The sequence below is a fragment of the Kordiimonas sp. UBA4487 genome (genome assembly GCF_002389025.1).
GTDB lineage: Bacteria > Pseudomonadota > Alphaproteobacteria > Sphingomonadales > Kordiimonadaceae > Kordiimonas > Kordiimonas lacus.
Map to the genome: position 1 here is coordinate 399581 of NZ_DGNR01000012.1, position 46235 is coordinate 445815.

Annotated in this window: 37 protein-coding genes and 1 riboswitch (1 of these 38 cut by a window edge); of the genes, 16 read left to right on the forward strand and 21 right to left on the reverse strand. The window is 58.1% G+C overall.

The window, feature by feature from the left end; genetic code table 11:
* The 3 genes from glp to B3Z17_RS11320 form a co-directional block, all read right to left on the reverse strand.
* Positions 1–156: the 5' portion of a gephyrin-like molybdotransferase Glp gene (gene glp, locus B3Z17_RS11310; protein WP_286829883.1), read on the reverse strand. Its footprint begins 1113 nt before the window's first position; only the first 156 of its 1269 coding nucleotides appear in the window; it begins with the start codon at positions 154–156; its stop codon lies off the left edge, out of view.
* 29 nt (positions 157–185) lie between these two features.
* Positions 186–1163 carry a GTP 3',8-cyclase MoaA gene (gene moaA, locus B3Z17_RS11315; RefSeq protein WP_286829884.1) on the reverse strand — a complete coding sequence of 326 codons (978 nt, stop codon included), beginning with the start codon at positions 1161–1163 and terminating at the stop codon, positions 186–188.
* Positions 1155–1291, reverse strand: a riboswitch (molybdenum cofactor riboswitch). Its footprint overlaps the gene before it by 9 nt.
* A 45-nt stretch (positions 1292–1336) precedes the next feature.
* Entirely contained in the window at positions 1337–2938 is a 1602-nt protein-coding gene (locus B3Z17_RS11320; protein ID WP_286829885.1) for a nitrate- and nitrite sensing domain-containing protein, read from the reverse strand.
* Positions 2939–3185: 247 nt separating this feature from the next.
* Between B3Z17_RS11320 and B3Z17_RS11325 the strand changes: the two genes are divergently transcribed.
* The 10 genes from B3Z17_RS11325 (at position 3186) to B3Z17_RS11370 (ending at position 16734) form a co-directional block, all read left to right on the forward strand.
* The gene (locus B3Z17_RS11325; RefSeq protein WP_286829886.1) at positions 3186–4496 is read left to right on the forward strand and encodes an MFS transporter; all 1311 of its coding nucleotides are present in this window, start codon (positions 3186–3188) and stop codon (positions 4494–4496) included.
* 84 nt (positions 4497–4580) lie between these two features.
* Positions 4581–6218: an MFS transporter gene (locus tag B3Z17_RS11330; protein ID WP_068303883.1), complete on the forward strand. Its 1638-nt coding sequence runs from the start codon at positions 4581–4583 to the stop codon at positions 6216–6218.
* A gap of 27 nt (positions 6219–6245) precedes the next feature.
* The gene (locus B3Z17_RS11335; protein ID WP_286829887.1) at positions 6246–9992 is read left to right on the forward strand and encodes a nitrate reductase subunit alpha; all 3747 of its coding nucleotides are present in this window, start codon (positions 6246–6248) and stop codon (positions 9990–9992) included.
* 11 nt (positions 9993–10003) lie between these two features.
* Positions 10004–11557, forward strand: a complete 1554-nt coding sequence (narH, locus tag B3Z17_RS11340) for a nitrate reductase subunit beta (RefSeq protein ID WP_068303878.1) — start codon at positions 10004–10006, stop codon at positions 11555–11557.
* Positions 11557–12240, forward strand: a complete 684-nt coding sequence (gene narJ, locus B3Z17_RS11345) for a nitrate reductase molybdenum cofactor assembly chaperone (RefSeq protein WP_068303876.1) — start codon at positions 11557–11559, stop codon at positions 12238–12240. The genes narH and narJ overlap by 1 nt, the downstream gene beginning before the upstream one ends.
* Before the next feature lie 12 nt (positions 12241–12252).
* The gene (gene narI, locus B3Z17_RS11350; RefSeq protein WP_068303874.1) at positions 12253–12936 is read left to right on the forward strand and encodes a respiratory nitrate reductase subunit gamma; all 684 of its coding nucleotides are present in this window, start codon (positions 12253–12255) and stop codon (positions 12934–12936) included.
* Between the two features lie 3 nt (positions 12937–12939).
* Positions 12940–13392: a hypothetical protein gene (locus B3Z17_RS11355; protein ID WP_286829888.1), complete on the forward strand. Its 453-nt coding sequence runs from the start codon at positions 12940–12942 to the stop codon at positions 13390–13392.
* A 52-nt stretch (positions 13393–13444) separates the two neighbouring features.
* Positions 13445–14101, forward strand: a complete 657-nt coding sequence (locus B3Z17_RS11360) for a carbonic anhydrase (RefSeq protein WP_068303869.1) — start codon at positions 13445–13447, stop codon at positions 14099–14101.
* Positions 14102–14227: 126 nt separating this feature from the next.
* Positions 14228–15448: an alginate export family protein gene (locus B3Z17_RS11365; protein WP_068303867.1), complete on the forward strand. Its 1221-nt coding sequence runs from the start codon at positions 14228–14230 to the stop codon at positions 15446–15448.
* 110 nt (positions 15449–15558) lie between these two features.
* The gene (locus B3Z17_RS11370; RefSeq protein ID WP_286829889.1) at positions 15559–16734 is read left to right on the forward strand and encodes an NnrS family protein; all 1176 of its coding nucleotides are present in this window, start codon (positions 15559–15561) and stop codon (positions 16732–16734) included.
* A gap of 23 nt (positions 16735–16757) precedes the next feature.
* On the opposite strand, the gene ubiV is transcribed toward B3Z17_RS11370, so the two are convergent.
* The 8 genes from ubiV to B3Z17_RS11410 all read right to left on the reverse strand — a co-directional run bounded on the left by ubiV (position 16758) and on the right by B3Z17_RS11410 (position 26919).
* Entirely contained in the window at positions 16758–17666 is a 909-nt protein-coding gene (gene ubiV / locus B3Z17_RS11375; protein ID WP_286829890.1) for a ubiquinone anaerobic biosynthesis protein UbiV, read from the reverse strand.
* Positions 17663–18637 carry a ubiquinone anaerobic biosynthesis protein UbiU gene (gene ubiU, locus B3Z17_RS11380; RefSeq protein ID WP_286829891.1) on the reverse strand — a complete coding sequence of 325 codons (975 nt, stop codon included), beginning with the start codon at positions 18635–18637 and terminating at the stop codon, positions 17663–17665. The genes ubiV and ubiU overlap by 4 nt, the downstream gene beginning before the upstream one ends.
* Positions 18634–19167 carry a ubiquinone anaerobic biosynthesis accessory factor UbiT gene (gene ubiT, locus B3Z17_RS11385; RefSeq protein WP_068303857.1) on the reverse strand — a complete coding sequence of 178 codons (534 nt, stop codon included), beginning with the start codon at positions 19165–19167 and terminating at the stop codon, positions 18634–18636. The genes ubiU and ubiT overlap by 4 nt, the downstream gene beginning before the upstream one ends.
* A gap of 263 nt (positions 19168–19430) precedes the next feature.
* Entirely contained in the window at positions 19431–22685 is a 3255-nt protein-coding gene (locus tag B3Z17_RS11390) for a VPS10 domain-containing protein (RefSeq protein ID WP_286829892.1), read from the reverse strand.
* A 123-nt stretch (positions 22686–22808) separates the two neighbouring features.
* Positions 22809–24866: a TonB-dependent receptor plug domain-containing protein gene (locus B3Z17_RS11395; protein WP_286829893.1), complete on the reverse strand. Its 2058-nt coding sequence runs from the start codon at positions 24864–24866 to the stop codon at positions 22809–22811.
* 309 nt (positions 24867–25175) lie between these two features.
* Entirely contained in the window at positions 25176–25355 is a 180-nt protein-coding gene (locus B3Z17_RS11400; protein WP_068303850.1) for a hypothetical protein, read from the reverse strand.
* A 101-nt stretch (positions 25356–25456) separates the two neighbouring features.
* Complete coding sequence (locus tag B3Z17_RS11405; RefSeq protein ID WP_286829894.1) at positions 25457–26167, reverse strand: NirD/YgiW/YdeI family stress tolerance protein; 711 nt, start codon at positions 26165–26167, stop codon at positions 25457–25459.
* A 98-nt stretch (positions 26168–26265) separates the two neighbouring features.
* Positions 26266–26919 (reverse strand): cysteine hydrolase family protein, encoded by a 654-nt coding sequence (locus B3Z17_RS11410; RefSeq protein ID WP_286829895.1) that lies wholly within the window; start codon positions 26917–26919, stop codon positions 26266–26268.
* 187 nt (positions 26920–27106) lie between these two features.
* On the opposite strand from B3Z17_RS11410, the gene B3Z17_RS11415 reads away from it, so the two are divergent.
* The 5 genes from B3Z17_RS11415 (at position 27107) to B3Z17_RS11435 (ending at position 30524) form a co-directional block, all read left to right on the forward strand.
* Positions 27107–27574: a CBS domain-containing protein gene (locus B3Z17_RS11415; RefSeq protein WP_068303844.1), complete on the forward strand. Its 468-nt coding sequence runs from the start codon at positions 27107–27109 to the stop codon at positions 27572–27574.
* 117 nt (positions 27575–27691) lie between these two features.
* Positions 27692–28309 (forward strand): hypothetical protein, encoded by a 618-nt coding sequence (locus tag B3Z17_RS11420; protein ID WP_286829896.1) that lies wholly within the window; start codon positions 27692–27694, stop codon positions 28307–28309.
* A gap of 80 nt (positions 28310–28389) precedes the next feature.
* Positions 28390–29631: a Glu/Leu/Phe/Val family dehydrogenase gene (locus B3Z17_RS11425; RefSeq protein WP_286829897.1), complete on the forward strand. Its 1242-nt coding sequence runs from the start codon at positions 28390–28392 to the stop codon at positions 29629–29631.
* 89 nt (positions 29632–29720) lie between these two features.
* Positions 29721–30233, forward strand: a complete 513-nt coding sequence (locus B3Z17_RS11430) for a Dps family protein (RefSeq protein ID WP_068303838.1) — start codon at positions 29721–29723, stop codon at positions 30231–30233.
* A gap of 42 nt (positions 30234–30275) precedes the next feature.
* Positions 30276–30524, forward strand: a complete 249-nt coding sequence (locus B3Z17_RS11435; protein WP_068303836.1) for a hypothetical protein — start codon at positions 30276–30278, stop codon at positions 30522–30524.
* Positions 30525–30659: 135 nt separating this feature from the next.
* Here the strand turns inward: B3Z17_RS11435 and B3Z17_RS11440 are convergent, their stop codons facing one another.
* From B3Z17_RS11440 to B3Z17_RS11465, 6 genes are all read right to left on the reverse strand, one after another.
* Entirely contained in the window at positions 30660–30968 is a 309-nt protein-coding gene (locus B3Z17_RS11440; protein WP_286829898.1) for a hypothetical protein, read from the reverse strand.
* 40 nt (positions 30969–31008) lie between these two features.
* The gene (locus tag B3Z17_RS11445) at positions 31009–31491 is read right to left on the reverse strand and encodes an RNA polymerase sigma factor (RefSeq protein WP_286829899.1); all 483 of its coding nucleotides are present in this window, start codon (positions 31489–31491) and stop codon (positions 31009–31011) included.
* Positions 31492–31652: 161 nt separating this feature from the next.
* Positions 31653–33119, reverse strand: coding sequence for a dihydrolipoamide acetyltransferase family protein (locus tag B3Z17_RS11450; RefSeq protein WP_286829900.1), 1467 nt, complete (start codon positions 33117–33119; stop codon positions 31653–31655).
* An 11-nt stretch (positions 33120–33130) separates the two neighbouring features.
* Complete coding sequence (locus tag B3Z17_RS11455; protein ID WP_286829901.1) at positions 33131–34114, reverse strand: alpha-ketoacid dehydrogenase subunit beta; 984 nt, start codon at positions 34112–34114, stop codon at positions 33131–33133.
* Entirely contained in the window at positions 34107–35207 is a 1101-nt protein-coding gene (gene pdhA, locus B3Z17_RS11460; protein WP_286829902.1) for a pyruvate dehydrogenase (acetyl-transferring) E1 component subunit alpha, read from the reverse strand. The genes B3Z17_RS11455 and pdhA overlap by 8 nt, the downstream gene beginning before the upstream one ends.
* A gap of 87 nt (positions 35208–35294) precedes the next feature.
* Entirely contained in the window at positions 35295–35957 is a 663-nt protein-coding gene (locus B3Z17_RS11465; RefSeq protein WP_286829903.1) for a PRC-barrel domain-containing protein, read from the reverse strand.
* Between the two features lie 481 nt (positions 35958–36438).
* Here B3Z17_RS11465 and B3Z17_RS11470 point away from each other — a divergent pair, with 481 nt between their 5' ends.
* Complete coding sequence (locus B3Z17_RS11470) at positions 36439–37893, forward strand: alkaline phosphatase (protein WP_286829904.1); 1455 nt, start codon at positions 36439–36441, stop codon at positions 37891–37893.
* A gap of 117 nt (positions 37894–38010) precedes the next feature.
* Here the strand turns inward: B3Z17_RS11470 and B3Z17_RS11475 are convergent, their stop codons facing one another.
* From B3Z17_RS11475 to B3Z17_RS11490, 4 genes are all read right to left on the reverse strand, one after another.
* Positions 38011–41244 (reverse strand): TonB-dependent receptor, encoded by a 3234-nt coding sequence (locus tag B3Z17_RS11475; RefSeq protein ID WP_286829905.1) that lies wholly within the window; start codon positions 41242–41244, stop codon positions 38011–38013.
* Between the two features lie 99 nt (positions 41245–41343).
* Positions 41344–44472, reverse strand: coding sequence for a TonB-dependent receptor (locus B3Z17_RS11480; protein WP_286829906.1), 3129 nt, complete (start codon positions 44470–44472; stop codon positions 41344–41346).
* 8 nt (positions 44473–44480) lie between these two features.
* The gene (locus B3Z17_RS11485; protein WP_286829907.1) at positions 44481–45554 is read right to left on the reverse strand and encodes a FecR family protein; all 1074 of its coding nucleotides are present in this window, start codon (positions 45552–45554) and stop codon (positions 44481–44483) included.
* Complete coding sequence (locus tag B3Z17_RS11490) at positions 45551–46078, reverse strand: RNA polymerase sigma factor (RefSeq protein ID WP_286829908.1); 528 nt, start codon at positions 46076–46078, stop codon at positions 45551–45553. Before B3Z17_RS11490 ends, B3Z17_RS11485 begins: the two co-directional genes overlap by 4 nt.
* Positions 46079–46235 lie beyond the last annotated feature (157 nt).

Consider the following 46235-nt stretch of genomic DNA (forward strand, 5'->3'; position numbering starts at 1 on the left):
GGCTTTGAGGTCATCGGCCAATGTTTGTCCGATCGCTTCAGAGAGTTCTACCTCAGTTGCCTCCAAATGGGTGGCTTCGCGGTGAAGGTCTTCAAGACAGTCAACATAGTGCCTGAGGCCTGGGCCCGAGCAGCAGTCATGAGCAGGATCAAACATAGCCAAAGTCTCCTGAAACAAGCATCAGGTCATCCCCCGATACTGGAAAGATTTGAGGTCTGTCCGGTCAGGCCAGCCGCAAGCTGATGGCCGTCGACCTTCTGGCCGACGGCCTTGATTAGCCTGGCTTTCAGCTCTTCGACCTGATCATCGGACTGTAGTAGGGCGCGCATGGGAACACCGAATTCACCAAATAGGCATAGATGGAGCTTACCCATGCTGGAGAAGCGAAGTCGGTTGCAGCTTTTGCAGAAATCCTTGGAGTAGGGCGCGATCAGGCCGATGCTGCCCCGATAGTCCGGGTGGACATATTCATTGGCCGGCCCTGCGTCCACCGCCTTGAGTTTCTTGGTCCAGCCTTCGCGCTCCAGCTTCTCGGCAATCACGGTGGCGGGAATATGGTGTCGCTGGAAGTAGGCCGGGTGGTCGCCTGTTTCCATCAGCTCAATGAAGCGCACGGACAGGGGCCGATCTTTCGCAAGCTGCAGGTAGGACTCCAACTCATGGTCGTTGATGCCTTTTAGGAAGACAGCGTTCAGCTTGACGCTGTCGAACCCGGCATCGAATGCTGCATCGATACCGCGCAGCACTTCATGGCAGCGGTCATGCCCGGTGACCTTCAGAAAGGTCGCTGGGTCAAGGCTATCCAGGCTGACGTTGATCGCGCTGATGCCAGCATCAAAGAAGGCCTTCGCGCGGTGCTCAAGCCGGTAGCCGTTTGTTGTGAGGGCAAGTTTCTCTAAGCCGTGAAGGGCCCCGATTGTCTCTGCGATTTCAAGGAAGTCCTTACGCACGGTAGGCTCGCCGCCGGTGAGGCGGATTTTGCGGAGGCCGAGTTCAGTAAAGGCTGTGGCTGCACGCCTGAGCTCATCCACGGTCAGGGGCTGTGGCCCAGCGCATTTCCTGTAGCCGTCAGGCAGGCAATAGCTGCATTTGAAATTGCAGGCCTCGGTTACCGAAAGCCGCAGGTATTTGAAGGTACGGCCGAATCCATCACTTAAGCGCACAAGCTGGCTCCTTTCTAATCGCGAGAGGCCAGGCGGTTTCCCGCACAGACCCGGCAGCAACGGCTGCGGCCAAAGGCTCGTATGACATGCGTCACTTAGAGCCGGAGGCTTCGGAGTTGGGCACTCTTTAGATAAGGAATATCTTGAACGGGTGTGGCCGTGTTTGATTCAGATCAAGAGTCTGTCTGATAGGCCATTTCACCAAGTTCCGGGCGCGGGCAGTCGTCCGTTTGTGAACGGCCGCATTGGCCTGCAAGCTCCACGTCGCAGAAGTCGCACAGGGAGTCTGCATCGGGCATGACAACATGGTCTGTCGCCACCCTGAAGCCTTCTTCCTTGAACTTCTTGAGTGTGCGGGAAAAGGTTTCCGGGCGCATATCAAGATAGGATGCGATGATGGATTTCTCGTACGGCAGCAGGATGGTGCCGTCGGAAGACTTTTGATTGAGTGCAAGCCTGAGCAGGAACCAGCCGACGCGCTCCTGCGCGCTCTTGAGGCGTGACAGTTCCAGCTGTTGCACCAGACGCTGGGACCTGAGCGACACGGTATTCAGCATATTGACCGCAAGCTGCGGGCTTGAATGGATACGCTGACGGATCACCGGTGCCGGAATAGACAGCAGCGTTGCGCGCTCCACCACCTGGGCATTCACAGGCGTGGGCATATTGAGGAACACGGCTGATTCCAGGAGCGTTTCGCCCGCCCCCAGCATTTGCAGGATGGCCTCTTCGCCGGTCTCCAGGCCGTTATAGGCTTTCACCCAGCCCTCCAGGATGACATACATCCGGGCAGCCGGTTCGTCGCGCAGGAACAGAAGCTTGTCTTTTTCATATTCGCGTATTTGCGATAGCGACAGCAGTTCGTCCAGGTCTCCGTCGGCAAGGGCTGCCAGCATTGGCAGGGACTTCAGGAACGGCCGATATTGCGCCATTTTCCCAGACGTCACATCGTTGGCGTTACCGGTTGATTCGGCTTTCAATGCGCCCTCAAGCCCGTTCACCAGCGTGATCTCAGCCTTCCTGAGGCCGTCGATCATGCGGGTCAGCAGCTCAAACCAGGTTTCGCCTGAATATTGCTCAATCTCGCCGGGAGGGGCGCCTTCCTCCAGCAGGTCATTGATCTTGCCGAGCGCCCGCAGGTCCGTGTCCTGCACAGCTTCCTGAAGCACAGTAATCTGGCTGGGGGATGCGAGCGCCTTGAAGGTGTCGAAATAGGTGCGCTGTTCGGCGATCAGGGCCACAAAGCGGTCACAGAATTCCTGATTGCGGAACGAGAAAGTATAGAATCCACGCGCCCCAAGCGCACGCTCCATCCCCACACGCTCCTTCCACTGCAGGAAGTTGGAATAGGCCGACACCAGCGCTGAATTATGGCGCGGTTCACGTTGCGCCAGTTCGATCATGGCATCGATGGCCGGCACGGTGAATTTGAAGGTATAGTTGTTGAGCGCCTGCGTATAACGCACCTTCATCAGGCGAATCTGGTCCCTGACCTCGGTCAATTCCTCGAATTTCCGGAGCAGGAACGCCAGGCGTGCCTCAAAGCTTTGAGGCAAGGCGTCCTTGACGTCCGTTCGCCCGCAAAAGGTGCGCAGGTCGTTGATAGCCTTGTCGACGGCCTTGTTCTGTTCATCGTACCGGCGGGCAAAAATCTTGCCGAGGCTGTCAAGAAGCAGGCCGGCACAGCCACGTTCGCGCTGGATTTGATGCACCACGTCCCCAAGCTTATGCAGCAGGTCCTGAACCAGTTTGGTATTTTGAACGGGTGTATTCATCGAATCTCCTTGGCCCGTTATTGGGCCATGCGACGGAATATCGCATTTTGGATGTTGCATTCAAGTTAATGCGACCAAAAAGCGCATTTTTCCAAGACTTCTCCCAAGTGTCTGTGGTCGAAAACCTGCCGCTTTAAAGCCCAAAACCCGGAAAATTCAGTCGCTTGACATGGATCAAACACGGCTTCCCTCCGAGCCCCCATAGTAGCGACAACCAAAAGGGCAACAATTGTGTCAGGAGGGAATCGTGACAGACACCCTGGTAACTCAAGGTCAAAGAACCCACGCGCTGAGCGCCAGTACACTCGCGTTCACTGTGTGTTTCGCCGTATGGACGATCTTCTCGATCATCGGGATCAAGATCAAGGCGCAGCTGGGGTTGACGGACACCCAATTCGGTATCCTGGTGGCAACGCCGGTACTGACAGGGTCGCTTAGCCGCCTGTTCCTTGGTATCTGGACCGACCAATATGGCGGCCGGATCGTTTACACCATCCAGATGCTGGCGACAGCCGTCGCAGCCTACCTGCTGACAATGGTAACCACCTACGAGATGTTCCTGGTGGCGGCGCTGGGTGTCGGCCTTGCGGGCGGCAGTTTCGCTGTTGGCGTGGCCTATGTGTCCCGCTGGTACCCGAAAGACCAACAGGGCACGGCCCTTGGTATCTTTGGCATGGGTAACGTGGGCGCAGCCATCACCAACTTCGGTGCGCCGATGCTGCTGGTGGCCGTGGGCGGTGCCTGGCAGGGTGTTGCGCAGGTTTATGCTGTTGTCATGGCCATTACGGCCGTGCTGTTTTTCCTGTTCACAAAAGACGACCCGGTTCACGCCGCCAACAAAGTCAGCGGCCACAAGCACCCCAGCTTCCTGCAGCAGCTTGAGCCGCTGAAGAACCTTCAGGTATGGCGCTTCTCGCTCTATTACTTCTTCGTGTTCGGTGCCTATGTGGCGCTGGCGCTGTGGCTGCCACGCTACTATGTCGGCGCCTACGGCCTTGAGCTTGGCACCGCCGGTATCCTGGCTGCAAGCTACGCGCTTCCTGGGTCTATCTTCCGGGCGCTCGGCGGCTGGCTGTCGGACAAGGTTGGTGCGCGGACGGTTATGTACTGGACCTTCATCGCAAGTGTGATCTGCACCTTCATCATGTCCTACCCGGCCACTGATTATACGGTTGCGGGCATCACTGGGCCGATCACTTTCAATGTCACCATTCCGCTGGAACTGTTTGTGGCGCTGACCATCGTCCTGGGCTTCTTCATGTCCCTTGGTAAGGCCGCTGTCTACAAGCACATCCCGGTCTACTACCCGGACCATGTTGGGTCCGTGGGCGGCATGGTGGGTCTGATCGGTGGCCTTGGCGGCTTCGTGCTTCCCATCACCTTCGGCTTCATGAACGACGTAATCGGCGTCTGGACCAGTTGCTTCATGCTTCTGACTGTCCTCATCGCTGTGGCGCTGACCTGGATGCACTTCGCGATCCAGCGGCTCGAGAAGCAACGCATTCCGGAACTGCGTGGTCCACGCAACCTGCCGGAACTCGAAGGCCTCAAAGGCTAACGTCCAAGGATCTGAGAGGCCTCTTGGGGCCTCTCTCCCAACTTACCCGAGGGGTCCGGAGAGGCCTCGTTTAGGAGAGTTCAAATGACTGAACAAGCAACCAAACTGGAAGAGAAGGGCCGCGATCTATACGGCTGGAACCCGGACGATGATGTCCAGTGGGCCGCTGCGGGCAAGAAGATCGCAACGCGCAACCTCTGGATTTCCATTCCATCCCTGCTGTGTGGCTTCGCCGTCTGGCTTTACTGGGGCATCATTACGGTTCAGATGCTGAACCTTGGTTTCCCGTTCGAGCAAAGCCAGCTCTTTACCCTGGCGGCCATCGCGGGCCTTTCCGGCGCGACGCTTCGGATCCCAAGCTCCTTCTTTATCCGCATCGCGGGTGGGCGCTATACGCTCTTTTTGACGACAGCGCTCCTGATGATTCCGGCGGCGGGTACAGGCTTCCTCTTGCAGGACCCGAACACGCCGCTGTGGCAGTTCCAGCTGATGGCGCTCCTCTCGGGCTTTGGTGGCGGTAACTTCGCGTCTTCCATGTCCAACATCAGCTTCTTCTATCCCAAGAAGATCCAGGGCTACGCCTTGGGCATGAATGCGGGCCTTGGCAACTTCGGCGTTACCACCATGCAGATTCTGGTGCCGCTGGTGATGACATTCGCCCTGTTCGGCGGTGACAGCATGACGCTCAAGAACACGTCCGGCACGCTGATCGGTAAAATTCCTGCGGGCACGGAAACCTACATCTTCAACGCTGGTTGGGTGTGGCTGCTGTTCTTGGTGCCGCTGGCGATTGCCGGTTGGTTCGGCCTCAACAACATCCGTGACGAACATGTATCCCCAGACGCGGGCGCGGCGCTGCCAGCCTTCGGTAAAATCCTGGGCATGCTGGGTATTGGCCTGCTGACAGCCACCTTCGGCCTGTGGCTGATGCTGCCAGCTGAAATTGGTGGGTCCGGCCTTAATGTCAATAAATGGATCGTTCTGCCGCTTGTGATCGCGCTCACTGTGTTCGCACTGAAGCTGATCCCCGGCAAAATCCAGACAAACCTCAAGCGCCAGTTCCAGATTTTCGACAACAAACACACCTGGGCCATGACCGTTATCTACACCATGACCTTCGGCAGCTTTATCGGCTATGCCGCGGCCATGGGCCTGGCGATCAAGGTGGTGTTCGGCTTCCAGCACCTGATGGTGGACGGTGTCATGACCCACAATACGGTGAATCCGAACGGCCCATCGGCCCTGATGTTCGCCTGGATGGGGCCCTTCATTGGCGCGCTGATCCGCCCCATCGGTGGCAGCTGGGCTGACAAGATGGGCGGCGCGAAAGTGACGCAGATCGTCAGTGTTGTGATGGTGGCCTGTGCACTGGGCGTGGCTTACTTCATGAAGGCAGCCTACGCGTCTGCAACACCTGAGGAATATTTCTATCCGTTCCTCGTGCTGTTCATCATCCTGTTCGCGGCTACCGGTATCGGTAACGGCTCCACTTTCCGCACCATCGCAGTGGTGTTCAACAAGGAACAGGCTGGCCCTGTGCTTGGCTGGACCTCTGCTGTCGCGGCATACGGCGCCTTCATCATCCCGAAAGTATTCGGCGAAGAAATCAAGGCCACCACACCTGAGTATGCACTCTATGGTTTCGCCATCTTCTACGGCGTCTGCATCCTCATCAACTGGTGGTTCTATCTGCGCCCAGGCGCATACGTGAAAAACCCATAAGTTAACAAGGGCATCCGGAGACAATCCATGAGCAACTTTATCGACAGGCTCTCATACTTCACCAAAACGCCCGAAAAATTCTCGGACGGGCACGGTATCACTACTGACGAAAGCCGGGACTGGGAAAAGGCCTACCGCGGCCGCTGGGCGCACGACAAGGTCGTGCGGTCCACCCACGGGGTGAACTGTACCGGCTCCTGCAGCTGGAAAATCTATGTGAAGAACGGTCTGGTGACCTGGGAAACCCAACAAACGGATTACCCAAAAACCCGGCCTGATCTTCCGAACCACGAACCTCGGGGCTGCGCCCGTGGTGCCAGCTACAGCTGGTATCTCTACAGCGCGGCACGGCTGAAGCACCCTATGGTGCGCGGCCGGCTCCTGGAGCTGTGGCGCAAGGCGAAAGCCAAGCATGGTGATCCTGTGGATGCCTGGCAATCGATTGTCTCCGACCCTAAGAAGACCCAGGAATACAAGCGCGTTCGCGGCCTTGGCGGTTTCGTGCGCGCAACCTGGGAAGAAGCCAATGAGCTGATTGCGGCGGCGAATGTGTTCACTGCCAAAGAACACGGCCCGGACCGTATTATCGGCTTCTCGCCGATCCCGGCTATGTCCATGGTGTCTTACGCAGCTGGCAGCCGTTATCTGTCGCTTATCGGCGGTGTTTGCATGTCCTTCTATGACTGGTACTGCGACCTGCCGCCTTCTTCGCCACAAACCTGGGGCGAACAGACAGACGTGCCGGAAAGCGCGGACTGGTACAATTCGGGCTATATCATTGCCTGGGGTTCCAACGTGCCACAAACCCGTACGCCGGATGCCCACTTCTTCACCGAAGTTCGCTACAAGGGCACCAAAACCGTTTCCGTGACGCCGGACTATTCCGAAGTTGCGAAGCTCACGGATATCTGGCTGAACCCACGCCAAGGGACAGACAGCGCCATGGCGATGGCCATGGGGCATGTGATCCTCAAGGAATTCCATGTGGCCGGTAAGTCGGAATATTTCGACGACTATTGCCGCATGTACACCGACATGCCGTTCCTCGTGCGCATGGAGGAGAAGGATGGCCGTCTTGTGCCAAGCCGTCTCCTCCGTGCATCCGATTTCGAGGGCGCCCTGGGCGAAAGCGAGAATGCTGACTGGAAAGCTGCCATCCTGGACGGCAACACCGGCAATGTGGTTGTGCCAAACGGCACCATCGGTTCGCGCTGGGACAAATCCAAGAAATGGAACCTGGAGCTGAAGAATGTTGCCGACGGCAGCGATGTCTGGCCGAAGGTGACCCTTGTGGGCCGCGAAGACGAAGTCTCCGCCGTTGCTTTCCCATATTTCGGCAACCTGGAGAACGATCAGCCGATCTTCCAGCATACCGACCACGAAAGCATACTTGAGCGCAATGTGCCGCTGAAGACCGTTGAAACCAAGGACGGCCCCATCAAGGTTGCGACTGTCTACGACCTGATGGTTGCCAACTATGGTGTCGATCGTGGCCTGGGCGGTGACAATGTTGCCGCGTCTTATGACGATGACATTCCTTACACCCCGGCCTGGCAGGAAAAAATCACTGGCGTGGACCGCGAGCGTGTGATCCAGGTGGCGCGCGAGTTTGCGACCAACGCCGACCAGACGCGCGGTCGTTCGATGGTGATTCTGGGGGCCGCCGTGAACCACTGGTATCATATGGATATGATCTACCGGGGTATCATGAACCTCCTGATCATGTGTGGCTGTGTGGGCAAATCCGGCGGTGGCTGGGCCCACTATGTAGGGCAGGAAAAGCTGCGTCCGCAAACCGGCTGGCAGCCGCTGGCGTTCGGTCTGGACTGGGCACGCCCACCCCGGCACATGAACTCCACCAGCTTCTTCTATAACCACTCCAACCAGTGGCGATATGAGAAGCTCGGCGTTGATGAGATCCTCTCCCCGCTCGCCGACAAGAAGAAGTGGGAAGACCACAGTCTCATTGACTGTAACGTCCGGTCTGAGCGCATGGGCTGGTTGCCGTCGGCGCCGCAGCTGGGTGCAAACCCGCTGAAGGTTGCCAAGGCTGCTGAAGAAGCTGGCATGAAGTCAGCCGACTATGTTGTCGACCAGCTGAAGTCCGGCAAGCTCGAATTCGCGTGCGAAGACCCGGACAATCCGAAAAACTTCCCGCGCAACATGTTCATCTGGCGTTCGAACATCCTTGGGTCTTCGGGCAAGGGCCACGAATATATGCTGAAGCACCTTCTGGGTACCCAGCATGGCCTCTTGGGCAAGGACCTGGGTGAGCTGGGCGGCAAGAAGCCAAGCGAGGTTGTCTGGCACGAAGAAGCGCCAGAGGGCAAACTGGACTTGGTGGTCACGCTTGATTTCCGCATGTCCACCACATGTGTCTATTCTGATGTCGTGCTGCCTTCTGCCACCTGGTATGAAAAGAACGACCTCAATACATCAGACATGCACCCCTTCATCCACCCGCTGACCCGTGCCGTTGATCCGGCCTGGGAAAGCCGGTCTGACTGGGACATCTACCGCGGTCTGGCCGAGAAATTCTCGGAGATCTGCGTTGGCCACCTGGGTGTGGAGAAGGACATCGTTACCTTGCCGATCCTGCATGACACCCCGGGCGAGCTGGCGCAGCCGCTGGGCGTGACAGACTGGAAGAAGGGCGAATGCGACCCAATTCCGGGCAAGACCATGCCTGCGATCGTCGAAGTGGAGCGGGATTACCCGAACACCTACAAGCGTTTCACGGCCCTTGGTCCGCTGATGGCGAATGTTGGCAATGGCGGTAAGGGTATCAATTGGAAAACCGAAGAGGAGGTCGAGCTTCTTGGCCGTCTGAACGGTGTCCATGACGAACCCGGTGCCAATGAAGGCATGCCGAAGATTGTGTCCGACGTGGACGCAACTGAAGTGGTGCTCTCCCTCGCGCCAGAGACCAACGGCCATGTGGCTGTGAAGTCCTGGGCTGCGCTCGGCGAGATCACAGGGCGCGAACACACGCACCTGGCCAAGCCGAAGGAAGAGGAAAAAATCCGCTTCCACGACATCAAGCAGCAGCCGCGCAAGATCATCTCGTCGCCAACATGGTCGGGCCTTGAGGACGAGCATGTCAGCTATAACGCCGGCTACACCAACGTGCATGAGCTGATCCCATGGCGCACGCTCACCGGTCGCCAGCAGTTCTACCAGGATCACGAATGGATGCGTGATTTTGGCGAGGGCTTCTGTGTCTACAAACCTCCGGTCAACACCAAAACGGTTGAGCCGGTGAAGGACAAGTTCGCCCGCGGCCACAAGCAGGTGGCGCTGAACTGGATCACCCCGCACCAGAAATGGGGCATCCACTCCACCTACAGCGACAACCTGCTGATGTTGACGCTGAACCGGGGCGGGCCAGTGGTCTGGTTGTCGGAAATCGACGCGAAGAAGATCGATGTCGAGGATAACGACTGGATCGAGCTCTATAACACCAACGGCGCCATCATGGCGCGGGCGGTCGTATCCCAGCGTGTGCCGGAAGGCATGACCATGATGTACCACGCCCAGGAGAAGATGATTAACACACCTGTCTCCAACACCACGGGCGGTCGGGGCGGCATCCACAACTCGGTAACCCGGGCGGTGGTCAAGCCAACCCACATGATCGGCGGCTACGCGCAGCTGGCTTACGGGTTCAACTATTACGGCACAGTCGGCTCCAACCGCGACGAATTCGTGGTGGTGCGCCGTGTCGACAACATTGACTGGGGCATGGAAGAAGCTTCCTCCCAGGCCGCCGAGTAGGAGATAAGCTCATGAAAATACGTGCACAAATCGGCATGGTCCTCAATCTGGACAAATGCATTGGCTGCCACACCTGCTCGGTCACCTGTAAGAACGTGTGGACCAGCCGGGAAGGTGTGGAATATGCCTGGTTCAACAATGTTGAGACCAAGCCGGGCGTGGGCTACCCCCGTGAATGGGAAAACCAGGACCGCTGGAACGGCGGCTGGGAAAGGAAGACCAACGGCAAGATCCAGCCGAAGATCGGTGGCAAGTTCCGGGTGCTGGCGAACATTTTCGCCAACCCCGACCTGCCGGAGATCGACGACTATTACGAGCCGTTCACCTTCGACTATGCCCACCTGCAGAATGCGCCGGAATCCAAAACCGTGCCAACGGCGCGGGCGCATTCCGTGATCACCGGCCAGACGATGGAAAAGCCAGAATGGGGCCCCAACTGGGAAGAAATCCTGGGTGGCGAGTTCGAGAAGCGGTCGAAGGACTATAACTTCAAGGACGTCGAGAAGGACATTTACGGCCAGTTCGAAAATACCTTCATGATGTATCTGCCGCGGCTGTGCGAACACTGCCTGAACCCCACGTGCGCTGCATCCTGCCCATCAGGCGCGATCTACAAGCGTGAGGAAGACGGCATCGTTCTGATCGACCAGGACAAATGCCGTGGCTGGCGCATGTGCGTGTCTGGCTGCCCTTACAAGAAGATCTACTTCAACTGGCAGTCCGGCAAATCGGAAAAATGCACCTTCTGCTTCCCGCGCATCGAGAACGGCGAGCCGACTGTGTGTTCCGAAACCTGCGTGGGCCGTATCCGCTATCTGGGTGTGTTGCTCTATGATGCGGACCGGATTGAAGAAGCGGCCTCCACGCCGGATGAGGAGGACCTCTATGAGGCTCAGACCGACATCTTCCTGGACCCGCACGACCCGGCTGTGATCGAACAGGCGCGCAAGGACGGTATCCCGGACAGCTGGCTCGAGGCTGCCAAGAACTCGCCTGTCTATAAAATGGCGATGGACTGGAAAGTGGCCTTCCCGCTGCACCCTGAATACCGCACGCTGCCAATGGTCTGGTACATCCCACCACTGTCACCGATCCAAAGCGCGTATGCGGAAGGCAAGATTGCCGGCGACGACATCATGCCTGACGTGAAAAGCCTGCGGATTCCGGTGAAATACCTGGCCAATATGCTGACAGGCGGCAAGGAAGAACCGGTTGTCCATGCGCTTGAGCGCATGATGGCCATGCGCAGCTACATGCGCAGTAAAACCGTGGGCGGCGAAGGCAATGTGGACGTGCTGGACCGCGTGGGTCTGGACGAACGCACCGTGGCCGACATGTACAAGATCATGGCGCTGGCGGACTATGACGACCGCTTCGTTATCCCGACCAACCACCGTGAATATGCGGGCAAAACGCCGTTCGATAACGAGATCGCGTTTGAAAGCCGGTCGGCTTGTGGCTTCAGCTTCGGCAACGGCTGCAGTGGCGGCAGTGCCCGCTCTGGCGGCATGTTTGGCGGCAAAACCCACAAAAACACCATGTCCGGCAACGTAAGGAGAGGCTGATGCGTACCTTCAAGATCATGGGCATGCTGCTTGCCTATCCAACAGAAGACCTGCAGCAACATATGGATGAGCTGAAGGCCGTTATCACGGAAGAGAAGCTCATCCCGCAGAAAATCATGAAGCCGCTTCTTGGCTTCATGGACGATCTGGCGCGTCGGAACCTGATGCGTGTGCAGGAAGACTATGTGGCCAACTTTGACCGGTCGCGCGCACATTCGCTTTACCTGTTTGAGCATGTGCACGGCGAAAGCCGTGACCGCGGCCAGGCCATGGTGGACCTGCTGGACCTTTATAAAAGCCATGGGTTCGAGCTCGCGGCCCGCGAGCTGCCGGATTACCTGCCGCTGTTCCTTGAGTTCCTGGCGATCCTGCCGTTTGAGCAGGCCAAGGAGCTTCTGGGTGAAACCGTCCATATCCTGGGGGCCGTGGGTGCCAAGCTGAAGGCCAAGAAACTGGGCTACCAGCATGTGTACCGCGCGCTGGAGGCACTCTCGGACGCCAAGGCTGACGAAAAGTTCGTCGAGCAGGCGCTCCTGGACGCCGAACAGGAAGACACGAGCCTGGAGGCGCTTGACAAGGAGTGGGAGGAAACTCCCGCCTTCGACGGCGACGCATCCTGCGCAGTGTGTCCATCCGCAACCCGCCATCAGGGCACGGCAGGCGCCGCGCCCACCGTTCAGTGATAGGAGGCAAGAATGTCAGCTTATCTCAATGACTTCTTCTTCGGGATTTACCCCTACCTTGCCATCGTCATCATGGTGATGGGCTCGATCCTTCGCTACGACCAGGACCCATACAGCTGGAAAGCGGGTTCAAGCCAGCTTCTGCGCTCGAAGGGCATGCGGGCGGGCAGCAACATGTTCCATGTGGGCATCATTCTGCTGTTCTTCGGCCACCTTGTCGGGCTGTTGACGCCGGAAAGCGTGTATCACCTGGTGATGACGGCTGCGGCCAAGCAGAAAATGGCAATGATCGCCGGTGGCATCTTCGGCACCATCTGCTTTATCGGCATGACCATCCTTCTGGTGCGGCGTCTGACAGACCCGCGTATCCGGGCCACCAGCAAACCGGCGGATATCATGATCCTTCTGGTGCTGTATGTGCAGCTGATCCTGGGCCTTGCCACCATTCCGGCCTCTGCCCAGCATCCGGACGGCAGCTCCATGATTGCGCTGGCCAACTGGGCCCAGCATATCGTGACCTTCCGCGGCGGAGCTGCAGACTTCGTGCTGCATGAACCACTGGTGTTCAAGCTGCACATCGTTCTTGGGCTCACGATCTTCGTGCTGTTCCCCTTCACCCGGCTCGTGCATGTGCTGTCCGCGCCGATCAAATATATCTTCCGGTCTGGCTATCAGATCGTACGCAAGAGGGCCTGAACCATGCCTATCTTTGTGAACAAGACCGAAATCTCGGACGACGATGTGTTCAAGGAAATGCAGTTCCACCCTGCGCCAAACAGGGAGGCCGCCCGTGACGAGGCGGCCAAGGCCCTCCTTGTTCGTGAACTGTTGCGCCAGGAAGCCATTGAAAAAGGCTTCCTGGAGGAAGATGCGACCGAAGAGGCCTTCGATGCCGGGATCATGAAGCTGATCCAGGCCGAAGTAACGGCGCCAGAAGCCACGCCTGAGGTGTGCCGCCATTATTACGACCAGAATATTGAGCGGTTCAGCGCGGGCGAGGGCGCCAAGATGCCTCTGCCCTTCGGCGAGGTTGAGGCCCGTATCCGCGACTATCTTCACACCAGGAGCATTCGCCATGGAATTCAGTCTTACATATTGGACCTCGCTGGAAGGGCAAAGATTGCGGGGTTTGATCTCGCGGCTGCGCTCTAGGCTTTCAGCATTCAGGCTTCACACCGCATAGCGGGAATACACAGGTGCATTGATGGACTCCTACGAAGAACTGCTCGAAGGCTATAAAATCTTCCGCGCCGAATATTTGGAAAAGAAATACGAGGCCTACCGCACGTGGGCCTCGAAAGGGCAGGCGCCCAAGGTTCTGATCATCGGCTGCAGCGACAGTCGGGTGAATCCCGCCATTCTGACCCACGCCGGCCTTGGCGAGATTTTCGTGGTCAATAATGTGGCCAATATCGTACCGCCATATGAAAAAGGCGAAAGCCACCACAAGTCCCTGGGTGCTGCTATTCAGTATGCGGTCAACCACATCAAGGTCGAACATATCATCGTGATGGGGCATTCGGGCTGTGGCGGCATCGCCGCCCTGATGGCCGAAAAACCGGAAGACCGGTTCGACACAGGTGAAGATGACTATATCGCAGATTGGGTAGGCATTCTGGCGCCCGCACGAGAGGCGGTCCTGGAAAATTGTGATCCGGAAGGCGACCATGAAGAATGCCTGCGGCTTGCGGAAATGGAGGGGGCGCTTGTCTCCATCCAGAACCTCGCCGGATACCCCTGGGTGCGCCAGGCGGTTCAGGACAAAACCCTCACGCTTCACGCCTGGTATTTCCATGTGGACAGTGGCGAGCTCCTCTCGTACCGACCGGAAGAAGGCCGCTTTCGCCGACTGTGTCGCTAGCGCAACACCAGGGTGCGACATATTGTCAAATTCTCCAATTTTTTCATCTACTTGATCTGGATCAGGTAATGACATCACTGATGCAGCTAAAACACACTCATTGAAGGGTTTTTAAGGAGTCGAACCATGAAAAAGAGCCCCCTATTGATTGCTGTTAGCTCATTTGCAATTGCTGCATCCGGCGCCGCAGCCGCCGAAGACACCGGTAACTTCCTGCAGGATGGCGACGCGGGGCTCGATCTCCGCTACAGGCTTGAACTTGTGGATCAGGACGGTTTTTCCAAGAAGGCCACAGCATCGACGCTGCTGACCAAAATCTGGTACCGCACAGGTGATCTGCATGGTTTCAGTGCTTATATTGAAGGCACCAATACCACGCACGTTGGGCAGGACACTTTCAACGATACTGTAAACGGCAATATCACCCGCCCGGTGGTGGCTGACCCGGACACCACAGAGCTGAACCAAGCCTATATTCAATATAAAAACGAATATGTGACCCTCAAGGGTGGCCGCCAGGGCATCAACCTTGGCAACCAGCGTTTTGTCGGCACCGTGGGCTTCCGCCAGAATGACCAGACATACGATGCGGTGGCCGCAATCGCGACCCCAGCGAAGGACCTGACGGCCGTTTATGGCTATGTCTGGAATGTGAACCGCATTTTTGGTGAGGATCACCCACTTGGTGACCTGGACACCAACACCCATGTGTTCAACCTGGGCTACAAAGGCTTCGAATTCGCCAACATCACGGCATACGCTTACCTGATCGACCTGAATGACGCGCCAGTTTTGGGGCTGTCCTCAAGCACATTCGGTGTGCGCCTTGACGGCAAGCAGACAGTGTCTGACGGCCTTAAGGTCGGGTATGAGCTCGAGTATGCGTCGCAGTCTGACTATAAAGACAATCCGAATGATTTTTCGGCTGATTATTGGCGCGGCAGCCTGTCTGCGACTGCGGGCAGCGTGACAGGCCAGGTGGGCTACGAGCTGCTGGGCAGCGACAATGGCGTGGCGTTCCAGACCCCGCTTGCCACGCTCCATGCCTTTAATGGCTGGGCCGATAAGTTCCTGGGCACACCTGCGAACGGCCTTGAGGACGTGTTTGTGTCTGTGGCCTATAAGGTGCCGGGTGATGGCGCCTTCGGAGGCACGCTTTTCAAGGCGGTGTATCACGACTTTTCAAGCGATACCGGCGGGATTTCCTACGGCAGTGAAATTGACTTCCTTGTATCCAAGAAGATCAACAAATATCTGACGGCCAGCGTGAAAGCGGCTTTCTATAACGCAGATTCCTTCTCGGCTGACACCGACAAGATCTGGTTCACGCTGCAGGCGAAATTCTAAGCCTGCAACTGCCGGCTCGGAAAATCAAAGTGCCGGGTGCGACAATAAGCGCCCGGCATTTTTTATAACTTTACGCTATGATATTGCAAATCAGTTGCAGGAGTTTATCCATGTCCGCAAAACGGTATCAAGGCCCCGCCTTTCTCAGTTTCGGTTTTCGTCCCTTCTTTCTGTTGGGCGGATTGGCCGCAGCCTTCCTGGTGCCCGCCTGGCTTTACCTTTTCACCCACGGGGGTGACCTGCCGGGCGGGATGGACCCAATGCGCTGGCATATCCATGAAATGCTGTTCGGCTATCTGGCGGCGGTGATCACTGGCTTTCTGCTGACGGCCATCCCCAACTGGACAGGGCGGCTGCCCATTTCCGGCATGCCGCTTCTGATGCTCACACTGGCGTGGATGCTGGGGCGGCTGGCCGTGCTGGTGCCGGTACAGCCGGTAACAGCCGCCACGGTGGACAGCGTTTTCCTGCTCGCGGTGGCCGCGATTGTCAGCCGCGAGGTGATCGCGGGCAAGAACTGGCGCAACGCTCCGGTTTGCCTGATCATCAGCCTGCTGGCGGCCAGCAACATTGCCTTCCATATTGAAACGCTTGGGCTGTTTTCCGGCGACTATGCCGTGCGGGCCGCCCTTGCGCTGATTGTGCTTCTGAATGCGCTGATTGGTGGCCGCATTGTGCCCAGCTTCACGACAAACTGGCTGATCAAGTCGGGCAAGGCCACGCGTCCCATTCCATTTGGCCAGTTTGACAAGATTCTCCTGCTGGCCACCGCCGCGGCGCTTGCCTTGTGGGTTGTAGGGCCGCAAAGCATGGTGGCGGGTGGCCTTCTTGTGCTGGTGGGCGCTGGCCATCTGGTGCGGCTTGCGCGCTGGAAGGGCTGGGCCACGATCACTAGCGCCATTGTGCTGGTGCTCCATGCAGCCTACCTGTGGATACCGATCGGGCTGGCGCTTCTCGGGCTGGACGTGCTTCTGCCGAATGCCGGCATCACCCCCAGCGCTGGTATTCACGCCCTGACAGCGGGCCTGATGGGGCTGATGCCGCTTGCTGTCATGTCCCGCGCCACGCTGGGGCACACAGGCCGCGACCTTGCGGCGGGGGGCTTCGGCGCAGCCATGTATCTGGCCATCTTTCTTTCAGCGGCCCTGCGGGTGTCTGCACCCCTGGCGCCCGATGCCTATAGCATGCTGCTGTCGGTCTCCGGCCTTTTGTGGGCCGCGGGTTTCCTGATGTTCGTGCTGCGGTATGGCATGATGTTGGTCAGGCCGCGGAAGCAGGCGGCCTGATTTCCCTTGCAGGGCGGGGCGGGCTAAGCCACGAAACTGAGGCCCGCTTCGCCGTGGAAGAAACCGTTCGAAAGCGGCACGTCCGGCAGTAGGTGTTGAAGCTTTTGGGCGGCCTCTTGCCCGCTTGTTTTGCCCCCTGCGCAGTCACGGAACAGGGCAGCTACCTGCACCATATCGGTGGTATGGGGTGTCAGCCGGAAATTTTTGATGCCCATTGCCTTCAGGGGCTCAAGCTCGTGCGTCAGGCACAGGTAGGCGTGCGACAGGGTCTGCAGGCCGTTTATGGCCAGGAACGGTTGGTCGTCCAGCGTTTCAACCGCCAGGCCGTCGGGGTCTTTGTCGCAGACATATTGGCAGCCGCTTTTGGCCAGGCCATGATGCCGGGCGTGGAAACAGCGGGCCGAAATCGCCAGTGGCGCGCGGCCAAACACCTGCACCTCCAGCTCAGCTTCGGCCGCTTTGGCCAGGGCCTCTAGGCTGGCTTTCGGCAGTTCCGGGTTCAGTGAAATCCGCTTGGCGCCTTCCTTTTCAAAATATTTGAGCGTGCCCTCGTTATAGACATTGACCGAAGGCCCCAGCGCGTGCGGCGTGCCCGCCAGCGCTGCGCAGGCAGACAGGTCGTTGGCCTCGATCATGTTGGTGCCAGCGAAGGCCATGATGTCATCCAGGGCGGCCTGATCTTTCGTGTCCATCACCAGTTGCAGACTTGAAAGGATCACCCGCTTGCCGCCGCGCTCCAGCCGGTCGATGATATCGCCATAGTGCGGCAGGTGAAACGGGCGGCGCTTGGCACACACGGCTTCTCCGAAATAGACGACATCCAGGTCTGCTTCGTCGGCGACGCGGAAATAGAAGTCGCGCATGTCGTCGGCTGTCCAGTTGAACAGCAGGGGGCCCATTGACAAGGTTGGGGCGGTTGTTGTGTGTGTCATAGCCATTTCTTCCCATATGCGCCTGTGGTGTTGCGGTTACCTTCCGTCAGGTGGCTGACGCCAGCCGCTGTGCCGGGCGTGCCGTCAATCGCGGCCCGGAAGGCAGTAACCACATCGCGCACGTATGCCTTGCTGCGTTGTCGGCCTTCAATCTTCAATGCGGTCACGCCCGCGGCCTGGAGGTCCGGCAGGATCGGGGTGATATCAAGGCTCGTCGGTTCCTCGAACAGGTAGCGCGCGTTATCGCCGGTCTTGAAGCGGCCCTTGCACAAGGTGGGGTAACCGGCGTTTTCATCATCCGCGAAGCGGTTGATGGTGAAGCCGCCCAGCTTGCTTGTCAGCCCTTCTTCTGTTCGCTCATAGGCCACATGGCTGGCTGGCGAGCAGACACCGTTCTGGTTCGGTGATTTGCCGGTGATATAGGACGAAAGCGTGCAGCGGCCCTCGGCCATCGGGCACATGCCGCCAAAGGCAAACACTTCCGTCTCCACATTGATGTCCGCGTTCAGTCGTCCGATCTCAGGCACGGTCAGGACACGCGGCAGCACCACGCGTTTGATGTCGAACCGGTCCTGGTAATAATTGATCGCAGAGGGGTTGGATGCCGACGCCTGCACCGACAGATGCAGCCTGAGGTCTGGGAAGTTGGCGCAGGCATAGTCCAGGAGGCCGATGTCCGCCAGGATCAGCGCGTCCACCCCAAGCTCGGACGCGGACCGGATCGCGGCATGCCACGGCGCCGGGTCGCCCGCGCGGGCATAGGTGTTCACCGCCAGGAATACCTGCGACCCACGCGCGTGGGCATAGGCAAGGGCCTCTCCAAGTTCATCGCGCGAGAAATTCAGCCCCGGGAAATTGCGGGCGTTGGTTTCATCCCGGAAGCCCATATAGACCGCGTCGGCCCCCGCATCCACGGCTACCCGAAGCGCGGCGGGTGTGCCGGCGGGGCATATCAGTTCAAGTTTTGTCATGAGGGGTGTCCGGATTGCCAGTTTTGGTCTCTATGGTGGGGCCCTTCGAGTGCCCTTTTTGCGTGCGATAGGGCAGTGCCAAGGGGGCCTGCCGCCGCCAGAATTTCGCGCTGCAGGCTGAAATCCGCGCTGTCCAGCGCGTTCCTCAGGGTCAGCAGGGCTTCTGTGTCGCCGCTGATCGTCAGGTCACGGGTGAAGAAAAGGGCATCACCGTCCATCTCCCCCTCAATCAGCGCAACAAGCAGGGGCAGAGCCCCTTCAATGCCAACATCGCTGGGGGTGGCCTGTCGAACGATTTTCACCGCCACTGCATGGTGGTGCACCGATAGCAGAAGGGTCACCCCAAGGTCGGTGATCTTGATCAAGAATTTCTTGCCTGCTATCGGCCGCAGGCGGTCGAGAATAGCCCCATGCCTGCGTGACATGCGCTTGGCCAGCACAGACAAGGCCAGGTTGGCTGGGGCGAGAGGCAGGAGACGGATCGATCTTGCAGCAATCGGTGCTGCCTTCCGGTAGAGATCTATATGCATGTCTGATTCCACTGTTGTGTTGCATGCACATTAGAGGGCTGAGCCACGAGGGACTTGATGCAAATCAAACTGACCTGAATTGAACCGATTTGGGCAGGCACGAAACGCGGAAGGGCTCGGGCATTTGTCCGTGCCCAAAATCTTGGCCAGCATTTGATGGGGGCAGGAGAGGCACATTACCAGGCCTCTTCAGAGGAGAACCACCGGGCGCACCCGGTGGTTCCTGTTTCCTTGAGCGGTTGCTCCGCTTTGCGGCCTGCGCTTTAGTCGAGCGGCGGAAGCATATCCGCACCGCGAACCCACGGTGCACCAGCGTCCAGCATGGCCTTCTCAAATGCCGGGATTGTGGTCTCGGTCAGCGCGATAAGGCGCTCGCGGACACCCGCGAAAGCATCCAGGGCGTAGCCGAGCTGTTCATGGCTTTGAGGCGTTGGGCCATAATAGCTGCCTGCGCTTCCTTTGGCGAAAGACACCCGGCTGCTGATTGTCGCCGGTTCCGCACCCTTCTGGTCATCGGCCTTCTTGCCGTTGATGGCTTCATCAAGGCTGAAGAGCTCAGCACGGATCGCGGCAAACTGCGCCTCAAGCGCGGCCCTGTCGGCTGTGCGGTCAAGCGCTGTGCGGTAGCCTTCAAGTTGCTTCTGCAGGTCGGCAATTGTCAGGCTCGCAGCGTCAATCGCCGCGTCAATCCGCACTATTTTCTCCTGGAAGGCTTGCACCTCGGCTGGCGTGGACTTTTCAAGGGTTGGCTCGATATAGTCGACCACTTCGAAGGAGACCGGCGACGTCAGCTCGCGGATCACACCGCCCTGGCGGACATTGAGCGTGGCCGTATAAGTGCCCGGCAGCGCCCGTACCCCACGGGCAGGCCCCATCCAGGATGGGCGCGGCTCGTTGGTGATGGCTTCCTTGAGCGCGTGGTGGAAGTCCCAGGTTACGCGTTGGATGCCTTTCTTGTTAGCGGCTGGCACGTGGCGAACCATGGCGCCAGCAGCATCCTTGACGGTCACGAAGACTGCAGGCTCGTCCTCGCGCAGTTCCGCCTCCAGCACGTCCCAAGCCGGGTAGACAACATCCTTGCCATCCTTCGCCAGCTTCTTGTCTGCCTCGACGCGTTTGTCTTTGGCGGTCTTGAAGCTGTCCTTCAGATAGTAGGTGAAGGTTGCACCATAAGGCGGGTTTTCGGCCACCCACTGGTCGTCACCCTGGCTGTCGCTGTGCAGTTCGTCTTCGAGGTACATCAGGTTCTGGGCTTTGGCGAAAAGAAGGGCTTCCTCTTCCAGCGTGTCGGCGTTCAGGCTGCGGAGCGGTGAATAGTCATCCAGGATGAAGATGCCGCGACCGAAGCTGCCAGCCACCAGGTCATTTTCCCGTCGCTGGATGCGGACATCGCGGAAGGAAATGGTAGGAACGCCGCCTGTCAGCTCAACCCAGTTTTCGCCGCCCGTGACGGTGAAATACAGGCCGAACTCGGTACCAAGGAACATCAGGTCCTTGTTCACATGATCCTGGGTGATACGCCACACAAGAGTTTTCTCTGGCAGCCCACCAGTGATCATCTTCCAGGATTTGCCACGGTTGGTGCTCTTGATCAGATACGGCTTATAGTCGCCTTCCTTGTGGTTATCGAGGGCAGCATACACCGTGTCGGCATCGAAGCGATCAGCCCGGATGTCATTGACATAGGCATTGTCTGGCACGCCCTTGATCTTGCCGATCTCATAGCGGGTCCAGGTCTCGCCGCCGTCAGACGTCACCTGAATAAGGCCATCGTCGGTGCCGACATACAGGATATTCTCGTCGATCGGGCTTTCCGCCACGTTCGCGATTGTGTGGAAATCGGACATGGCATATAGGTCCCAGCCTGCTTCAGGCCCCCAGGTGCGGCCCATCATCGGCATACGCAAGCGGTTGCCGTTACGGGTCAGGTCTGGGGAAATGGCTGTCCAGGTGTCGCCCCGGTCGTCAGACCGCCACAGGCGCTGTGAGGCGTGATAAAGCCGCTTTGGATCATGGTGGGAAACATTGATCGGCGCGTCCCAGTTGAAGCGTTCAGCGGGTTCGCCGGGCTTCGGCTGAGGCTGGATAAAGACTGTCTCGCGCAGCTTGCGGTCATATCGGTTCAGGCTGCCCTTCTGCCACTGGGCATAGACAATATCCGGGTTGCCAGGCTCTGTTGCCGGCTGGTGGCCGTCCGCACCCAGAATGATATACCAATCGGAATTTTTGATGCCGTCCGCGCGCTTGGTGCGGCTGGGCCCACCCTGCGTGGAGTTGTCCTGCGTGCCGCCATAAACGTTGTAGAATGGGAAATCGTCGTCAGCCGCGATCTTGTAGAATTGCGTGACCGGAATGCTCTGGTTGAAGCGCCAGGTTTTCATGTCGTCGCGGCTTTCATAAAGGCCGCCGTCAGAGCCAACCAGAATGAAGTCCGGGTCATCAGGGTGGAACGCGAACGCGTGGTCATCCACATGGCGGTTCTTCAGATTCATGGTTTCCCATGTTTTGCCGCCATCCTTGGTAACCTTGCTGGCATTATTTGAAAAATAGACCATGTCGAACGTATGTGGGTCTGTGAAGATCTCCTGGTAATAGTGATTGCCGGTACCCCCCGCCGCTACATCGGACATCTTCACCCAGCTTGCGCCCCGGTCGGAGGAGCGCCAGAAACCACCTTTGCGCTCATCAAGTTCGATCGAGGCATAGACGACATCAGGATTGATGGGGGAAACAGCAATGCTGGATTTACCCATGGATCCCTTCGGCAGGCCTTCGGTCATCTGACGCCAGGTTTCCCCGCCGTCATCAGACGTATAGAGACCGGAACCCGGGCCGGAATCGATGAGATTAGCGATCGTCCGTTGGCGCTGCCATTTGGCGGCATAAAGCTTGTTCGGGTTCCTTGGGTCGATCGCGACGGAGCCTACGCCCGTCCATTCGTCGCCTTCCAGAACGTTGCGCCAGGTCTGGCCGCCGTCGGTGGTCTTGAAGAGGCCGCGTTCACCGCCGCCCGACCAAAGCGGGCCCTGGGCGGATACCCAGACGGTATTGGAATCGGTTGGATGAACAATGATGTCGCCGATGTGCTCAGACTTTTTCAGCCCCATGTTTTTCCAGGTCTTGCCACCGTCCAGGGACTTGTAGACACCGTCACCAAAGGCGATATGACGACCGCCGTTGTTTTCACCCGTGCCCACCCAGATGATATTCGGGTTGCTTGGGTCGATGGTAACGTCACCAATGGAATAGACCGCCTCATCGTCGAAAATCGGCGACCAGGTCGTGCCCGCATTTTCTGTTTTCCAAACACCGCCGGAGCCAATGCCGACATACCAGGTAGCTGGATCGGTCTGATCGACTGCAATGTCAGCAACCCGCCCCGACATATAAGCCGGACCAATGTTTCTGACCTTGAGGCCATCAAACGTTTTCGCCGACATCAATTTTTCATCGTCCGCACTCAGTGCCGGCGTTGTGGCCAGCATAATGGCAAGTGCTATATTCACACCGAGCTTCATAGGTGTCCCTCCTTTTTCCTCAGTTTTCCACGTCAGGCCGGGAAGTCGTTTCCCATCCTGGTTGAATTGCAGTTTCCCCTATCGTGACCCCCTTATGTGTCACGTGCCGGACATTTGTTGGCCTCAGTCACTTTTCAAACGGATACCCAATTTGAACGTGCGCCCGGCATCCGGCAGGCCGAGCTGAGGTAGTATGGTCGTGTCGGTAATATTGTTTACGGCGCCATAGATTTGCCAGACGCCGTAGTCTGTCTGTTTTACAGGCATGTAGAATTTAACATTGAATTCTGTCGACGTACCAAGCCGTGCCAGGATGCCATCCTCATTTTCATCAAAGGCCTGGCCCAGATGGTTCATTTCTGCGCGCAGACTGCTGCCGCCCGGCGTCTCATAGTTTGCTGCCAGCAGCAGCTGGGACTCGGGCCGTTGATAAAGCGTGTGGCGGTTGCCTTCTGCGTCGCGGTCAGCTTTCAGGTCCTGCCAGAAGGCGTTGGCCTCAAGCGTGACGGCGCTGGATGCCTGCCAGACGATTCCGGCCTCAATGCCAATCCCCCTGGACCCATCAAGATTGAACCGTTGCCGGCGCGCTATGCCGTCCACGGTCACATTTCGCTGTGACAGCGTGTCACCAATTCGGGTAAACCATGGCGTGACCGTAAGTTCAAACGGCTGGTCGGTCGGCACCCACGCGAACGTTATATCACCCACCAGGGCTGTTTCCGGCTTCAGGTCAGGGTTCAGGAGGAAGCGGCCCAGCGCGTTGCCGTACAGTTCGCGCATGGTTGGGAAACGCGTGCGTTGGCCAATCGTTGCCGTTACCGTCAGGTCAGGCGTGGCCTGCCATTCAGCCGCTGCTGCTGCGGCCCACTTGGAGATTGCGTCCTGCATCGGGCGCCCACCGGTCAGCGGTGTGGTGGCCCGGTCATGTGCAACCGAAAAGGAGCTTTTCACCCTATCGCTGATGGGAATATCTACTTCACCGCCGATACTGAAAAGCCGTTGGCGAAAGCGTTCCGGATCGCCGCTGCTGTTGGCCAGCAGGTCTGTCTCGGTTTGCGTGTGCGTGCTTTCCTGCAGGGAGGTAACAAGCCGCGTGGTCAGATACCGCCAGTCGTGGGACAGGACCAGTCGTCCGCCATAGGTGCGGTCCCGGTCGTCCTGCCTCTCTTCAGCCACGCTATAAGATACATCACCATAGGATACGATTTGCTGGCTGAACCGTTGGTGCCAGCTGTTGATGCGCAGGTCGGTCGCCTCACTGATGGATATGTCGCCCGCAAGGCTGATCTGGGTCATGTGCCAATCGGGATAGCGCCAGAAGCGGGGATTACCTTCCGCCGGGTCGATGTGGGCCGCGGCGGCAATACCTTTTTTTGCGTCGATATCCATGGCGCTGATGCGCACGGTGCCCCAATCCCGTTCAAGGGCGGCGGCCCCAAAAAAGCTTGTGCTTTCGAGGTCGGTGTTGGTCCGGCCATCACCTGCCAGCGGGTCGAACGGAATGGGGTCACGGCTCGCGACTGTGACGGCATCTCTTTTGAAATGGTTGCCACCCAGTTGCAGGCTTGCCCCTTCAAGGGGCACAAAAACTTCCCCTTCAACAAGACGGGAGCCATGCGAGCCCATCTCAGATCTGGCATTCAGCCTGAAGGCGTCCGCCTTCTCATAGGTGGAGATATCAACCACACCAAGAACCGCGTTGGCGCCATACTCAATGGGTGCGGCGCTTTTCAAGATGTTCACCTTCCTGATGAAGCTTGCCGGAAACAGGGACAGGTCGGCACGGCCGTCCCAGGGCACGCTGATCGGTGCCCCGTCGATGAATATCTGTGACTGGCGTTCTTCGGAACCGCGCAGCCGAAGCACGGCTTCCCCGCGCGAATTGGTGCGGATACCCACGCCCAGAACGGCACGGAACACCTCGGTAAAATCGGTCGGCTGGCGGCGCTCGATCGCTTGCTCATCAAGCGTGTGGGCTGGCTGAAGCGCCCGTTCCTCGCTCCTGGCTACCGTGACACTGATTTCCTCGACACGGTCCCACGCGCCGTCCGTTGTCTCGGCAATGCCTGCGTTGGCGCCGGCAAGCATGCCGCCCACCATGCCGCCCACGCGCACGGCAAGGCCTATGGCGCAGTGCCCACGGTTGACTGTACCGACCGTCTTGTCCTTTTGTGGTGCCATAAAAGGCCTGTCGCTCTTTAAATAAATTTCCTGCTGCTGGGCGATGAGACTCAGCATTTAAAGACTGGCCATGTCAGCAAAAATATAACTTATGTCTATGACAGTGCGACCAAAGGAGGAAATATGGCGATGACCTGAATGGTCCACCGAGATCCTTCAGGTGGGTTTTCCAGACAAGACAGCGAATTCATGAGGTCTTTCCGGGCTCTCCTGGATGACGTGCCTTAAGCCTGCGTCGCCTTGGATTCGTCCAGTGCCTGCGGCTCGCCAGAAACGGATAGAAAAGAACCTTTCCTATTCATACTTCAGTTAGGCTGTCGCCAGGAAGTAGAGGACATAGAGTGCGAATAGGGCAAGAATCAGCCGGATTGCCCATTTTCGTTTGCGGCGACTATCCAGGACGATTTCTGCCTGTCTGGCTTCGTCTGCGTCAAGTTTTGGCGGATCGGTCTTCTTGTTGCTGTCATGCTGCTGTGAGCGATCGTTCATTTTAGTACTCCTTAAAGGAAAAAAAGAGCCGGCACAGCGAAGGGGAGGATATCTCCGCTGTACCGGGCATGCGGGGCCAGATGGCCCCTTGGTTCTGGTTATTATTTACCGGTTGTTTTGGTCTTGTCCTGGGACAAGGTGATAACCGATGTGGCCTCTACTTCCGCTTCATCGAAGAAGGCCTTGTCGAGCGGGCCGCTGACATAAACGCGGTCACCGACATCGACCTGCTGGAAGCCGGTGTCATCCAGCGGGTTGTAGGCCAGATGTGCCGTTTCAACCATGATCTGGTGGAGGCCCGTATCCAGCTTGAATTCGGTGCCTTTCACCTTTTCCACAGTCCCTGTCAGGCCAAACCAAGTGCCCTCGGGGGCGTCTTTCGGGTCATAGAAGCCATAGTTCCAGTAGGCACTGTCTTCCTCGTCTGTGTCGCTGGCGTAATAGTATGTGGCACGGTCAACGACATAGACGCTGCTGGCTTCAATGGTTTTGGTCTCGTAGAGGTCCTTGTCGATTTCGCCTCGGACTGTCACCGTTTCACCTGGGTTGATCCTGGCCGCTTCGTTGTGCCAGTCCCAGTCGTCCATTTCTACAGTGATCAGGCCGTCGCCGAAGTCCAGCATGAACGAGTCACCCACCTGGGAAACTACATTACCGGACAGCACGATGCTTGCCTGGTCAGGTTTTTCGTAAGGATCAATGGCGCCAGGCATTGCGCCGTGGTCATCAGCGAAGACAAGTGCACCCGACGCTGTTGCGCCCAGGCAGGCAGCCATAGCGGTTGTTGCAAGAAACCTTCTGTAGAAAATCATAGGTATTCTCCTCTTGGTTAAAAGGTGAATCCGCTACTCTCAACAGTCGCAGGGAGGAACGTGAAATAGGGGGGAGGGTTCCGATATTTTTCCGGGGATCAGGATATCTCCTCACACACTTCGTCGGTTTCTTCTATTCGGGCATAACGGTCTTTGAGGGTCAGGAGGGAAGCCTCCTGCATTGCCGACGAGATCGCGGCTGTCGCGTCCGATACCAGAGTGGGCCTGTAGCCCAGGTCGCTGGCACTGCGGACGGCACTGCTGACACATTCATTGGTGTATACGCCTGCCACATAGAGGTTGGTAATGCCCAGGTTGCCGAGCAGATAATGAAGGTTGGTTGAGGTGAAGATGCCGCTTGCGGTTTTGCTCAGAACCAACTCGTCGTCGATGGGCGCGACCTGAGGCAGGAATTGGGCGAGTTTGGAATGGGGTGGGGCGTGCAGGCCCAACCGGACGTGCTCCGGGCTGCGGTCGCGGCCATCCTGTGTCAGGGAACAGATACGGCAGTGAATGACTTCAAGCTGCTTGTTGCGAAATGCACTCTGCAGCTTGACCACATTCGGCAGCACCAACTTCTGAATCCGGTCCAGATAATATTGGATGTCTTCTTCCTTCCAGCCAGTCTTCCGGTGGTTTTCAAATATGCCGTAGCCTTCCGTCGTTCCAAGATACTGGAGGTCAATGCACAGCAGTGCCGGGACGGTCGGTCGCTCATCAGTGCCCTTTTCGGTTATGTCCGGCTTCGTCATTGAGTTGATCCTCCGCGTTGGTTCCGGGAGTGCCCGGAAGGCCACCAACTGTTTCTTCAATAACGTCGCGTGCGTGCGTGGGTTCCCTCCCCGCGCGGGCGGCGGTAAATGAAATTGCGATGGGAACCCATCAGGAACAGGGGCGTTGGTGCATATATGAAGACACCCTAGCCGGAAGACCAAAGTCATGATTGCTGAAGATGTAATGCGCCCTGCGCCGGAAGTTGTCCATGTAGGACATACCCTCAAAGAAGCCCTCAGGCGGCTCAAGAACAGCAAGGAAGACTGCTTGATTGTGGTGGACGGTGATGAGGTGGTTGGCCACCTGACACGGCGCGCGGCAGCCCTGATGGACAGTCAGTCACCGGGGATCGGTACCGAGTTTGTCGGCAATGTCATGGACGCGGTTATGCGCAAATGTCGCCCGGACGACGAGCTTGATGACCTGATACATATTTTCCGCAGAAGCGATGCCAATATTCTGGCGGTGGTTGACCGGCGCGCCCAACTGATTGGATGGGTTGCGCGGGAAGACGTCATGTCCCGCAAGGGCAATGTGAACAGCCCCATGTCGCGCCCTGAAGTGCGCCCGCTGGCGGGTGAAAAGCCTGACCGATTGACGGTCTATTCGGAAAAACCCCATGTGAGCGACTGAATTCTGGCCGTCACGCCCGAAGCCTTGGGGTGGCCCCTGAAACCACCAATAAGCTTTGCACCCTCACGCCGCCTATCCTAAAGTGCGATAGGGTACACAATCAGCGGGAGAACTTACGTGTCGGAAAAGAGGGCGGAGCGCTTGCAGGTGATGCTCACGCAGGAAGAAGTTTCTGCGGTGGACGAGTGGCGCTTCGAAAACCGCATGCCCTCTCGCTCGGCGGCGGCACGAGCGCTTATGAACCTTGGGCTCAACAGCGTCAAACAGGGCGCCGGCACCGAAGAGTTACTCAACAATCCCGTAGCCTCTGGCGACATCGGGATCGTGGATCTCGACCCCGTTGTTGAAGATGCGCTAACGTCGGCTGGCCCACCAGCCATTCTATTGGTCGATGCGGATATCCTGGTTGCCCGGGGGATCGGAAGCCTGCTGGGCCAAAGCGGCTATAATACCATTGGCCCTGCGGCAACGGCTGACGAAGCCCTGGCGCTTACGCGTGAGAATACGCTCGGGGGCGCAGTGCTGGAAACCCACCTCGGCAGCGACAAGATAGAAAAGCTGGCGGACGAACTGACACGCCAACAGGTGCCTTTTCTGTTTTGCAGCGCACACGACCCACGTACCCATCTGGCGGAACGCTTCTGGAGCGTGCCGGTGGTGGCGAAAAGCCGGGCGATGACGGACCTGATGCCGGCCCTTGCCAAACTTGTTTCCCTGCCAGGCGGGAACCCTTAAGCCCTTTCCGCGTTGTTTGAATGGGCGCCCCGGCCATGATTTCCTGCGGGCGTCACGATGAAGCAACGCAAAGGGATTTCATGATTGACGACGGTATTCTGAAACGGCTTGACCGTGTCCAGGGCATGGGCGGATCAGACGATGATCTGCTTGATTCCATCAAGGCCAGTGATGCCCTGATAGAGCGCAGGCTGACGCTGCGCCTTGACAGTGGAAAGCGTGTTCAGGTCACCTGCTGGCGATGCCAGCATTCCCACCTTCTGGGCCCCTGCAAGGGTGGCCTGCGGTTTCACCCGGAGGTCAGCGAAGAGGAAGTCCGGTCACTGGCGTTTAAAATGACGCTCAAGACAGCCCTTCTTGGGTTGCCGCTTGGCGGCGCCAAGGGCGGTGTGCCGATCGATGGCAGTGCGCTTTCGGTTCATGAGCGCGAGCGGCTGTGCCGTGCCTGGACCCGGGCCTTCATCAGCGATATCGGCCCCAACAAGGATATCCCGGCGCCCGACGTGGGCTGCGGGCCTGAGGAAATGGCCTGGATACGGGATGAATATGAACAGCTTATGGGCAAGTCAGTGCCGCATGTCGTTACCGGAAAACCAAGCGCGCTTGGCGGGTTGAACCTGCGTGACGGTGCAACGGCGCGTGGCGGCAAACGGGTGCTGGATAAACTGCGGGACAAGCTGGGCCTGACCCAGGAGGAACCCACTGTTATCGTTCAGGGCTTTGGTAAAGTCGGCGGGCAGATCGCCAGCCTTTTGGCAAAAGACGGTTACAGGATCATCGGGGTCTCTGACTCAAGTGGGTCTCTGCGCAAACCCGAAGGCTTCAATGTGGATGACCTTCTGGCCGCCAAGGAACAAGGCAAGTCATTCAGCGGGTTGGATAACGAGCTGGAGGCAGAAGGCGGTGAACCAGACGCGATCCTGACAGATGAGTGTGACCTGCTTGTCCCTGCTGCGCTGGGCGAGCAAATCCACCAGGATAATGCCGATGACATCAAGGCTTCCGTAATTCTGGAACTGGCCAACGACGCAGTCAGCGCCGATGCCGATGAGATTTTGGTCAAACGTGATATCCGGTTGGTGCCGGACATTCTGGCAAATGCCGGCGGCGTGCTGGCGTCATACCACGAATGGCTGGCCGGTAAGGCGGGCCATGAAGTCGTGGTGGAAACTGCCGAAAAAAGCCTCGATGACATCATTGATCGTGCGGCCGACAGGGCCTGGCATATGCACAAAAGGGCCGAGGTCAGCCTGCAGACAGCCTGTTATGCGCTGGCGGTTGAACACCTTCAGCAGGTCGCCCGCTGTCGTGGTCTTGCCTGACTTTTCAGGATTCTGGGGAACCCCTTTGGGCTGCCGTCGTTTGTACTGGTGAACACATCAGACGGGACGCAAACGAAAGGAGTGACGGCATGAGTAATACTGCTCAGGTTTTTGCCACAAAAGCGCACGATGAGAAGATCGATACCGGCATCAGGGAGCGGGATACCAGCAAACTTGCCCAGTATCTGTCGAACGCGCTTGCAGACAGCTACATCCTGTATCTGCAAACACAAGGTGTGCACTGGAATGTTGTCGGTCCGGCCTTTTATGGCCTCCATAAACTGACAGAAACGCAATATGAGGATCTCGCCGAAGCCATCGACAGTATTGCTGAACGAATTCGCGCCCTTGGCCATCCTGCGCCTGCCAGTTTTTCAGAGTTCGAAGAAAACTCCATCCTGACAAGCGAACCGGGTGTTGCGACAACGGAAGAATTTCTGCGGAAGTTGGTTGACGGCAATACCAGCATCGCGGACAGGATGCGCAAGTCTGTAGCCGCCGCAGAGGAAATAGACGATGTCTACACAGCCGATCTTCTGACGGCCCGTATTGGCGCACACGAAGAAGCAGCCTGGATGTACCGCTCGCTGCTGGCGCAGTAGCGGCGGAGATGCCGCAGGTTAGCGACAGAAAGGATAATTCTCATGTTGAAATATGATCAATCCGTTGAGCTTGAAGCCCTGAAGCGCGACCCCTACGCGTATTTCAAGTCGCCGAAAGATGTGACAGAAAACGACACCCTCAAGGTGTCGGAAAAGTTCGCTATTCTGGACGCTATGGAGCATGAGGTTATGGAGCTGCAGAAAGCGTCTGAAGAGAATATGGGGGGTGGCGAGCGCCTGTCGCTGAAGGATGTACTGGATGCGCGGCGGTCCCTGAAGGACGCCGACTAGGCAGCCGAAAAAATCAGATAGCTAAAAAGCGCCCTCCTGGGGCGCTTTTTTTATGCCGTCAGCGCGGCTTTGTGTCGGGGGCGTTGTTATTCAGCCTTGGTATTCAGTGCGGCGCTGTTTCGTGTTCCAGGCCGGCTATTGGGGCTCTTCCGGTTCGCTTGGTGGTGGGCGACGGATGGCATAGTTTCCGGCGACAACGGCCAGGAAAACGGCAGCTACAACAATCAGCAAGGTTGCCCAGCTACTGATCTCACTACCTGCGGCAGTTTGGGCAACCGCCCAGGTGCCCATGAAGAAAACAAGGGATGCCGCCAGGCTGCATGTCATGATGAAAATCAGGTAAGCAGCGATCGGCCGCGCATCCTTGTGTTTGAAACGTTGTGCATGGGGCCAGGCAAGTAACAGGAACAAAGCCCAGCCGAGCCAAATCCATTCATGGGTCATTATGCATTTCTCCCTTTCCTGAAGGAGCTTCGCCCTTCTGTCAGCTGACAGCCAAGGCGCGGCGTGCCCGGCACAGCCGACTTTTGACCGTGCCAACGGCGACATTCATTTTCTTCGCAATTTCCTGGTGGTCAAGGCCATCAAAAACACTAAGCTTGATGACCTTCTGCTGGTCTTTTTTCAGGTCCTGCAGGCGGTCAGCCACCTCGCTCATCTCGATGTGCTTTTCCTGTGTGGGCGCGCATTGGGTCTCCTGGTACCAGTCCTCGAACGCGACTTTCGGGCCTTGGCGTGCGGCTTTCCGCTGGCGGTCGATATGGATGTTCTTCAAGATGGTAAACAACCAGCCGCGCAGGTTTGTGCCAGCCTTGAACTGGTGCGCCCGTGTCAGGGCGCGGACGATTGCCGCCTGGGCCAGGTCTTCGGCATCACTGCGATCACGCGTCAGAGACTGGGCGTAGCGGCGCAGGTGTGGAAACTCAGTTTCAAGGGCCGCTTTCAGATCAGTCTTTGTCGTATTCATGCTTGCCTCCCGGTTCATTGAACTCCCGGGCAGGATAAAGCATCGGGCTGCCGCTGGGGCGCCGATAGTGCGCAATATTGTGACTATCTGGGCCTGAACTGTCTGGCTTTTAGGAGGTTGAGCATTATGAGTAACTTACTCATTTCCCCAAGGCTTGGCCTCTAGGCTGCCTCCACCAGCAGCCGGTTGGGGTCCTCCAGAAGGCCCTTCAAGGTGGTCATGAAACGCGCAGCATCTGCGCCGTCCTGCGCCCGGTGGTCGAAGGCAAAGACAAGCGGCAGCATAAGCCTTGCCTTGATGTCAGGCTCGTCCAGGGTGCCCATTACAACAGGCTCAAGGGCAGCGCGTGCCATGCCCAGGATGGCCACCTGGGGGTGGTTGATAATCGGGGTGAAGCCGGTACCGCCCAGCGATCCCACATTGGTCAGCGTGATTGTGCCGCCTTCAAGATCTTCTTTCTCAGGCGGGCCGGAGTGCAGTTTTTCCGCCATGGCGGCCATCTCTGTGGCGATGCCATGGATCGATTTGGTCTCAACGGATCGCAGCACGGGTGTCAGCAACCCGCGGTCGGTATCAAGCGCGAAGGCTACATTGACATCGTCGCTGATGATCAGTTCGCTGTTGTCCATGTCCAGCCGGGCATTGAATTCCGGGTGCTGCTTCAGGGCAATCGTCATGGCCTTGATGACAAAGGCTGTCAGCGTCAGGCCATCGACGTCATTGTCTTTGTCTTCCATCAGCTGTTGGCGCGCTTTTTCAAGCTCGGTGATATCAGCGCGATCCTGATGGGTCACATGCGGGATATCGGCCCAGGCGCGCGCCATATGATTGGCGGTAGCCTTCCGGATGCCGGACATCTTCTTGCGGGTTTCCCGGCCCCGACCCGTATCGCCTGCGTTGTCGGTGTCGTGTCCTTCAGACTTGGCCGCCTTTTCGACATCCTGCTTGGTGACATGGCCTTTACTGCCGGTGGGTTTCACGGAAGCCAGGTCAATGCCGTGTTTATCTGCGGCGGCACGGGCGGCCGGCGCAGCCTTGATGCCTGCATCCTGCCGATCGTCCGCCAGGCCTTCATCGGGCTCTGAGCCTTCAAACTCCTTCGTCTCTTCACGTTCGTCTTTGGTGTCTTCTTCGTCATCAGAAGCCGTGTCGTCGCCCTCGGTGTCGCGGGCGCTCTTCTCGCCCTCTTCTTCATCATCGTTGCCACCGCCTGTATCCTTGGCGCTGCTATCTTCAGCGTCCTCGGGTTCGTCTGCCTCATCGTCAGAGGCTTCGCTGTCGCTGCTTTTGGCAGAGGCGCTTTTGTCATCTTCCGTTTTGCCATCGGACGCTTCCTCGTCCGAGGGTTCAGATGAAGCGTCCTCGTCATCACCGCTGTCGCTGTCATCACTGCCATCGTCAAACACCATCAATTCGGCGCCAACCTCGACGGTGTCCCCTTTGCTGACGCTCAGGCGCTTGACGGTGCCGCTGACAGGCGCGGGCAGTTCGATGGCGGCCTTGTCTGACTCCACGGCCATCACTGGGTCGCCTTCATTCACATGGTCTCCCTCGGACACCATGATTTCATCGATGATCACCTCGTGAATGCCTTCACCGGGGTCTTGCAGGGTAAAGCTGTAGGCCATCAGGGGGGCTCCTAAAATTCCAGAGTGTAGCGGGCAGTGTCGGTAATGCGGTCAACGCTTGGGAGATAACTTTGTTCGCGCGCAAAGAAGGGCATGTGGATGTCATAGCCAGCCACGCGCCCAACTGGCGCTTCCAGCTTGACGAAGGCGTCCTCAGCCACGCGCGCGGCGATTTCAGCGGCCGGGCCGTAGCTTTGCGGCGCTTCCGTCACCACCACCACGCGGCCGGTCTGTGATGCGGATTTCACCACTGTTGCGGCGTCCAGCGGCGCAAGGGTCAGCAGGTCGATCACATCGCACGATATGCCGTCCTCTTCCTGCAAACGGTCAGCGGCCTCAAGCGTTCGGTGCAGCATGGCGCCGTAGGACACAAACGTCAGTTCGTCGCCTTCACGGACATGTGCCGCCTTATCAAGGGGAAGCGGGTCCAAATCTTCTGGGACTTCCTCTTTGACAGACCGGTACACTGCTTTTGGTTCCAGAAAGATTACTGGGTCCGGATCCCGGATGGCAGCCTTCAGAAGCTGACAGGCGTTCTTGGGGCCGGACGGTATGACCGTGCGCAAGCCTGGCGTGTGGGTATAGATAACTTCGCGGCTTTCACTGTGGTGCTCCAGTGCGCGAACGCCGCCACCATAAGGCATGCGGACAACCAGCGGCACATGATAGCGGCCGCGGCTACGCCAACGCATGCGGGCAGCATGGCTTTCGATCTGGTGATAGGCGAAATAGCTGAAACCGGAAAACTGCATTTCCGCAATGGGCCTCAATCCGGCCATCGCCATACCGATCGCGGTGCCAACAATGCCGGATTCTGCAAGCGGGGTATCAATGACCCGCTCCTCGCCGAATGTCTCGATCAATCCTTTGCTGACGCGGAAGATGCCGCCGTCGACGCCCACGTCCTCACCCAGCAGGATGGCATTGTCGTCGCGCTTCATTTCTTCATGCAGGGCCAGATTGAGCGCATCCACCATGGTTCTTTGATCACTCATCTGCGTCTCTCCCGGACTGAAGGTCTTGTTCAAAGCGTGCGCGCTGTTCCTTGATCAGGTGCGTAGGCTCGTCGAAAACATGGTCAAAGATCACCCTCGGGTCATCGAGGCCCTTGATGGTCTCCTGGGTTTTCGCCCACGCGTTCTTGATCTCCTTCTGGATGCTGTCGCAAAGCTCTTCCTCCTGATCGTCGGACCATATGTCCTTGCCGATCAGATAGCCGCGCATGCGCTCAATAGGGTCGCGTTCTTCCCAGGCTTCAACGTCTTCGTCATCGCGGTAAATGGTTGGGTCGTCCGCGGTGGTGTGCACTTCCATCCGGTAGGTGACGCACTCGATCAGCGTTGGTTTATGTTCGTTGCGGGCGCGTTCCACGGCGTCGCGGGTGGCTGCGTGCACTGCCAGCACGTCATTACCGTCCACCTGAATACCCTGGATGCCGTATGCATGGGCTTTCTGCGCGATACTGTGGGAGGCTGTCTGTTTTTCCCGCGGTACGGAAATGGCCCATTGGTTGTTCTGGCACACAAACACCACAGGCACTTCCATCACGCCTGCAAAGTTCAGGGCCTCGTGAAAGTCCCCTTCAGAGGTGGCGCCGTCACCAAAATAGACCATCGCCACATTATCGGTTTTCCTGAATTTTTCAGCGTAGGCAAGGCCTACAGCGTGCGGCAGCTGGCTGGCCACGGGCACCGCCACAGGCAGGTCTTTCTTGCCGTCGGGGATTGCAAGGCCTTCGTTATAGCCGGCAATGAAAAGGAACAGGCCATCCATGGGGGTGCCGCGCCACAGGGCTGCGGCATTCTCCCGAAACGAGGGGACCATCCAGTCATCTTCCTCAAGCGCCGAGATGGAGCCCACCTGGGCCGCTTCTTGGCCGCGCACGGGCGCAAAGGTGCCTAGTTTGCCCTGGCGTTGCAGGTTCAAAAGACGTTCATCAAAAAGCCGTGCCTCAAGCATTGTCCTGTACATGCGGTGCAGGGTGTCTTCGCTGAGGTCAGGCTCCAGTGTCTCGTCCAGCGCGCCGTCCTGGTTCAGTACCGACAGGACGGGAACCGGATCATTCGGTTTCATGCCGATTTGTGGCAAATCAAACTCCTATTCCTCGTGTCCAGGTAAGAAACGACGTGGCAACGGCAGCGTTCCCAAGAAGCTGCGCCACAGGAGGAGTGTTTGCTAAGCAGCAGTCCGAACGGGGGCTTGAGACTGAATCTTCTCCTGGCACTGGATCGTGCGTTTGCCCCAGCTTACGGCCTCGATGCATTCGCACGGCACCAGCATGATGATATCGTCTGATTTTTTCCGCCTGACCGCCAGGAAACGGGCGCGCCATGAGGTTGGATCAATCATGATGTCCGTGACCGCACCCAGCGCCGTGTCGCCAGCCACAACGTCATAGCCGATCAGCTCTTCCATGCTGCGCAGTTTGTTGTTGCCGTCATCGCCAGCTTCATCATCACCAGAGCTTCCGGCATCCTGCATGACAGCATCTGGCGAGAAAGCCATAAATCCCGCGCCGGCGGCCCCGACCCATGCATAATTGTTGGCGAGGTCCTGCTGTTTCTGCTTGTTGACAGGTGGGTCGCTTGCTTCGTCGGGCAGATTTTTGAATTTTTCCTTGGAAAGGGCCGCCATAACAGTCTTGCCGTTTGGGTCGATTGCGGTCAGGCAGTCTTCCTTGATCAGCACGGTGCGTCCGGTCAGCCAATTGCCCGTTTTGGCAGTCAGATACTGGACAGACCAGTCGACCTCAGTGAGGAGACAATCTTCAAGCTCGCCCAGGGTTTCGTCCCGACCGCGTATATCGAAGCTTTTGAGTTCCGTAAATGGGCACAGCATTGAGGTTCTCCTTTTAAGTTACGTTCAGGAGATAAACGCATTGTATCCATAGGCGTTCCGACGTGTCGTCCTCCACAGCGCACAGGATTCCCACCTCAGAAATTTCAAAGGGTTAATTTGGGCTATTTCACGAGTCTTGCATGAGTATTCCAGCGAAATGTCACATTTGACGAGACAGAATTCTGTCTCGTCTGTTGTGAAAAGCAGACATTCTCAAAAGTTGCCACGTATGTCTCAAATTCGCCAGAAGCGGACTAATTCGGTGAGTGTGTCCTGATAGGGGTATCCAAACTCTGTGCCGCAGGCGTCATATAGCTGGGCGAATATCATTTAGCAGCAGTTGCACCCTTCTTTTTGACAAACGGGGCGCCCACAGGCGTGACCAGTACTGGTCCCATGCCTGAAACCTTGAGAGATCATCGTTGAATGACTGTTTTCAAGGTTGGGTGCAGCGAATTTGAACAGGGAGGACCTGCAGGCAATGAAAGATAAATTGAGATTTTTGAAAGGCGCGGCGCTAGTGGCCCTATTGGTTGGTGCGACCGCTGCCCAAGCGGACGAAGAGCTGGCAGATAGGTTGGCGCGCCTGCCGAACACCCGCCAGGCGAAAAATGTCATTCTGATCATCGGGGACGGCATGGGGCCTTCGACCGTGACGGCCGGGCGCATCCTTGAAGGCCAGCTGCGGGGAGAGACCGGAGAGGAAAATTTCCTGAGTTTCGAGACGTTTCCCTATACGTCGCTGGTGAAGACATACAATGTCAATGCGCAGGTGCCCGACAGCGCAGGCACGGCCAGCGCCCTGAATACCGGGGTCAAAACCAACATTGGAACCATGGGGCTCAGCGCCGATCAGCCGACCGGTGTGTGTGAGGGGGCATCGGACCATGTCCTCAAAACCCTGGCGGAATATGCAGAGGAAGCGGGGATGGCGACCGGGATTGTGACCACGGCCCGCGTGACCCACGCCACGCCGGGGGCGGTTTATGGCCATGTGGCGTCGCGATCGTGGGAAAATGATACCGACCTGCCGGACGATGCGCAAGTGCATGGCTGCAAGGATCTGGCACGCCAGTTGGTTGAGTTTCCCTATGGTGATGGCATTGATGTCGCTCTGGGCGGCGGCAGGCAGCATTTCCTGCCCGAAGGGCTTAAGGGCGGCGACCGTGGCGATAAGCGCAATCTGCTGAAAGAATGGCAGGTGCGTCATCCGAACGGGCGCTATGTGGAAGATGCTGTGGGCCTTGCAGCGTTGGATCTTTCGTCCGGGGCGCCTGTCCTTGGGTTGTTCGACAGCTCGCACATTCCGTATGTGAATGACCGGGGCGACCGGGACGTCTACCTGCCAGCGATGGCGGAAGCCGCGATCAGGACACTGTCCCACAACCCGAACGGTTACTATCTGATGATAGAGGCCGGGCGGATCGACCATGGCCACCACAAGGGCAATGCCTACCAGGCGCTTCACGAAGTGGTGGAGCTGTCTGCAACTGTCCGCCGGGTGATGGACTTGGTGGACCCAGAAGAAACGCTGGTGATCGTAACAGCGGACCACAGCCACGTTTTCACCATCAGTGGCTACCCGAACCGGGGGAACCCGATCCTGGGGCTGATGCACCACACAGGCAGCCTTGACGGCAAGCCGGTTGAAGCAAAGGACGGTAAGCCTTTCACCACGCTGGGCTATTATACCGGCCCTGGGGCCGTGAAGCACGGCGCGCGCGAGACCTTGACAGAAGAGATGGTGCAGGACCCGGATTTTAGCCAGCAGGCCCTGGTTCCGCTGGGTAGTGAAACCCATGGCGGTGAGGATGTCGGGCTTTATGCGATTGGCCCCTGGGCGCATCTGGTTAGCGGCACGATGGAGCAGAATTTGGTGTTTCATATCATGGAGCATGCCCTGAACCTCAAGGCACGGTCGGTGCCCAAAGACTGAGAGCTATATAGGTCCTGATGTGAAAAGCGCGCCCTGGTCGGCGCGCCTTTTTTCTGTCAAAAAAAGTGGCAGGCGCCAAGGCGGGCCTGCCACAAGGTCTACTCAGAGCGACTAGACTTAGAAACGCACGGAAATACCCATCCGGAACTCACGGCCGATAAACTCAATATCGTCCAGATACTTGCGTGAGGTGCCGACGGTTTCCCAGTTTATTGGGCGTTTGCCGCCATTCAGCAGGTCGGTGACCTGCAGATAAACCTGGGTTTTGCCGAAGATATCGCGCGGCAGGTTATATTTCACATTCAGGTCCACGGACGAATAGGACTGGTCGTATTCATCCATGTTCAGCCAGCTTTCCACACTGTCCAGCTGTTTGCCCTGAAAGGAATATGACAGGGCAGCATCCAGCCCGTATTTCTCAAATGTCAGTGCCAGGTTGCCGACATAGTCGGGCGAGTCAAAGAACGGGACTTCGCGGACATAGCCGTGGACAATATCAGCGTCGGCGGTCGATTCCTGCAGCGTCAGGTTGGCATAGACACCAAAGCCGCCCAAAACACCGTCGAACAGGTCTTCGAACTGGCGCACGAAATTGAGTTCCACGCCATAGATGTCTGCCGACCGGCCGTTTTCCACCCGCACGATCGAGACATCATATTCATCGGGGATGGTCAGGCCTTCGAGGCCTTCGATCTCCCGCACCGCATCCAGGCTCAGGCTGTTGTCACCCGTGGTGTCGGTGTCAGAGAAATAGATGAATTTCTCGATATGCTTATAGAAGAAGCTGGCGCTGATGACACCGACCTTGCCGAAATAATATTCGCCGCCCAGTTCGAAGTTATAGGCATAGGCCGGATCGATGCCGGGGTTGGGCACCCTGATCCGCACGCGTGGGGTTTCGCCCAGTTCGTTGGCCAGATCCTCGTCTGATGCGTCGATATCCAATACCCCCATGGAATACAGCGATGGGCGTGCCAGTGCGGTATAGGCCGCGCCGCGGATTACCCAGTTGCCTTCTGGCCGGTAGTTGACCTGAAGGCGCGGCAGAACGGTAGTGTAGCTGCCCTGTTCGCTGGCAGAGACAACGCCAAAAATATTCAGGTCTTCAAGGTCGTCGAAGGAATCGAAGCTGAAGAAGGTGTCGCCCTTGAAATGCTCCAGCCGCGCCCCGGCGATAACGGTGGTATCGCCCCAATTCATGGATGCCTGTGCGTAGGCGGCATAAATGTCTTCACGGGTTTCGTAGGTCTCATACTCATCGTACCCCTGATCCCCTGATGCGATGGCAGCAAGAACGGTTTCGTTGACTTGGGCACCGAAGGTTTCTATGGCTCCCCGATCATATTCCAGCAGGAACGGCAGGTTCGGAATTGGCGTGCCAATATCCGCGAGCGACACATAATTGCCTGTCAGCAGGTTGGTGTCCGAAAGGTAAAAATCCCCGTCGCCGCCGAACGTGCCGTCCGTGGTGAAATCTGTATCATCCACGATGCCGACAAAATCGTCGCGGAAGTCGGACCGTTCGAACTTGAAGCCGAACTGGATGGCCCGCAGCCAGTCGCTTTGCGGCTGATATTCCGTGTCGAAATAGGCCGAGTAGCGATTGTTTTTGGATGTGGAGTTGAAAGTGGCAATGCCGTACAGCTCCTGGATCGTCGGGTCGAGCACCGACGCCCAGCCCGCATCTGTCAGGTTTGGAATCGGGATGCCATGCTGGTTGCTGGTGTGATCGAACGCGATATAGCGCTCGCCGTCCGGGCCAATAGCCGGCGCCAGCGCCCCGGTGCCGAACGGATCTTCGTCCTCAATGTCATCCACCCGGAAGTCGATCTCGATCGAGTTGGGCGTGGTTTCCTTGGCATAGGCATAGCCAACGCCATATTTGAACGACCATTGATCCAGATAGGTCTCGCCTGAGAACACAAGCGTGCTGTTGACCTCAACCTCATCTTCCACTTCGCCGCGGATGCGCATAAACGGCCCAGAACCGTAATAAGGCAGGGCGCCGGCTTCGATATATTGGTCGTCGTCGGAATATCTGTCCGACTGTTCGAAGCCGATGGCGTTTCGGGTGTTCGATTCCTCGGTGCGGTTATAGTTGCCGATAATCATCAGCGATGTCGTGTCGGTGGCCTGCCATTCAAAGCCCAGAGTGCCAGCAATGTTTTCGCGCACATTGTCGAACACATTGAGGCGCAGGTCCTCGGCCACCAGGTCATCGCCGTTTGGCAGGTCGTCGGTTGAAAACTCAGGGCCAAAGCGGGTCGGCAGCAGGAAGGTATCTTCCGGTGCGCGGGTGATATAGTCCGGGTCGTCCGGATCTGCGCCCGCTTCCAGTGCCAGGGGCAGGGCCGTTGGCAGGTAGGACCCCAGAACATCAAACTGGTAGGACCGCACATAGCGTTTGCGGTAGGAGGCAGAGGCCAGAATGCCGAGTGTTTCATCGTCGTTGAGCACGTCGCTGTAGGATGCGCTGAAACGCCCGCCCACCTTGTCGGCATATTCGCCGTAGCGGCCTTCGGCATTCAGGCTGATGCGCTGTTTGCCCAGTTGGAGGGGCCGCCGTGTCTTCAGTTCAACCGAGCCGCCAATGCCTTCACCGTCATGGTAGGGCAGAAGCGATTTATTGATGATGATCTCTGACATGCTGTCAGCCTGGAAAACGTCGAATGGCACCTGGCGGCTGCCGCCATTGCCCGAGTTGATGCCGTTGATCTTCACGTTGTTGAGGCTTGAATCCAGTCCGCGAATGGAAACATGCTGGCCCTCGCCACCCCGCTCACGGCGCACCAGCGAAATGCCGGGCGCGCGGCGCATGGCCTCGGCCGCCGTGCTGTCCGGGAACTTGCCGGAAACGTCGGCGGACAGAACTGTCGCGACATTCTCGGCTGCGCGCTGTTTGCTGAGGGATGATGCCTGTGCGCTGCGTGTGCCGACGACCGCGATTTCTTCCATGGTCAGTAATTCATCCCCGAGCGTGATGTCCGGTTCCACTGTCGCGCCTGCGTCGACAGAAACTTGTACCTCTTTTGGGTCGAGGCCCACATAGTTGACTGTCAGCGTGTAGGTGCCTGCAGGGACAGCGGAGAAGCGGAAGGTGCCGCGTTCGTCCACCGTGGCGCTGATGTCCAGGCCTTCAATGGTGACAATTGCGCCTGTGAGCGCGGATTCGGCCAGAGCGTGGCGCACGGTGCCGGTAATATGGCCCGGTTCCCCTTGGGTCTGCGCGCTCTGGTTCTGTGAACTGGTTTCCTGGGCGATCGCGCCACCCGACAGCGGTGCCAGGGTGGCCCCCGCGAGAAACACGCTGGCGATGGCAATGGCCGACGTGCTGCCTCTTAGATACTGCATGATCTCTTCTCCCCGAGATTTGTTGGCTTGTCCCTCTATGACTGCGAGGCGCAGAGAAAGAGACACCAGAGGGGACCGCGCGGGCTGCGGGGAGGGGGGTCAGTAGCGGTAGGATGCGCCAAGAAAGAAGAAGCGACCGCGTACGCCGTAGGTGGCCGGGTCCGTGCCGGCGCCAATGTTGGATTCGATAAACGGCGGCTTGTTATCAAACATATTGTTGACGCCGATGGTCAGTTGCCAGCGGTCGCCCATGTCGTACCGGGCGGACAGGTCGACATAATTCTGGTCGCTGACATAGGGGAAGGTGAGGCTGGCGTCCGGTGTATCCCGGAGCGCGCCATCGGTGATGCGTGAGATATAGCGCCAGCGCAGGGCGATGTCATACCGGCTGCCGTACCATGCCAGCTGACCCTTCAGTTTCCAGCGCGGGATGGCCCGGCCGCAGATGCCGCGGTCCACATAACCGGCACATTCGACAATGTCTGAAATGGCTGTCAGGCGCCTGTCTTGGCGCGCCAGCCAGGTGCCCAATAGGGACAGGTTCAGCGTCCCGTCCTGCAGGTCAAGCTGATGGCGCAGGGAAAAGTCTACCCCCTGGCTACGGATATAGGCGACATTCTCATAGCCATTTTCAATATGGCTGACCCGACCGCTGTCTTCCCGCACGACCCGCGTGCAGAAACTGCCCTGGGTATCGCGACTGTCGAGGCACAGCGCCGCCAGAAGCGTCGGCGAGATCTGGTTGATGGCGTTATCGACCTTGATGTCGAAAAAATCCACCGTCAGGCGGGTGTCACGCTGTCCGGGCATATAGAGCGTCAGGCCGGCACTCCAGGTGTGGGACCGTTCGGCAGCCAGGTTCGGGTTGCCCTGCGCGAAAGAGGGAACCTGAAATTCACCGCTCCTGAGCACGCTCGGGTCAGCGGCACCAAGGTCGGCACAGAAAGCGGCATCGGCACCGCCCGCCAGTGCGCACGGATCGCGCATGTCGGGATAGTCAAGCACACGCCCGGCATAAAGTTCGGTCAGGTTCGGGGCCCTGTTGGCGCGCTGGTAATCGCCCCGAAGCTCCAGCCAGGTTCCGACGGAGGCAACTAGTCCGAACCGCCAGCTGATCACGGTACCGATCGAGGAATATTCCGACATACGCCCGCCCGCTTTGGCTGTCAGGTCCCTGATCGTGCTGCCGCGGATAAGCGGCAGGGCGAGTTCAGCGTAGGTCTCAACCACGTCATAGGTGCCGGAAAAACTGGTTTCAGAGCTGGAGCCGAGAACATCAGCGGAGGACAGGCGGGCATCGGCGAGGAAATCAGTACTTTCGCGGCGATATTCTGTGCCGATGGAATAGGCTGCAGCGTCAGCGAAAAGGCGGGGTCCATTGCCGGATACATGGCCGCCCACCACAAACTGACGGCTTTTGGTCAGGTTCCGGATCGGGGTATCCATTTGCAGGTAGCGGATCTCATCCGCTGTGATGTTGCCTTCACCGAACGGGTTGATGGAGATGCCATCAGGGAAAACCGGGACGTCCAGGCAGGCCAGGGGGACATAGTCGTCAATCTGTTCGCTGGTCACGTCATTCGCCGGGCAGCCCAGGGCACCCTGCAGGCGGCTGTAGGAGTAGCTGCCCAGTTCCAGCTCCCGCCAGCGCGACCCGCCGGTGTTCAGGAACACAGACCAGTCCAGCCCCAAAAGGTCAGAGCCATCAATGCTGATGGTTGCGCGCCAGGCATCATGGGTATTGTGCCGACGGCGGGCACCGCCTTCGAGAATGCGCATGCGGTAGCTGAAGAAATTGCCGTCTTCTGCAGCGTCGCCTGCGTCCAGGATCGCGCGGAATGCGTCGGTGATGTATGGGTTTGAGCGCGGGATGCGCAGGTCGCGCAATCCTTCTGGTGAAAGGGATCGCCGCTGTGCCGAATGCATATAGGCAAGGCTGGCAAAGAGGCGGGCTTTGTCGCTGATGTCATAGGTCAGGATACCGGCCGTGTTCAGCTTCTTCAGCGGGTCCTGCAAATAGACATAGGGTGTTGTGAAAAAGGTGTTTTCAGCACTGATATAGGGCTGGGGGTTGCCGTCCGTGCCGAAGCGTATGTCTTCGCTGAGGGCGATATTGCCGTCGCTGGTCAGCCCGAATGTGGCGGTCAGATAATCGGCGACTTCAGGGCTCAGGCTGGCGGGTGAAAGGGTCACGCCGTCGCCGACATCGTTTGCCCGCCCGCCCGGGATCGACGACGAAGGGTCAGGCACCAACATGCCGTCTTCGACGTCATAATCGAAGCGGGAGATGGCCCGGTCCCATTCGGTGAAACTGCCCTTGTGGGCGGCGTCAGCTGACAGCACGATATGGCCGCGGTCATTCGCGAAGGGCGTACCGTATATCATGCCGCCATAGGCTTCCTCCGCGTCGCCGCGGCTGGACAAGCCACCACTGGCCCGTACCTCAAGGCCATCAAAGCGGTCGCGTAGCTTGAAATTGACGACACCGGAAATGGCGTCCGACCCATAGACGGATGACCCGCCGCCCGTGACGATCTCGATCTGGCCAATCATGGATGGCGGGATGAAATTCAGGTCGGGTCTGCCGGTGCCGTTGGCGGCGGGCATGCGGTGCCCATTGAGGAGCAACAGAACCCGGTTGTTGCCAAGGTTACGTAGGTCCACACTCATTGACCCGTCGTTGGGGCCAGTGTTGTTGGTGTTGGCTGTCGCATCGGGGATTGCTTGCGGTAAAGTATTTAAAAGTTCATCATAGGTTGTATTCCCAAAAGCAAAAAAGCCGTCATTGCTGACGACTGTCCTGGGGCTGGTATCTCGAATATCACGCCGGGTAATCCGGCTGCCGGTTGTGGCAATCTCGACAATGGGCGGGTGGCGCCCGCGGTCTTCACTTTCTGGTTCCGGGGCACCATCGGCCTCATTCCTTTCCCGGATGATGACGGTGCTGTCGTCGACGGCATCGAATGCCAGGCCACTGCCTTTCAGAAGCTTTGCCAGGGCCTCCGCAGGATTCTGGTGGCCGGAAACCGTGGGTGCGCGGAGATCCCTGGTCAGGCTGGAGACATAGACAAGCCGTATGTCGGACTGACGGGCAAATTCGGCCAGCGCGCTGGCCATGGGGCCGGACGGGATGTTGAAGTTGATCCGCGTCGCCATATCGCCCGCGTGTGCCCAGCCTAAGCTGACCATGCTCAGAAGAACCGTCATGACGATCGGTAGGGCGCGCATCGTACTCCTTAGCCTGCTGGTGACAGTCTGATTTCCTTGTCCGAAACAATGGTGGCCCTAAGGTTCGCCACCTTCTCCATCACACCCGCGAAGCCCTGCGGGTCATTGGCGTCGAAATAACCGCTGATCTCCAGGCCTTCGATGCTGGGGTCGGCCAGGGTAAGCAGCATGTCATTATAGCGGTTGAAGTCTGCCACCACGGCCTTCAGGGGTTCGCCGTCAAAAGCCAGCTTGCCTTCACGCCACGACAGCAGTTTGTCTGCGTTGATGTCCGCTTGCAGCGCCACCGGCTGGGTGACGCTCGGGTTGATGATGGCGCGTTCGCCTTTCACCAGATCAACCGCGGTCACAGGCCTCCCATTTTCCTGCGGCCAACTGACACGGACCTTGCCTTCGGTCACTGTGACCGACAGGTCCGGCCGCACGGTTGAGACAACGAATTTCGTGCCGATGGCGCGCACGCGGGTTTCCCCCGCCATCACAATGAACGGACGCGTGGGCTGATGCCGCACTTCAAACAGGGCTTCGCCGGCTTCAAGCTTTATCAGCCGCTCGCCTGCGTCATAGGCTACCGAAACGCGCGTGTCGGTGTTGAGGTGAACATAGGAGCCATCCTCAAGGCGCAGACGACGGCTTTCGCCTTTGAGCGTGCTGTAGTGGGATTCAGCGACTTGCTGGATTGGGGCCTGGGGCAGTCCCGGATTTGGCGTGCCCTGGCTGAAGAGCAACCAGGCAGCAATCGTACCCGCGACAAGGCTGGCGGCGATAGCGCCCATGCCCCACTGCAGCGACCGCCTCATGGGCGCCGGGCCCTTTGTGTTCGTCTCCGGCTTTTCTGCCTGATCGGCAGGGCGGATACTGTCAATTTCGGCACGGAAGACATCAGACAGATCAGCGGCATTGTCCCAGATTCCCGATATCGCCTCAAATTCGGCCCTATGGGTTGGAGAGCGTTCGAGCCACAGCGCGAAGTCCTCCCTTTCGGCTTCAGACATATCATCGTCAGCCAGGCGCAGGCACCATGTGGCCGCTTCCTCAGCGATTTGTTCAATCGGGATGTCAGACATGGTTGAGCCACTCATTGGCCTTGCTCCCCGGCTTCCTGCTGCCGCATGTAGGTGCGGCAATGAACCAGTGCCCTCAAGACATATTTCTTTACCATACTCTCCGATATTCCCAGTTTCTCGCCAATTTCTTTATAGGTGTAGCCTTCGGCCCGGTGCAGGATGAAGGACATGCGGCACTTGTGGGTCAGTTCAGCCAAAGCGCGCTGCAACTGCCTGAGCTCCCGCCTGTAATGGACCACGGAATCAGGCGCTGGCTGTCTTTCAGCCAGGTTGGTGCAGCTGTCCAAGCTTACCGCCGCGTGGCGATCAACGCGCTGGTTCTGTTTGATCCGGTCAAAGGCAAGGTTGGCGATGACGCGGTAGATGTAGGCTTTTGGTTTTTCGACAGTATCAAGCGTCGAAGCCGCCTGAAGCTTGACATACGCTTCCTGCATGACATCAAGCGCGTCCGCTTCATTCGGCAGCTTCTTGGCCAGATAAGCCAGAAACTCCTGTCGGTGGACGCTCAGGAGATCGCTGATGTGTTTTTTCTTGTTCATGCCATGCCTGCCTGTCTTCATAGATACATGACTTTCCGCCGTGTATAAATGGACACTTTGGCTGTGGAAAAATGGTCGTGTTACAGCAAGGCAAGAGCCAGATAGCGTTATCCTGCTCCTTTAAGTCTGCTATGGCCGCTTCTGGCCTATTCCGTTG

What these genes read in the sequence shown, in the direction of transcription:
- B3Z17_RS11485 (WP_286829907.1), bottom strand. Translation starts at nt 45,554, where the DNA reads ATGAGTGGCTCAACCATGTCTGACATCCCGATTGAACAAATCGCTGAG.
- B3Z17_RS11355 (WP_286829888.1), top strand. Translation starts at nt 12,940, where the DNA reads ATGCCTATCTTTGTGAACAAGACCGAAATCTCGGACGACGATGTGTTC.
- B3Z17_RS11455 (WP_286829901.1), bottom strand. Translation starts at nt 34,114, where the DNA reads ATGAGTGATCAAAGAACCATGGTGGATGCGCTCAATCTGGCCCTGCAT.
- B3Z17_RS11445 (WP_286829899.1), bottom strand. Translation starts at nt 31,491, where the DNA reads ATGAATACGACAAAGACTGATCTGAAAGCGGCCCTTGAAACTGAGTTT.
- B3Z17_RS11370 (WP_286829889.1), top strand. Translation starts at nt 15,559, where the DNA reads ATGTCCGCAAAACGGTATCAAGGCCCCGCCTTTCTCAGTTTCGGTTTT.
- B3Z17_RS11450 (WP_286829900.1), bottom strand. Translation starts at nt 33,119, where the DNA reads ATGGCCTACAGCTTTACCCTGCAAGACCCCGGTGAAGGCATTCACGAG.
- B3Z17_RS11405 (WP_286829894.1), bottom strand. Translation starts at nt 26,167, where the DNA reads ATGATTTTCTACAGAAGGTTTCTTGCAACAACCGCTATGGCTGCCTGC.
- B3Z17_RS11330 (WP_068303883.1), top strand. Translation starts at nt 4,581, where the DNA reads ATGACTGAACAAGCAACCAAACTGGAAGAGAAGGGCCGCGATCTATAC.
- B3Z17_RS11475 (WP_286829905.1), bottom strand. Translation starts at nt 41,244, where the DNA reads ATGCAGTATCTAAGAGGCAGCACGTCGGCCATTGCCATCGCCAGCGTG.
- B3Z17_RS11470 (WP_286829904.1), top strand. Translation starts at nt 36,439, where the DNA reads ATGAAAGATAAATTGAGATTTTTGAAAGGCGCGGCGCTAGTGGCCCTA.
- B3Z17_RS11435 (WP_068303836.1), top strand. Translation starts at nt 30,276, where the DNA reads ATGTTGAAATATGATCAATCCGTTGAGCTTGAAGCCCTGAAGCGCGAC.
- B3Z17_RS11480 (WP_286829906.1), bottom strand. Translation starts at nt 44,472, where the DNA reads ATGCGCGCCCTACCGATCGTCATGACGGTTCTTCTGAGCATGGTCAGC.
- B3Z17_RS11400 (WP_068303850.1), bottom strand. Translation starts at nt 25,355, where the DNA reads ATGAACGATCGCTCACAGCAGCATGACAGCAACAAGAAGACCGATCCG.
- B3Z17_RS11465 (WP_286829903.1), bottom strand. Translation starts at nt 35,957, where the DNA reads ATGCTGTGCCCATTTACGGAACTCAAAAGCTTCGATATACGCGGTCGG.
- B3Z17_RS11415 (WP_068303844.1), top strand. Translation starts at nt 27,107, where the DNA reads ATGATTGCTGAAGATGTAATGCGCCCTGCGCCGGAAGTTGTCCATGTA.
- B3Z17_RS11335 (WP_286829887.1), top strand. Translation starts at nt 6,246, where the DNA reads ATGAGCAACTTTATCGACAGGCTCTCATACTTCACCAAAACGCCCGAA.
- B3Z17_RS11490 (WP_286829908.1), bottom strand. Translation starts at nt 46,078, where the DNA reads ATGAACAAGAAAAAACACATCAGCGATCTCCTGAGCGTCCACCGACAG.
- B3Z17_RS11425 (WP_286829897.1), top strand. Translation starts at nt 28,390, where the DNA reads ATGATTGACGACGGTATTCTGAAACGGCTTGACCGTGTCCAGGGCATG.
- B3Z17_RS11410 (WP_286829895.1), bottom strand. Translation starts at nt 26,919, where the DNA reads ATGACGAAGCCGGACATAACCGAAAAGGGCACTGATGAGCGACCGACC.
- B3Z17_RS11430 (WP_068303838.1), top strand. Translation starts at nt 29,721, where the DNA reads ATGAGTAATACTGCTCAGGTTTTTGCCACAAAAGCGCACGATGAGAAG.
- ubiV (WP_286829890.1), bottom strand. Translation starts at nt 17,666, where the DNA reads ATGACACACACAACAACCGCCCCAACCTTGTCAATGGGCCCCCTGCTG.
- narJ (WP_068303876.1), top strand. Translation starts at nt 11,557, where the DNA reads ATGCGTACCTTCAAGATCATGGGCATGCTGCTTGCCTATCCAACAGAA.
- ubiT (WP_068303857.1), bottom strand. Translation starts at nt 19,167, where the DNA reads ATGCATATAGATCTCTACCGGAAGGCAGCACCGATTGCTGCAAGATCG.
- narH (WP_068303878.1), top strand. Translation starts at nt 10,004, where the DNA reads ATGAAAATACGTGCACAAATCGGCATGGTCCTCAATCTGGACAAATGC.
- B3Z17_RS11320 (WP_286829885.1), bottom strand. Translation starts at nt 2,938, where the DNA reads ATGAATACACCCGTTCAAAATACCAAACTGGTTCAGGACCTGCTGCAT.
- B3Z17_RS11395 (WP_286829893.1), bottom strand. Translation starts at nt 24,866, where the DNA reads ATGGCACCACAAAAGGACAAGACGGTCGGTACAGTCAACCGTGGGCAC.
- B3Z17_RS11360 (WP_068303869.1), top strand. Translation starts at nt 13,445, where the DNA reads ATGGACTCCTACGAAGAACTGCTCGAAGGCTATAAAATCTTCCGCGCC.
- narI (WP_068303874.1), top strand. Translation starts at nt 12,253, where the DNA reads ATGTCAGCTTATCTCAATGACTTCTTCTTCGGGATTTACCCCTACCTT.
- B3Z17_RS11440 (WP_286829898.1), bottom strand. Translation starts at nt 30,968, where the DNA reads ATGACCCATGAATGGATTTGGCTCGGCTGGGCTTTGTTCCTGTTACTT.
- ubiU (WP_286829891.1), bottom strand. Translation starts at nt 18,637, where the DNA reads ATGACAAAACTTGAACTGATATGCCCCGCCGGCACACCCGCCGCGCTT.
- B3Z17_RS11365 (WP_068303867.1), top strand. Translation starts at nt 14,228, where the DNA reads ATGAAAAAGAGCCCCCTATTGATTGCTGTTAGCTCATTTGCAATTGCT.
- B3Z17_RS11390 (WP_286829892.1), bottom strand. Translation starts at nt 22,685, where the DNA reads ATGAAGCTCGGTGTGAATATAGCACTTGCCATTATGCTGGCCACAACG.